At 53.6% G+C, this 57671-nt stretch carries 52 protein-coding genes, 3 tRNA genes and 2 pseudogenes (1 of these 57 running past the window's edge); 30 read left to right on the forward strand and 27 right to left on the reverse strand.

Features of this window, described 5'->3' with window-relative positions; genetic code table 11:
• The first annotated feature begins 186 nt into the window (after positions 1-186).
• The 4 genes and pseudogenes from tnpA to WG929_RS17795 all read left to right on the forward strand — a co-directional run.
• Positions 187-552, forward strand: coding sequence for an IS66-like element accessory protein TnpA (tnpA, locus tag WG929_RS17780; protein ID WP_416207163.1), 366 nt, complete (start codon positions 187-189; stop codon positions 550-552).
• Positions 549-785, forward strand: coding sequence for an IS66 family insertion sequence element accessory protein TnpB (gene tnpB / locus WG929_RS17785; RefSeq protein WP_416207164.1), 237 nt, complete (start codon positions 549-551; stop codon positions 783-785). Before tnpA ends, tnpB begins: the two co-directional genes overlap by 4 nt.
• Before the next feature lie 74 nt (positions 786-859).
• A pseudogene (gene tnpC / locus WG929_RS17790) lies at positions 860-2397 on the forward strand (IS66 family transposase).
• A gap of 371 nt (positions 2398-2768) precedes the next feature.
• Positions 2769-2988: pseudogene (locus tag WG929_RS17795) on the forward strand (IS66 family transposase); the annotation flags it as partial.
• 116 nt (positions 2989-3104) lie between these two features.
• Here the strand turns inward: WG929_RS17795 and WG929_RS17800 are convergent.
• Both WG929_RS17800 and WG929_RS17805 read right to left on the reverse strand, forming a co-directional pair.
• Complete coding sequence (locus WG929_RS17800) at positions 3105-4886, reverse strand: sodium:solute symporter family protein (protein WP_416207165.1); 1782 nt, start codon at positions 4884-4886, stop codon at positions 3105-3107.
• A gap of 27 nt (positions 4887-4913) precedes the next feature.
• A complete protein-coding gene (locus tag WG929_RS17805) occupies positions 4914-5177 on the reverse strand; it encodes a DUF4212 domain-containing protein (RefSeq protein ID WP_369857005.1) in 264 nt (87 codons plus the stop codon).
• A gap of 308 nt (positions 5178-5485) precedes the next feature.
• Between WG929_RS17805 and WG929_RS17810 the strand changes: the two genes are divergently transcribed.
• Positions 5486-6847 (forward strand): deoxyguanosinetriphosphate triphosphohydrolase, encoded by a 1362-nt coding sequence (locus WG929_RS17810; protein ID WP_416207166.1) that lies wholly within the window; start codon positions 5486-5488, stop codon positions 6845-6847.
• A gap of 59 nt (positions 6848-6906) precedes the next feature.
• On the opposite strand, the gene WG929_RS17815 is transcribed toward WG929_RS17810, so the two are convergent.
• Complete coding sequence (locus WG929_RS17815) at positions 6907-8847, reverse strand: 5'-nucleotidase C-terminal domain-containing protein (protein WP_416207167.1); 1941 nt, start codon at positions 8845-8847, stop codon at positions 6907-6909.
• Between the two features lie 225 nt (positions 8848-9072).
• On the opposite strand from WG929_RS17815, the gene WG929_RS17820 reads away from it, so the two are divergent.
• From WG929_RS17820 to WG929_RS17830, 3 genes are read left to right on the forward strand one after another with little or no spacing between them, the layout of a single operon-like run.
• The gene (locus WG929_RS17820; protein WP_416207168.1) at positions 9073-9996 is read left to right on the forward strand and encodes a DMT family transporter; all 924 of its coding nucleotides are present in this window, start codon (positions 9073-9075) and stop codon (positions 9994-9996) included.
• A gap of 49 nt (positions 9997-10045) precedes the next feature.
• Positions 10046-10648, forward strand: coding sequence for an LPP20 family lipoprotein (locus WG929_RS17825; protein ID WP_369857009.1), 603 nt, complete (start codon positions 10046-10048; stop codon positions 10646-10648).
• Between the two features lie 32 nt (positions 10649-10680).
• Positions 10681-11889: a flagella assembly protein FlgT gene (locus WG929_RS17830; protein ID WP_416207169.1), complete on the forward strand. Its 1209-nt coding sequence runs from the start codon at positions 10681-10683 to the stop codon at positions 11887-11889.
• A gap of 106 nt (positions 11890-11995) precedes the next feature.
• On the opposite strand, the gene WG929_RS17835 is transcribed toward WG929_RS17830, so the two are convergent.
• From WG929_RS17835 to WG929_RS17880, 10 genes are all read right to left on the reverse strand, one after another.
• Positions 11996-13522 (reverse strand): SpoVR family protein, encoded by a 1527-nt coding sequence (locus tag WG929_RS17835; protein ID WP_416207170.1) that lies wholly within the window; start codon positions 13520-13522, stop codon positions 11996-11998.
• The gene (locus WG929_RS17840; protein ID WP_416207171.1) at positions 13519-14805 is read right to left on the reverse strand and encodes a YeaH/YhbH family protein; all 1287 of its coding nucleotides are present in this window, start codon (positions 14803-14805) and stop codon (positions 13519-13521) included. Before WG929_RS17840 ends, WG929_RS17835 begins: the two co-directional genes overlap by 4 nt.
• Positions 14806-14954: 149 nt before the next feature.
• The gene (locus WG929_RS17845; RefSeq protein WP_416207172.1) at positions 14955-16877 is read right to left on the reverse strand and encodes a PrkA family serine protein kinase; all 1923 of its coding nucleotides are present in this window, start codon (positions 16875-16877) and stop codon (positions 14955-14957) included.
• Positions 16878-17428: 551 nt separating this feature from the next.
• Complete coding sequence (glpE, locus tag WG929_RS17850) at positions 17429-17752, reverse strand: thiosulfate sulfurtransferase GlpE (RefSeq protein ID WP_416207173.1); 324 nt, start codon at positions 17750-17752, stop codon at positions 17429-17431.
• A gap of 21 nt (positions 17753-17773) precedes the next feature.
• Positions 17774-18577 carry a symmetrical bis(5'-nucleosyl)-tetraphosphatase gene (locus WG929_RS17855; RefSeq protein ID WP_416207174.1) on the reverse strand — a complete coding sequence of 268 codons (804 nt, stop codon included), beginning with the start codon at positions 18575-18577 and terminating at the stop codon, positions 17774-17776.
• Between the two features lie 153 nt (positions 18578-18730).
• On the reverse strand, positions 18731-19108 hold the full coding sequence (gene apaG, locus WG929_RS17860; RefSeq protein ID WP_369857016.1) for a Co2+/Mg2+ efflux facilitator ApaG/CorD: 378 nt from the start codon (positions 19106-19108) through the stop codon (positions 18731-18733).
• Positions 19095-19937, reverse strand: coding sequence for a 16S rRNA (adenine(1518)-N(6)/adenine(1519)-N(6))-dimethyltransferase RsmA (gene rsmA, locus WG929_RS17865; RefSeq protein ID WP_369857017.1), 843 nt, complete (start codon positions 19935-19937; stop codon positions 19095-19097). Before rsmA ends, apaG begins: the two co-directional genes overlap by 14 nt.
• Positions 19934-20938, reverse strand: coding sequence for a 4-hydroxythreonine-4-phosphate dehydrogenase PdxA (gene pdxA / locus WG929_RS17870; RefSeq protein ID WP_416207175.1), 1005 nt, complete (start codon positions 20936-20938; stop codon positions 19934-19936). Before pdxA ends, rsmA begins: the two co-directional genes overlap by 4 nt.
• Positions 20935-22215, reverse strand: coding sequence for a peptidylprolyl isomerase (locus WG929_RS17875; protein ID WP_416207176.1), 1281 nt, complete (start codon positions 22213-22215; stop codon positions 20935-20937). Before WG929_RS17875 ends, pdxA begins: the two co-directional genes overlap by 4 nt.
• Positions 22205-24655 carry an LPS-assembly protein LptD gene (locus WG929_RS17880; protein ID WP_416207177.1) on the reverse strand — a complete coding sequence of 817 codons (2451 nt, stop codon included), beginning with the start codon at positions 24653-24655 and terminating at the stop codon, positions 22205-22207. Before WG929_RS17880 ends, WG929_RS17875 begins: the two co-directional genes overlap by 11 nt.
• Before the next feature lie 150 nt (positions 24656-24805).
• Here WG929_RS17880 and WG929_RS17885 point away from each other — a divergent pair, with 150 nt between their 5' ends.
• The 13 genes from WG929_RS17885 to WG929_RS17945 all read left to right on the forward strand — a co-directional run bounded on the left by WG929_RS17885 (position 24806) and on the right by WG929_RS17945 (position 36725).
• Entirely contained in the window at positions 24806-25825 is a 1020-nt protein-coding gene (locus WG929_RS17885) for an aminoglycoside phosphotransferase family protein (protein ID WP_416207178.1), read from the forward strand.
• Positions 25822-26514 carry an N-acetylmuramate alpha-1-phosphate uridylyltransferase MurU gene (murU, locus tag WG929_RS17890; protein ID WP_416207179.1) on the forward strand — a complete coding sequence of 231 codons (693 nt, stop codon included), beginning with the start codon at positions 25822-25824 and terminating at the stop codon, positions 26512-26514. Before WG929_RS17885 ends, murU begins: the two co-directional genes overlap by 4 nt.
• Positions 26514-27308, forward strand: a complete 795-nt coding sequence (gene djlA, locus WG929_RS17895; protein ID WP_416207180.1) for a co-chaperone DjlA — start codon at positions 26514-26516, stop codon at positions 27306-27308. Before murU ends, djlA begins: the two co-directional genes overlap by 1 nt.
• A gap of 444 nt (positions 27309-27752) precedes the next feature.
• Positions 27753-29216, forward strand: coding sequence for a 5-carboxymethyl-2-hydroxymuconate semialdehyde dehydrogenase (hpaE, locus tag WG929_RS17900; RefSeq protein WP_416207181.1), 1464 nt, complete (start codon positions 27753-27755; stop codon positions 29214-29216).
• Between the two features lie 3 nt (positions 29217-29219).
• The gene (locus tag WG929_RS17905) at positions 29220-29600 is read left to right on the forward strand and encodes a 5-carboxymethyl-2-hydroxymuconate Delta-isomerase (RefSeq protein WP_416207182.1); all 381 of its coding nucleotides are present in this window, start codon (positions 29220-29222) and stop codon (positions 29598-29600) included.
• Positions 29601-29787: 187 nt separating this feature from the next.
• A complete protein-coding gene (locus WG929_RS17910) occupies positions 29788-30831 on the forward strand; it encodes a TRAP transporter substrate-binding protein (RefSeq protein ID WP_416207183.1) in 1044 nt (347 codons plus the stop codon).
• Positions 30832-30842: 11 nt separating this feature from the next.
• Entirely contained in the window at positions 30843-31364 is a 522-nt protein-coding gene (locus WG929_RS17915; RefSeq protein WP_416207184.1) for a TRAP transporter small permease, read from the forward strand.
• A gap of 55 nt (positions 31365-31419) precedes the next feature.
• Positions 31420-32748 carry a TRAP transporter large permease gene (locus tag WG929_RS17920; RefSeq protein ID WP_416207185.1) on the forward strand — a complete coding sequence of 443 codons (1329 nt, stop codon included), beginning with the start codon at positions 31420-31422 and terminating at the stop codon, positions 32746-32748.
• 16 nt (positions 32749-32764) lie between these two features.
• Positions 32765-33238 (forward strand): universal stress protein, encoded by a 474-nt coding sequence (locus tag WG929_RS17925; protein WP_416207186.1) that lies wholly within the window; start codon positions 32765-32767, stop codon positions 33236-33238.
• A 9-nt stretch (positions 33239-33247) separates the two neighbouring features.
• Complete coding sequence (locus WG929_RS17930; protein ID WP_416207187.1) at positions 33248-34249, forward strand: AraC family transcriptional regulator; 1002 nt, start codon at positions 33248-33250, stop codon at positions 34247-34249.
• 267 nt (positions 34250-34516) lie between these two features.
• Entirely contained in the window at positions 34517-34999 is a 483-nt protein-coding gene (locus tag WG929_RS17935; RefSeq protein WP_416207188.1) for a CinA family protein, read from the forward strand.
• Positions 35000-35140: 141 nt separating this feature from the next.
• Positions 35141-36184, forward strand: coding sequence for a recombinase RecA (gene recA / locus WG929_RS17940; protein ID WP_416207189.1), 1044 nt, complete (start codon positions 35141-35143; stop codon positions 36182-36184).
• The gene (locus WG929_RS17945) at positions 36159-36725 is read left to right on the forward strand and encodes a regulatory protein RecX (RefSeq protein WP_416207190.1); all 567 of its coding nucleotides are present in this window, start codon (positions 36159-36161) and stop codon (positions 36723-36725) included. The genes recA and WG929_RS17945 overlap by 26 nt, the downstream gene beginning before the upstream one ends.
• Positions 36726-36748: 23 nt before the next feature.
• Here WG929_RS17945 and WG929_RS17950 read toward each other — a convergent pair whose 3' ends face one another.
• Positions 36749-36952 (reverse strand): YgaP family membrane protein, encoded by a 204-nt coding sequence (locus tag WG929_RS17950; RefSeq protein WP_369855345.1) that lies wholly within the window; start codon positions 36950-36952, stop codon positions 36749-36751.
• Positions 36953-37195: 243 nt separating this feature from the next.
• On the opposite strand from WG929_RS17950, the gene alaS reads away from it, so the two are divergent.
• The 6 genes from alaS (at position 37196) to WG929_RS17980 (ending at position 42124) form a co-directional block, all read left to right on the forward strand.
• Positions 37196-39823 carry an alanine--tRNA ligase gene (gene alaS, locus WG929_RS17955; RefSeq protein WP_416207191.1) on the forward strand — a complete coding sequence of 876 codons (2628 nt, stop codon included), beginning with the start codon at positions 37196-37198 and terminating at the stop codon, positions 39821-39823.
• Between the two features lie 246 nt (positions 39824-40069).
• Positions 40070-41311, forward strand: a complete 1242-nt coding sequence (locus WG929_RS17960; RefSeq protein WP_416207192.1) for an aspartate kinase — start codon at positions 40070-40072, stop codon at positions 41309-41311.
• Between the two features lie 187 nt (positions 41312-41498).
• Positions 41499-41693 carry a carbon storage regulator CsrA gene (gene csrA, locus WG929_RS17965; protein WP_303434927.1) on the forward strand — a complete coding sequence of 65 codons (195 nt, stop codon included), beginning with the start codon at positions 41499-41501 and terminating at the stop codon, positions 41691-41693.
• Between the two features lie 68 nt (positions 41694-41761).
• Positions 41762-41852 (forward strand) — tRNA-Ser (locus WG929_RS17970).
• A gap of 77 nt (positions 41853-41929) precedes the next feature.
• Positions 41930-42006 (forward strand) — tRNA-Arg (locus WG929_RS17975).
• Positions 42007-42047: 41 nt separating this feature from the next.
• Positions 42048-42124 (forward strand) — tRNA-Arg (locus WG929_RS17980).
• Between the two features lie 63 nt (positions 42125-42187).
• Here WG929_RS17980 and WG929_RS17985 read toward each other — a convergent pair.
• Positions 42188-42706: a 2-thiouracil desulfurase family protein gene (locus WG929_RS17985; protein ID WP_416207193.1), complete on the reverse strand. Its 519-nt coding sequence runs from the start codon at positions 42704-42706 to the stop codon at positions 42188-42190.
• A complete protein-coding gene (locus tag WG929_RS17990; RefSeq protein WP_416207194.1) occupies positions 42703-43500 on the reverse strand; it encodes a methyltransferase domain-containing protein in 798 nt (265 codons plus the stop codon). The genes WG929_RS17985 and WG929_RS17990 overlap by 4 nt, the downstream gene beginning before the upstream one ends.
• Positions 43501-43707: 207 nt before the next feature.
• Here WG929_RS17990 and WG929_RS17995 point away from each other — a divergent pair, with 207 nt between their 5' ends.
• Positions 43708-44397, forward strand: a complete 690-nt coding sequence (locus tag WG929_RS17995; RefSeq protein WP_416207195.1) for a GGDEF domain-containing protein — start codon at positions 43708-43710, stop codon at positions 44395-44397.
• Here WG929_RS17995 and WG929_RS18000 read toward each other — a convergent pair.
• From WG929_RS18000 to WG929_RS18050, 11 genes are all read right to left on the reverse strand, one after another.
• On the reverse strand, positions 44394-44873 hold the full coding sequence (locus WG929_RS18000; RefSeq protein ID WP_416207196.1) for a YaiI/YqxD family protein: 480 nt from the start codon (positions 44871-44873) through the stop codon (positions 44394-44396). The genes WG929_RS17995 and WG929_RS18000 overlap by 4 nt on opposite strands.
• A 65-nt stretch (positions 44874-44938) precedes the next feature.
• Positions 44939-45475, reverse strand: a complete 537-nt coding sequence (locus WG929_RS18005; protein ID WP_416207197.1) for a hypothetical protein — start codon at positions 45473-45475, stop codon at positions 44939-44941.
• A 512-nt stretch (positions 45476-45987) separates the two neighbouring features.
• Positions 45988-46320: a DUF6488 family protein gene (locus WG929_RS18010; RefSeq protein ID WP_416207198.1), complete on the reverse strand. Its 333-nt coding sequence runs from the start codon at positions 46318-46320 to the stop codon at positions 45988-45990.
• Positions 46321-46348: 28 nt separating this feature from the next.
• Entirely contained in the window at positions 46349-46870 is a 522-nt protein-coding gene (locus tag WG929_RS18015) for a hypothetical protein (RefSeq protein WP_416207199.1), read from the reverse strand.
• Positions 46871-46882: 12 nt separating this feature from the next.
• On the reverse strand, positions 46883-47557 hold the full coding sequence (locus tag WG929_RS18020) for a HupE/UreJ family protein (RefSeq protein ID WP_416207200.1): 675 nt from the start codon (positions 47555-47557) through the stop codon (positions 46883-46885).
• Between the two features lie 8 nt (positions 47558-47565).
• Entirely contained in the window at positions 47566-50673 is a 3108-nt protein-coding gene (locus WG929_RS18025) for an efflux RND transporter permease subunit (RefSeq protein ID WP_416207201.1), read from the reverse strand.
• A 14-nt stretch (positions 50674-50687) separates the two neighbouring features.
• Positions 50688-51926 carry an efflux RND transporter periplasmic adaptor subunit gene (locus tag WG929_RS18030; protein WP_416207202.1) on the reverse strand — a complete coding sequence of 413 codons (1239 nt, stop codon included), beginning with the start codon at positions 51924-51926 and terminating at the stop codon, positions 50688-50690.
• A gap of 9 nt (positions 51927-51935) precedes the next feature.
• On the reverse strand, positions 51936-53210 hold the full coding sequence (locus tag WG929_RS18035; RefSeq protein ID WP_416207203.1) for a TolC family protein: 1275 nt from the start codon (positions 53208-53210) through the stop codon (positions 51936-51938).
• 10 nt (positions 53211-53220) lie between these two features.
• Entirely contained in the window at positions 53221-54174 is a 954-nt protein-coding gene (locus WG929_RS18040; protein ID WP_416207204.1) for a M56 family metallopeptidase, read from the reverse strand.
• A complete protein-coding gene (locus WG929_RS18045) occupies positions 54171-54554 on the reverse strand; it encodes a BlaI/MecI/CopY family transcriptional regulator (protein WP_416207205.1) in 384 nt (127 codons plus the stop codon). The genes WG929_RS18040 and WG929_RS18045 overlap by 4 nt, the downstream gene beginning before the upstream one ends.
• Before the next feature lie 1060 nt (positions 54555-55614).
• Positions 55615-55941 (reverse strand): MbcA/ParS/Xre antitoxin family protein, encoded by a 327-nt coding sequence (locus WG929_RS18050; RefSeq protein ID WP_416207206.1) that lies wholly within the window; start codon positions 55939-55941, stop codon positions 55615-55617.
• 319 nt (positions 55942-56260) lie between these two features.
• Between WG929_RS18050 and WG929_RS18055 the strand changes: the two genes are divergently transcribed.
• Positions 56261-57484 (forward strand): DnaT-like ssDNA-binding domain-containing protein, encoded by a 1224-nt coding sequence (locus WG929_RS18055; RefSeq protein WP_416207207.1) that lies wholly within the window; start codon positions 56261-56263, stop codon positions 57482-57484.
• Positions 57408-57671, forward strand: partial view of a replication protein P gene (locus tag WG929_RS18060; protein ID WP_416207208.1) — the start only. Its footprint extends 387 nt past the window's final position; the window shows 264 of its 651 coding nt (coding positions 1-264); the start codon lies at positions 57408-57410; its stop codon lies beyond the right edge, outside the window. The genes WG929_RS18055 and WG929_RS18060 overlap by 77 nt, the downstream gene beginning before the upstream one ends.

The raw sequence follows: 57671 nt of genomic DNA on the forward strand, positions 1-57671 counted from the left end.
CGTCAAGCTCTTAAACAGAACACCCCGTCCTGCGCTGCAGGGCGGGGTTTTTTACGTTATGTCTTACTGAAAGTCACTTCTTGATGTCAGGATACTTGTCCAAGGTAAGCGACCGGTAATCTCATCTTGAGCCCGGCGCAGCTGACGTCAGGATAGTGTCCACCTATTTTCTAGTGGACACTTAATATGAGCACTCTAAGCGTAACCAAGCCTTACCAAAAACGCCGTCGCTATTCCCCAGACTTCAAGGCCAGCATCGTCGCCACCTGCTATGAACCGGGTGCGTCCGTAGCACGCATTGCCCTGGATAATGGTCTCAACGCCAATCTGGTGCGACGCTGGATCAGTGAGTCGCGACGAACCGATAACCCGCTTACTTCAGTGCCGGCGTTCGTTCTGGTTAACCTGCCAGCCCCGCCAACTACTGCACACGGTAACCCGCGCAACAGTATCCGTATCGAGATACCCCATGTCGGTGGCGCTGTTGTCGTGGAGTGGCCTGCCGACCAGGCGCATCAGTGCGCGGCCTTGTTACGCGATCTGTTGCGGTGATCCGCATCGATGAGATCTGGCTCGCCACCGAACCGCTGGATATGCGCGCCGGTCCGGATACGGCCTTGGCACGTGTTATCCAGGTCTTCGGTGCTGCCAGACCACACTGTGCGTATCTGTTTGCCAACAAGCGCGGTGACCGAGTGAACCTGACAGACGAGCAGTTGGTTGCCCTGGCCCAGGGCCTACCATGGCAACGTATTGGTGAGGCTGGGATCATCTCAGTGTTGTAATCATATTCTGCTGCTGGTGACCATAACCCGAAGGGTGAATTCCGAGCCGGACACAGGGTTGGCATACTATTGCCATGACCCGGCAGCCTGATCTCAACCAGCTCTCCGCCAACCAACTCCGCGTCTTGACCGCAGAGCTGATGGCCACGCTGGCGGCTAAAGATCGAGCGCTGGTGAACAGAATACACTGAACGACAAGCTGACGCTCGAACTGGCTATCCTCAAGCGCCACAAGTTTGCCCGGCGCAGTGAGCAATCGAATGCGCTGCAAGGCTTGCTGCTGGATGAGCTGGTCGACAGCGATCTGGCCGCCATTGACGTCGAGCTTGAGCAGGCGATGGCCGCTAACGGCCAGACCTCCAAGCCGAAGCAACAACCCAAGCGCACCCCGCTGCCGCCTGAATTGCCCCGCACCTTGATCCACCACGAGCCTGACAACACGCAGTGTCGTTGTGGCTGCCAGCTCAAGCGCATCGGTGAAGACGTCAGTGAAAAGCTGGACTACATTCCCGGCGAGTTCAGCGTAGAGCGCCATATCCGCGGCAAGTGGGCCTGCGACAACGGTGAAACCTTGATCCAGGCACCGGTTCCAGCACAGATCATCGACAAGGGCATCCCTACTTCGGGGCTGTTGGCTCAGGTGCTGGTCGCCAAGTATGCCGATCATCTGCCGCTGTACCGCCAAGAACGTATCTTCGGTCGCGCCGGTCTCGAAATCCCGCGCTCCACTTTGGCCGAATGGGTGGGCGCCTGCGGCGTACAGCTGCAACCGCTAGTGGATGCGCTGCGCCGCGAGTTACTGGCACATCCGGTACGGCATGTCGATGAGACTCCGGTCAGCACGTTGGCGCCGGGCAAGAAGAAAACCCACAAAGCCTATGTGTGGGCCTATTGCAGCACCGGGTTCAATGACCTGAAAGCAACGGTGTACGAATTTGCTCCGAGCCGTGCCGGCGAACACGCCCGCGCCTTCCTGGGTGACTGGCAAGGCAAGCTGGTCTGTGATGATTATTCTGGCTACAAAGCCGGGTTCGGCAAGGGCATCGTAGAAATCGGCTGCATGGCCCATGCCCGCCGCAAGTTCTATGACCTGCACCAGGCCAACCAGAGCACCTTGGCTGCCCAGGCCCTTGAGTACATCAAACATCTCTACGAAGTAGAGCGGTAAACCAAGGACTTACCGCCGGACAAACGGCAGGCCATCCGGGCAGCCAAAGCCTGCCCACTAGCCGATGCCTTGCATCAGTGGATGCTTGCCCACCGAACAAAAGTGCCGGATGGCTCCGGCACCGCCAGGGCATTGGATTACAGCCTGAAACGCTGGGGTGCGCTGACGCGCTACCTCGATGATGGCAGCGTCCCGATCGATAACAACCGGGTGGAAAACCAGATCCGCCCCTGGGCTTTAGGTCGCTCCAACTGGCTGTTCGCTGGATCGTTGCGCAGTGGTCAACGCGCTGCCGCGATCATGAGTCTGATCCAATCAGCCAAGCTGAATGGCCATGATCCTTATGCCTACCTGAAAGATGTGCTGACTCGACTGCCAACGCAGAAGAACAACGCCATCGAAGAGCTGCTGCCGTACAACTGGAAACCGGCCATCAAGGTGTGATTACCGGTCGCTTACGTTTAGCGAACTAAATAAGCGACGAATAACGCCGGACTGGAAGCTCGGTTTCACGAGTTCCACTGGGGCGAAGCCTGGCGCGGTGAGCAGTTGCCCTCGCCATGGAATTGTTCGATCGTGTCGAGCATAAAGAACGGGCCCTGGTGTACTGCGATGCAGGGGCAACTGCTGGGTAAAACTGATTGATAGTGATCAGCGGCGGTCGAGGCCGATCTGGCAGAGGTCATGACCGAGGAGCAGACAGCGTCCCGGCCCAAGCAAACGCTCAAGCGCAAACCTCTACAACAGGAACTGCCCCGTAACCTGACTCACCAGCTGGAAAGCACTCATTACTCATGGCTGCCAGTTCAAGCACGTTGCCCATCGATAATAAATGGGTGGAAAACCAGATCCAGCCCTGGACCGTTCTAATAGGCTGTTTACGGGATCTCTGCACAGTGATCAACGTGCCACAACGGTCATGACACTGATCCAGTCAGCCAAGCTGACGGGTACGATCCGTATGCCTGCCTGAAAGATGCATTGGCCTGGTTGCCGACGCAGAAAAACCGAGCTATTGCCTATAACTGGAGGCCAGTTATACCTGGCAAGGTGCGCTCGCCGGACGCTTACCGTGTATCCACAAAACCAAACAACAAGCATAAAAAAACCCGGCCGAAACCGGGTTATAACGAAAGTTCGCTTATTACATCTTAGTGATCTTGAGCAGCGCCAGCGCCTTTGGGAACACGGATACTTTCGACCATTTCCTCAATATGTTTAGGTACGGGAGCTGTCATGCTGGTTACCGCAAAGGCAACAACAAAGTTGATCAGCGCACCCATAGCACCAAAGGCTTCTGGTGCAATACCAAGGAACCAGTTGTCCGGTGTGTTTGGCAACATTTCGGTGCCAGCAACAAAGAACCAGCCTTTGTAGGTGAAAATGTATACTAGAGTAGACAGCAGACCAGCAAGCATACCGGCGACTGCACCAGTGTTGTTGATCTTGGTGCTGAAGATACCCATCATCAATGCCGGGAAGATCGAGGACGCTGCCAGACCAAAGGCCAGAGCTACTACCTGAGCCGCGAATCCGGGCGGATTCAGACCGAGGTAACCCGCTACCAAAATGGCACCTGCCATGGCGATACGAGCAGCCATGAGTTCCTGCTTCTCACTGATGTCTGGCATAAAGGTGCTTTTTAGCAAGTCGTGAGAGATAGCCGAAGAGATAGCCAGCAACAAGCCGGCTGCTGTCGACAGCGCAGCTGCCAAGCCACCAGCGGCTACCAGTGCAATGACCCAGTTAGGCAGGTTGGCAATTTCGGGGTTAGCCAAGACCATGATGTCCCGGTCAACCTTGACCATTTCGTTGCCTTTCCAGCCGTATGATTCAGCTTTGGCGGCGAACTCAGGGTTTGTATCATCATAATACTGGATACGACCATCACCGTTTTTATCTTCAAACTGCAGCAGACCTGTAGTTTCCCAATTCTTGAACCAATCCGGACGTTTTTCGTATTCCAGGTTGGCTTGCGGATCGCCTACTGAGAATTCAGGGTTCTGAATGGTATTGGTCAGATTCAGACGGGCCATAGAGCCAACCGCTGGTGCGGTGGTATAGAGGATGGCAATGAACAGTAATGCCCAGCCAGCAGATTTACGCGCATCGGATACTTTCGGCACGGTGAAAAAACGGATGATCACGTGAGGCAAACCAGCGGTACCAAACATCAGTGACAGGGTGTACATCATCATGTTAAAGGTGCCGCCTTTTTGGGCGGTGTATTCTGCAAAACCGAGATCAACCAAGGTTTGATCCAGTTTGACCAGTAGCGGCGTGCCATCAGCCGTATCGCTGAGGAAACCCAGTTGTGGCAGTGGGTTGCCGGTCAGGTTCAGCGAGATAAACACCGCAGGAACGGTGTAGGCAAAAATCAGTACACAGTATTGCGCGATCTGAGTGTAGGTGACGCCTTTCATACCGCCCAATACGGCGTAGAAGAATACAATCGCCATACCGGAGTACAGGCCGGTTGCGTAGTCAACGTCGAGGAAGCGCGAGAAGGCCACACCGATCCCTTTCATCTGACCAATAACGTACGTCAGCGACGCCACAATCAGACAGATAACAGCAACAATACGGGCGGTTTTGGAATAGTAACGGTCGCCAATAAAGTCAGGAACCGTGAATTTGCCAAATTTACGCAGGTAAGGTGCCAGGCACAGTGCCAGCAGGACATAGCCACCGGTCCAGCCCATCAGGAAGATGGAGGCATCGTAGCCTTTAAAGGCGATCAGACCGGCCATGCCGATAAAAGAAGCCGCAGACATCCAGTCGGCACCGGTTGCCATGCCATTCGCGACTGGATGAACACCACCGCCTGCAGAGTAGAATTCGCCGGTCGTGCCCGCTCGGGCCCATACCGCAATACCCATATACAGGGCAAAGGTCAGACCTACAACGATGTAGGTTAAGGTCGTGAGATCCATTATTGATTCCTCAGCTATTTGTTTTTATTAGTCTTCAACGCCGAATTCACGATCGAGATCGCGCATTTTCTTGGCGTAATAAAATACGATTGCGAGGAACACATAAATGGAACCTTGCTGAGCGAACCAGAATCCCAACCCAACGCCACCCACCGGGATAACATCGAGTATCGGACGAAGCAAAATACCGAATCCATATGAGCATAAAGCCCAAATTACCAGCAGCACTTTCATCAGATTGATGTTTCTGCGCCAGTAGGCCTTTTTGTCATCATCAGACTTGAAAGCCATAACCCCTCCTAATTGTTATTTTATAGGTAAGCTAAAACTAGCAGCTAAGCCTGATAGCGCAACAGATAGACCTTGGTAGTAGCATCAAAACAGGCCACGACTCAGAATAAAATATTTGTTAAATCAGCAGGTTATAGAAAGTCAGCCGGTTGCTATACCATGGTCGCAAGCATCAGGCGTCGCCTGTTTGACCGCGTGGGCGGGGAGACAGCCTGAGGGTTGATGTTGTGGGCTGAACGGCGGGTTGGAAAGGGTGCGTACCGATCAACGCGCCAGGCATATAAGCAGTAATGAACGGAGCAGAGTCTATGGAAAAGCAACCGGATGGCGGGTGCATGAACTGGCGGCAATTACTGTTGCCGCTGCGCTACGGCGAAACCCAGGCACGTCTGGCGCTGGATATCGGCCGTACTCCCTTTCACAAGGACTACGACCGTATCATTTTTTCGTCGGCGTTTCGGCGGTTGAATCGTAAAACCCAGGTGCATCCGCTGACCGAAAATGATCACTTGCACAGTCGCCTGACTCATTCACTGGAAGTGGGGTGTGTCGGCCGCTCGCTCGGCAGCATGGTCGGTAACGCCATGGCGCATAAACTGCCGGAGTTTATCGATGCTGGCGATCTCGGTGCATTGGTTCAGGCCGCTTGTCTGGCTCACGATATCGGTAATCCGCCCTATGGACACAGTGGTGAAGACGCGATTCGACACTGGTTTATGGATCCACAGAATCACCATTTTCTTGCAGGCTTGTCTGCACTGGAGCAGGCCGACCTGATGACCTTTGAGGGTAACGCCCAAGGGTTACGGCTGGTGACCCAAGTGGAATACAACCGCTTCAAGGGCGGTATGCGGTTAACCTATGCGACGTTGGGGACGTTTCTCAAATATCCCTGGAGTGTTGCCGAAGTGACGCAGGGCAGAGCGAAAAAATTTGGCTGTTATCAGTCGGAGCTGCCGATTCTGCGAGAAGTCGCCAGCGCCTTGGGGCTGCTCAAGCGGGGAGAGGATCGCTGGTGTCGCCACCCGCTGGTATATCTGGTCGAGGCCGCTGATGATATTTGTTACGGTCTGATTGACCTTGAAGATGGCGTTGAAGTGGGCTTGTTGCAGTATCACGAGGTCGAAACCCTGCTCAGTCCGTTATTGGTCGATCAGTGGGAACAGGTTCAGGAAGATCTGGCCAACGAAGAGGGTGACCGCCGCAAGTTACAGATTCTGCGCGGTTATGCGATGGAGGTGATGGTACAAGCGGTCAGTGCCAGCTTTACTCGCCATGAAGCGCAACTGCTGCAAGGCTGTCTGGACGGCGGCATTATTGACTATTGCCCGGAAGCCGTGCGCCATGTGGTGGCTGATGCCAAGGAACTGGCGCGCCAGCGCATCTTCAGGGATGGGCGCAAGCTGACAATCGAGATTGGCTCCTACACGACGCTGGGTATTCTGCTGGAAGCTTTTCTCAGTGCGGCGCGAGAGTGTGCAACCAGTCAGGCTCCGACGTTTCGTAATGCCCGCTTGCTGGAATTGATGGGGGGCTCGGCTCCACAGCCCGGCTGGACATTGTACGAGAGTTATATGCGCACCATCGATTATATCTCGGGCATGACTGATACCTATGCGGCCAGCCTGGCGCGGCAGTTTTCTGGCTACTACCCGCCGACACAGGGGTAAGAGACAACAAACAGGGGCCAATGGCCCCTGTTTGTTTGGTCAGATCCGCCAGTTCTGGCTCAGAACCCGATGCAGCTGCCACTGCTGTGATTACAGCTGTCCGTGCCAATGTAGGATTGGGTGGAGTATTCACTAATGGGCAGCTTGTTGACGGTTTGGCCAGCGTCACTGAGCTGCTTGACGTAGTCCATGAAGCCTTGCGCATACTCGGTAAAAGTATCGACATAGGCATCCCCGGTGATCTCGGCAAAGGTGGTGTAACCGTCTTGGCCAGCGGCAATATAGTTGTTGGTCACCACGATATAGGTGGCGGCGAGATCGATGGCACCCCAGTCACCGGCGACGCGGGAGTTGACTTCCAGATTGCTGAAACGGCTGCCCTTGGCCTGCGAGGCATCTACGTCAAAACGCAGGCCGGATGCGTAAGGGTATGAGCCGGTAGAGCCGCCGTCACTGAGGGCGTAGTCGAACGCATCTTCCAGAACGTTCTTGATCTGTTGGCCAGTCATTTCCAGGGTTGCCATGGTGTTGGCAAATGGCAACAGTGAGTAAGCGTCGGCAATGGTGTAGTCGCCTGAGGCGACGTCGACCCGGACGCCACCGCCATTTTGAATCGCGATGTCAGCCGTTGGCGTGATGGTCATAAAGGCTTTGGCGACGATATTGGAGATATCGCTGCCATGCACGGTGGTGTCAGAGACATCACAAATACTGGAGCGGCCCTGGCCGGGAATACGCTCAAGACAGAGATCTTCCGAGATGGTGCCAATGACGGTTTGACGCAGTACATCGGCAACCTGGTCGTAGCCTGCCAGAATAGCAGCACTGTTGCTGTCGGCGATGGTAGACACGACGTCGTCGTCAGCAGTCAGTTGCTGCGTTACCGTGAAGGCATCCACGGCGTCCAGCGTGCGGTCTTCACTGCCATTATAGGCATACGTGAAAGTGGTGCCAATCGGCAGGTAGGGGTGACCGGAACATTGGGTGACAACCCCGTCGGCATCAAAACTGACATCCAGTTTGCCCAACAAATGGGCGTATTCCCAGGCATGTACAACACAGGTGGTGTCACCATCCTTGTTGGTGACGACGGTGGGGTATGCCGCGACCGGGTTGAAGCCCAGCTTGGTAAAGGTACTGTCACCCAGCAGGGTGTGTGAATCGCCCCCGACAATCACGTCAACGCCAGTCAGGTTGGATGCCAGAGTCAGATCGTTGGCATATTGATAGTGGGTCATCAGGATGATCTTGTTGATCCCCGCCGCTGTTAACTCGTCGATGTATTGCTGGGCGGTTTCGGTCTCGTCCAGCAACAGGGTACCGGCATCAGGGAAGGAGGAATTCTGGGTTTTGCTGGCGATATCGATACCAATAATGCCGATTTTTTCACCGTCTTTTTCAACGATGGTATAGGGCTGAATATAACCACTGGCGATGGCCGATGTGGCGGATGGTTGCACATTGGCAGCCAGGGTCGCGGTTTCGCAAGCGCTGGCGTTGAGGGAATCGAGGAAGTTGGCCAGGCCGGAGTCGCCGCCATCAAATTCGTGGTTGCCGAGGGCAAAGGCATCAAAGCAGATCTGGTTCATAACGGCAGCATCGGCAGTACCGTTGAACAGTGAAAAGTACAGCGTACCGGTAACCGCATCACCGGAGTGCAGTTTCAGCACATTGGTGTGCTGGTTGCTGAGAGTAGTAAACAGAGTGGTCAGCATCGGGAAGCCGCCGTATTCAACCGCGACTTCGCTGATGGCTTCGTCGGCTTCCGTTTTGGCGTTTAACGCCAGCGCCGAGGTGTCGATATCCAGTGTTTCTGCCGAGAGATGCGAGTGGTGGTCATTCATATGCAGAATGGTCAGATCCAGCGCTTTGGCGGTTGGCGCGTTCGTTCCGTCGCTGCCATTGGATCCATTCTGGCCGTCTTGACCGTCCTTGCCATCACTGCCACACGCCGCCAGTACGATTGCCAGTGCAAGCGTGGATAATCTGAATAGGTTCATGTCATCGTCCTCTGAAGATTTGGGATTAGCCGAGAATGAGAAACGCTATGGTTGGTTGATGAATTTCCGGTTACTTGCAGATGACGCATGAATGACAATCGCTGACCTTTCTTTGACATTGTCCAGGCTTATCCTGCGAGGCGAATCGCCTGCAGCAGTTGCAACAAGGCGCGGAAACCACCATTTTGTCGCCATCAGCCGGATCAGGTCGTCAGGAAAACTGCCATGTTAGTAATTGTTGCGTATTTACTGGTCATCCTTATTTGGTCGACCACACCACTGGCGTTACAAGCGAGCCAGGAAGGTATCGGGTTTTTTATGGCCGCCATGCTGAGAATGACCGTGAGCGCCATGCTGTCGCTACCGCTGGTATGGATTATGGGGCAGCGTCTGGAGCGCTCGCGGCAGGCGATCAACAGTTATGTTGGCGGCACCATCGGTATTTATGGCGCCATGATGGCGGTGTATTGGGGTGCTCATTACATCCCGTCCGGGTTGATCTCGGTGCTGTACGGACTGAGTCCGATGCTGTCGGGGGCGATTGCCTGGGTTTGGCTGAAAGAACGTGAGCTGACGCCTGCGAGAGTGTTTGCTTTGCTGGTGGCGCTGGCTGGGCTTGGACTGGTCGTGGCTGCCCGCCTGGATCTGGACGAGCAGTCCTGGCGGGGCATTGTCGGCACTCTGGTCTCGGTATTTTGTTTTGCCTTGAGTGCCGTCTGGGTCAAACGCTCCAACGCCGGGTTGCATCCGATGGTACAAACCAGCGGCAGCCTGTTGTTGTCGTCGGTGTTGTACGTCTTGTCGATTCCGTTTTTCGGTTTGGTCTGGCCAGATCCATGGCCAACCAGAGGGTTGCTCAGTCTTGGTTACCTGACGGTGTTTGGCTCACTGCTCGGGTTTGTACTGTATTTCCTGGTGTTGCGTCATTACAGCGCCGCGCGGGTCACCATGATTACGTTGATTGCACCGGTTTTGGCGGTGCTCTGGGGCCACCTGTTGAACGATGAAACGCTGCAGCTGGCGACGTTGCAGGGCGCTGGTTTGTTGCTGCTGGCGCTGGCCTTGTATCAGTGGCCACAGAGGCTGGATCGTCTGCTGCATCATGGGCTGCTGGCTCCGCAACGTTGGCGAGCGCGGAAAAAAGCTTAACTCAATGTATTTTCGGCCGATAACTGCTGTAAACCGGTCGGAGATCATCATGAAACGAGTGCTATATCTGCAGATACTTGTCTGTACGGCGTTAATAATGACAGGGTGTAGCGATATGCTGATGCGCCACAGCAGCACACCGAAAGACGCCGAAGCGTATTTTTCACCGGTAGAACAACAAATTGATCCGATCGCCCCCATGCTGCTGCGAGTAGTGGGGTATGGCGCAATGGCAAACGGCAAAGGCATGACGGACGCCCAGCGGCGTTTGTTGGCGATTCGTGCTGCCCGTATGGATGCTTATCGAGCCATGGCTGAACGGGTGTACGGAACGGCCATTCAAGGGAGTACCACGGTGCGCGATATGGTGGTCGAAAACGACCGTCTGAAAACCTATATCGAAACCTGGTTGCATGGCGCCCGGGTGGTCAGTTCGGATGTGATGCCGGATGGGACGGTGGAAACCCTGCTGGAAATGACCATTGATCAGGGTTTCCGTAACTGTCTGCAAACCATGGATAACCAGCGGGTTAACGTTGACTGTCGAGTTTCCCTTGGCGGCGCGAGCTTGAGCCAGTTTGTTGAACGCCAGCGCAGCCGGGTCAAGGGTGAAGCGCCTGTGCCTGACTCCGGTTTTTATTTTATTGAATGATGATGGTTTCTGACCGGAGCCGGGAGGCTGCAATGTGTGCGATATGGTATGCCGGAATCAGTAGTGTGCTGCTGCTGTTGCTCAGTGGATCAGTACAGGCGCAGACGGTGGAAGTGACCGGTCGCGCCGTCATTGAAATATCGGTTAATCAGGCCCGTGAAGATGCTCTGACCGATGCGTTACGGCAGGCGGGCTTGACGGCTGGAGCCAGTATCCGCTCAACCCAACGTCTGTCTGCCGGGCAGCTGGATCAGGATGATATGGATATCCGCAGCCGTGCCCGTGTGCACAACGTCGAAGTCCTGAGAGAAGGCCCGCATGATGGCATCTATGAACTGGAAATTCGGGCAGCGGTGCGTCCGGAAGCCATGTGTTCGACCAGTCAGCAGTCCTATCGCAAGGCGATTGCAGTGGCTGGGTTTGGTCTGGCACAACCGTCCCAGGCAACTCTGGGACGGCTGCACAATATCGAACAGGATTTACCGCGAGTACTGATCAGTGAATTGAATCACAGCCGCTTTGTTCAAGCGCTTGATGCCAGCCGAATCAGCCTGTACGAAGATCCACGCCGGGCACCATCAATGGAGACGAGTCAGCAGCGGTTGACAACGTCGGTGGCGCTGGCAACCCGGTTGGGAGCGCAATATGTAGTGTCTGGTGTGGTGCGGCAGCTGGGGCAAGGCAATCCGGGCAAGCAAGCTGAACCCGAACCACAGGCCGGTTGGAAGTCGCTATTGGGGCTGGATAGGGCAACCCCGGAGCGTGAGTTTGTCGCCGATCTGTTTGTGCATGACGGCCTGAGCGGTGCCTTGTTGTTTCAGCGTACTTATCAGGGGTCTGGCGCCTGGACACCGGAGCGGAATGCCAGCGTCGGGTTTGCTTCGCCGGTATTCTGGGGCACTCCCTATGGCAAGGAAGTGGGACATATTCTGGAAGCCATGGTCGATGACATTGGAGAAGTCATACGGTGTCAGCCATTCATGGCTCGTATCGTGGCAGCCCGAGGCAAGCGTATACACATTGAAGCCAGTGGTGGTACCGGTATTCGTCCCGGTGACAAGTTTCAGGTGTACCGCACAGGCACCTTTTATAATCTTGACCTTGAACCCCGTACCGAGCTGACTGATATGGCAACCGAAGTCGTGATCAAGCAGGTACAGCCCCAGTTTGTGGTGGCAGAAATGACCAGTGACGCGGCCTCGCTGGCGATCCAGCGCGATGATCTGGTGATTGCCTGGTGATTGTTGGTAATTGACGAGAAAATTAATCGAAGAGTTGAGAGGTTGCGGGCGGCCCGACTCCAGGGAGTCGGGCCTCTATCCTCGCTCGGGGGACTGGCTGACAGTGTTAGTCTGCTACCTTCATGGAAGGGCAGCTGGTCTTGCTCATCAGTTTGCCATCCTTGTAGGTTTCCAGATGAATATCAAACCCCCACAGATAATTAAGATGCTTGAGCACTTCGTGCACATCGGTGGAGAGCGGCGTGCCATCCTGCATGGTATGGCGTAACGTCATGGAACGATCCCCTTGCAGGTCGACCGACCAGACCTGGATATTCGGCTCCCTGACCGACAGGTCGTACTGGCGCGCCAGCATTTCCCGCACCTTGCGATAGCCACTGTCGTTGTGAATGGCTTCGATCTCGTAATGGGAGCGCTCGTCATCGTCATAAAGACTGAAAAGATGGAATTCCCGCATCAGGTGAGGTGACAAGAATTGCTGTACAAAACTCTCGTCCTTGAAGTTGTGCATGGCAAAGTGCAAGGTCTCCAGCCAGTCTTTACCGGCGATATCCGGAAACCATTCATAATCTTCAGCGGTCGGGTTTTCGCAAATCCGTTTGATGTCCCTGAACATGTTGAAACCGAGTGCGTAGGGGTTGATGCCTGAGTAATAGGGCGAGTCAAAGCTCGGTTGGTGCACCACATTTGAATGCGATGACAGCACCTCCATCATAAAACCATCGGTGACCTTGCCTTCATCATACAGATGGTTCAGCAGGGTGTAATGCCAGAAGGTAGCCCAGCCTTCGTTCATCACCTGAGTCTGGCGTTGTGGATAAAAATATTGCGAAATCTTGCGCACGATACGCACCAGCTCCCGCTGCCAGGGGGCCAGAATCGGAGCGTTTTTTTCGAGAAAATAGAGCAGGTTTTCCTGCGGTTCTTCCGGGAATTTACCTTGTTTGTTTTTGACTTCATCGGTGTTATAGGTCGGTAGCGTACGCCAGAGATCGTTGATCTGCCGTTGCATCTGGTCTTCCCGTTCTTCCTGACGCAACTTTTCTTCAGCGGCGGATATTGGCCGTGGTCGGCGATAGCGATCAACACCATAGTTCTGCAGTGAATGGCAGGCATCCAGCACACGTTCAACTTCTTCGCTACCGTAACGCTCTTCGCACTTGCGGACGTAGTGCTTGGCAAACAGCAGGTAATCAATGATAGAACTGGCGTCTGTCCAGGTCTGGAACAGGTAGTTACCCTTGAAAAAGGAGTTGTGGCCATAACAGGCATGGGCAATCACCAGTGCCTGCATCGGCATGGTGTTTTCTTCCATCAGGTAAGCAATGCAGGGATCTGAGTTAATGACAATCTCGTAAGCCAGACCCATTTGCCCGCGCTGGTAGCTTTTTTGGGTAGCCAGAAACTGCTTGCCGTAAGACCAATGGTTGTAGCCAATCGGCATGCCCACCGATGAATAGGCATCCATCATTTGTTCAGCGCTGATGATTTCTATCTGGTTTGGATAGGTTTCGAGGCCATAACCCTTGGCGATACGGGCAATTTCCCGATCGTAGTCTTCCAGCAGCGCAAAGGTCCAGTCGGAATCCGTGGACAGGTACTCGCGCTTGTCTGACGTTTGATTGAGACTCATACGGCCTCCTTGTAACGCTCTTTGGCAAACAGTTCCCGGAAGACCGGAAAGATATCACCGGGATTACGGATCTGGGCGGTGGCAAACTGAGGGGCATTGGCTTTGGCAACGCTTTGATAGGCGTACCAGAGTGCCTGATGCTCATGCGGGGTGATTTCTATATAGGCAAAGTGCTGGATGATGGGCAACAGTTGATCGGCGAGTATTCTGGCGCAAATAGGGGAGTCGTCATCCCAGTTGTCGCCGTCAGATGCCTGGGCACCGTAGATGTTCCAGCCACCACTGAGGTAGCGCTCCTGAACAATGTCATTCATCAGCTTCAGCGCGCTTGATACGATGGTGCCGCCGGTTTCCCTGGAATAGAAAAACTCTTCTTCGGTGACTTCCTTGGCGCTGGTGTGGTGACGAATAAACACAATCTCGATGTGCTCATAGTTCTTTTCCAGAAAGAGGTAGAGCAACAGGTAAAAGCGTTTGGCCAGATCCTTGACGTCCTGGGTCATGGAACCGGAGACATCCATCAGACAAAACATCACTGCCTTGCTGGTAGGGGTTGGGACTTTGACCTGATTGCGGTAGCGCAGGTCAAGCTGGTCGATAAAAGGCAGCAGCTTGAGTTTTTTCTCCAGTGATTCGATTTCTTCCCGCATGGCGGTTATCTGGTCGGCATGGGTTTTGGTATTGCCAGCCGCCAGCAGGGCTTCGATTTCGCTGGTCAGTTCCCGAATACGCCGACGTTTGCCTGCTCCCATCCCGATGCGGCGAGCATGGGCATTACGCAGGGAGCGGACAACCGAGAGGTTGTTGGGCGTGCCTTCCGAGACAAAACCGGCCCTCCGGGTCTTGAACTCTTTCGACTGCGACAGGGTTTTCTTGACCATGTTGGGTAGTTCAAGGTCATCAAACAGATATTTGAGAAACTCGTCCTTGGTAATAAAAAAGCTGAAGTCGTCTTCCCCTTCGCCCTGATTGCTGGCTTTGCCGGAACCGGAGCCGCCACCACCACCTTTGGGTTTTTCCAGCTGGTCGCCGGTATTGAATTCCTTGTTGCCCGGAAAGACCCGATGCTGTTTGCCACCCTGGCCATGGCCGATAACGGGTTCATGGGTATTGCGGGTCGGGATGCTGATTTGCTCTCCCCGCTCCATATCGGTGATGGAGCGGCGATTGACGGCGTCGGATACGGCTTCCTTGATGTGCTGGCGATAGCGGCGTAAAAAACGCTGCCGGTTCACCATACTCTTGTTTTTGCCGTTAAGACGTCGATCAATGATATATGACATATATAGTCTCCACACGTCAGAAGCTCCCCGGTGGAGCTTCTCTGGCCCATAAGCCACCCGGCTTTGAGCAAGGCTGGCTATTTATTCGGGCAGACCATCGGCCGGAAACCGTGCAGCGACTAACTGAACGCTACACGGGTTTAAACCGGTTACTGGGACTTGCGTACGCGCAGGTACCACTCGGATAGCAAGCGCACCTGTTTCTCGGTATAGCCTCGTTCAGTCATGCGAGCAACAAAATCGTTGTGTTTCTTCTGATCCTGGTTGGAAGACTTGGCAGAGAAGGAAATAACTGGCAGCAGGTCTTCGGTATTGGAGAACATTTTTTTCTCGATAACGGAGCGCATTTTCTCGTACGACTGCCAGGAAGGGTTGTTGCCGTTGTGGTTGGCTCTGGCGCGTAAAACGAAGTTGACGATCTCGTTGCGGAAATCTTTCGGGTTGCTGATACCGGCGGACTTCTCGATTTTTTCCAGTTCTTCGTTGATCGCGACACGATCCAGTATTTCGCCGGTTTCCGGGTCGCGGTATTCCTGATCCTGAATCCAGAAGTCGGCATAGGTAACGTAGCGGTCAAAAATATTCTGACCGTATTCGGAATAGGATTCGAGATAAGCGGTCTGGATTTCCTTGCCGATAAACTCAACGTAATCCTGAGCCAGGTATTCTTTCAGGTAATTGAGATAGCGGTTGTGGGTTTCTTCTGGATATTGCTCCTGCTCGATCGCCTGTTCGAGAATATACATCAGGTGCACCGGATTGGCGGCGACTTCGGTGGCGTCAAAGTTGAAGACCTTGGAGAGAATCTTGAAGGCGAAACGGGTGGATATTCCGTTCATGCCTTCATCAACCCCGGCGGCGTCGCGATATTCCTGCAGTGACTTGGCTTTGGGGTCGGTATCCTTGAGATTTTCCCCGTTGTAGATCCGCATCTTGGAGTAGACGCTGGAATTTTCCGGTTCTTTCAGGCGGGATAATACGGTGAACTTGGCCAGCATCTTCAGAGTATCCGGTGCGCAGGGTGCACTGGCCAGCGAGCTGTGTTCCAGCAGCTTTTCGTAGATCTTCACTTCTTCGTTAACGCGCAGGCAGTAAGGCACCTTGACGATATAGACACGGTCGAGGAAGGCTTCGTTGTTTTTGTTATTCTTGAAGGTTTGCCATTCTGATTCGTTGGAGTGAGCCAGAATAACGCCTTCAAACGGAATGGCACCCATGCCTTCGGTGCCATTGTAGTTACCTTCCTGGGTGGCAGTCAGTAATGGGTGCAGCACCTTGATCGGTGCCTTGAACATCTCGACAAATTCCATCAGACCCTGGTTGGAGCGGCACAAGGCACCGGAATAGGCGTAGGCATCCGGATCATCCTGGGAATAGTCTTCCAGTTTGCGAATATCCACCTTGCCCACCAGTGAGGAAATATCCTGGTTGTTTTCGTCGCCCGGCTCGGTTTTGGCCACCCCGATCTGGTCGAGAGTCGAAGGGTAAAGCTTGACCACTTCGAATTTGCTGATATCGCCGCCCATTTCATGCAGGCGCTTGACCGCCCAGGGCGACATTACCCGCCCGAGGTAACGGCGCGGGATGCCAAAATCCTCTTCCAGAATGTCGGCATCTTCGGCCGGGTCAAACAGCCCCAGCGGCGATTCAAAGACCGGTGAACCCTTGATGGCATAAAACGGCACATTCTGGATCAACAGTTTCAGGCGTTCAGCCAGTGACGATTTGCCGCCGCCGACTGGCCCTAGCAGATACAGCACCTGCTTGCGTTCTTCCAGCCCCTGAGCAGCATGACGGAAGTAGGAAACGATACTTTCTACCGCTTCTTCCATGCCGTAAAACTCATTAAATGCCGGGTAACGCTTGATCATCTTGTTGGAGAATATGCGACTGAGGCGCAGGTCTTTGGACGTGTCTATCAGTTGCGGCTCACCGATGGCTAATAACAAACGTTCGGCGGCTGTGGCATACACACTCGGGTCTTTTTTGCAGAGCTCGAGGTAGTCTTGCAGGCTCATGACTTCTTGCTGAGTGGCCTGATAACGATCTTGATAGCGGCTGAATACACTCATTGGGCACCTCTTCGGCTGGTAGATATCGTTGTTCAATTGACGTCCAGAACTGCGGCGTTCCTCTTTTTGATTCGGTTGTTCAGCTACAAAAGCATACTTTCCAATGCCTTTAAAGCTTGCTGTCTCATGCTTTGGTTTGGCAGCACCGGATTGGTTCAGTCTAGTCGTTGTTTGACACTGATGACTTTTTGACTATTTAAAGTGTTATGCATTGAGTGTGCCGTAACAGCGTATGCCAATGCCAGAATGGCCGCTCGATAATGGCTGGAGCTAACAGTGGTTAGACCTGTGGCAAGGAATTGGCTGCTGCACGGGAGCAAACAGGAGTGACGAAAAGGTGCTTGTCATTGTCCTGACGACGGTAGGATTAACAAAGGTTCATACGGCGAAGGCGCAGGCGTGGCCAGGATCATGCGGAGGAGGTATCAGAGGTGCGGGTAGTGGCCGGATGGTGGCGCTGTTGAACGGTGAGATTGGCCTGCAAGTCTGATCGCCGCAGGCCCTGCGGGAGAGGGCTTGCCGGATGTCAGCAAGCCCTGATATCGGTATGGTTAGCTGTGTTGACACAATTCTGGGCAGGTCACTTTCCACATCTCGTACCCCCCTTTCAGGCTGTACACCGACTCGTAACCCTGCTCGGCAAAGAACTGGGCTGCACCCTGGCTGGAGTTGCCATGGTAGCAACAGACGATCAGGGGTTTTTGCTTGCTGGTCGCTGCGATAAAATTATTCAGGTTCTGGTTGTCGACACGTTGTGCAGCATTCATATGGCCAGACTGGTAGCTCATGGCATCACGGATATCGGCGATCTGAACATCACCGTTGGCGATCATGGCTTTGGCATCGGCTGCATTTATCTGGGTAAAACCGCTCATCTGTTACTCCTTTAATAGGCGTCAGGCCGAAGCTGGTACGGCATAGCGCTGTTTGTTGTTCAGGCTCATGGCTGTTAGCTGTCCGCCCCAGACACAGCCCGTGTCGAGGGCTTCGATATGGTTGTGGTGGATATTGCCGTTCAGCGCTGCCCAGTGACCAAAAATCAGGCGTGTTTGAGTGTTGCTTGCCTCAAACCAGGGCATAAATCCTTTCGGTGCACTGTCGAGACCTTCCTTGGCGCTAAAATCAAGGCGGCAATGAGTATCGATAAAGCGCATGCGTGTCAAATAGTTGACAATCGTGCGCCAGCGCTCAGGCCCTGTTAATTGTTCATCCCAGATGTCCGGTGCATTGCCGTATAGCTCGCGCAGCAGGTCTTGACTCTGGTCTCCCTGCAAGATCTGCTCAACTTCTGCTGCCAGTGCTCTGGCCTGTGTTGCCGACCAGATGGGTGGAATACCGGCATGGCTCATACACCATTGCTGGTCATCACTCAGGTGCACTAATGGGCAATAGCGTAACCAGTGCATCAGTTCATCGCAATCCGGTGCGTTCAGGACGCTGTCGAGGGTGTCGCTTTTGCTCTTGCGACTACTGCCGTAGTAACGCGCCAGCAGGTGCAGGTCGTGGTTACCGAGTACGGCGACCACGCTGTCTCCCAGCGAGCTGGCCCAGCGTAATACCTCCAGACTTTGCGGGCCCCGGTTAACCAAGTCTCCCGCGAGCCAGAGCTGATCATGCTGTGGATCAAAATGTATCAGTTCCAACAGCCGTTGTAGCGGTTCATAACAGCCCTGAATATCACCAATGGCGTAAGTGGTCACGGTCTGGCTCCCTGTCAGACGGATTGAAAATCTGTCCGCGTTACGATGACTGCGTTAAAAATGACCTTTAAATACGCATTTCTGACTGCTAAACCGCTTTTTTAATCATTTTTGTCTTGCGCTGACGGCATCGAAAGCGTTGCTCAGCGCCCCCTAATTCAAGGCGTAGGTGGTTGCCAGGGTGAATACCGGGATGGTGGCGTGAAACAGGGTGCCATCATCCGCTTCCATCACATAGTAACCACGCATACTGCCAACCGGGGTGCTCAGTACGGCCCCAGAGGTATAATCGAACTGCTGTTGCGGGGCAATATTGGGCTGTTCTCCGACTACGCCTTCACCTTTGACTTCCTGTATATCGCCATTGCCATTGGTAATAAACCAGTGGCGGGTTTTTAACGTGGCACCCTGATCCCCCTGGTTGCTGATGCAAACCTGGTAGGAAAATACAAAACGTTCATCTTCCGGGTCAGATTGTTCTTCCAGATACTCTGGCAGCACGGTCACCCGGATGCATTCACTCAGTCCCATTTTCTTTCTCCGCTTGCTCAGACAGCTGTAATACGGCATCGGCAATACGGACATAGTCTTCCAGTGTCAGTACTTCCGGGCGCAGCTGTGTATCAATGCCCAATGCTTCCAGTTGTTCGGCGCTGATGAGCTTTTTTAAAGTGTTTCGTATGGTTTTACGACGCATACTGAAGGCTTCACGTACGACGGTTTGTAGCATTTTTGTATCTTTAGCGACGATCGGCAGTGTTTCGTAAGGCGTCATTCTGACAATGGCAGACTCTACTTTGGGCGGCGGATTAAACGATCCTGGCCCGACAATAAACAGCAGCTCTACCTTGCAATAATACTGTGTCATGATGCTCAAGCGGCCATAGTCGGAGTTACCCGGTACCGCTGCCAGGCGTTCGACCACTTCTTTTTGCAACATGAAATGCATGTCTTGCACCAGCGCATGGTGGCTCAGCAAGTGGAAGATCAGTGGCGTGGAAATATTGTAGGGCAAATTGCCAATAATACGCAGACGTTTGCCGGGTTCAGCCAGCTGGCTGAAATCGAATTTGAGGGCATCACCTTCGTGAATTTGCAGGCCGGGATAGTTAAAGAACTTGGTGCGCAAGATGGGAATCAGGTCGCGATCCAGCTCAACCACGTTTAACTTGCCGGTGGCTTCCAGCAGCGGCTCGGTAATGGCGCCCATGCCTGGGCCAATTTCTACCAGACAGTCATCATCCTTGGGGTAAATGGCGTTGATGATGTTGCTGATCACATAGGGGTCATGGAGAAAGTTCTGCCCAAAGCGCTTGCGGGCCTTGTGGCCGTGCAGATTGGGTTTGGGGTGGCGACTCATGCGGTTTTGACTCCGGCGGTGTGGCGGCTGTCGGCCATGTGTGCTGCAACGGCAATGGCCGTGTGCAGGCTACCACTGTCGGCCTTGCCGGTAGCGGCGAGGTCGAGGGCGGTACCATGGTCGACAGAAGTACGAATAAAGGGCAGCCCCAGTGTGATGTTGGCGGCGCGTCCGAAACCATGAAATTTCAGCACTGGCAGGCCTTGATCGTGATACATGGCGAGGGTAGCGTCAGCACCAGCAAGATGTTTGGGTGTATACAGGGTATCGGCGGGCAGTGGCCCGATCAGATGGATGCCTTCCTGGCGCAGCTGTGCCAGCGTGGGTTCGATAATATCCTGTTCCTCGTGGCCCAGATGGCCATTTTCGCCGGCGTGAGGATTGAGGCCAGCCACCAGAATACGTGGCTGCGGGCAGCCAAAAAACATTTTCAGGTCATGATCCAGAATACGGATAACCCGGCTCAGGCGCTCGGGGGTGATAGCATCGGCGACGTCCCGTAGCGGCAAGTGGGTGGTGACCAGAGCAACCCTCAGATCGGTGGTGGCCAACATCATCACGACTTCTTCCACACCGGCAAAATCACGGAAGTATTCGGTATGGCCACTGAATGGCATACCGGCATCATTGATCACACCTTTGTGCACCGGGGCGGTGACAATCGCATCCCAGTGACCCTCGTTGCATCCCTGAGCTGCGATGGTCAGGGTAGCCAGTACATAACGGGCATTGGCCGGGTTGAGTTCACCGGCAACGGCGGGTTGTTGCAAGGCAACCGGCTGAACATACAGCGTACCCGTTGGGGTCGGAACTGTGGCGCTGGCCGGGTTAAAATCCACCAGGGTCAGCGGCAAGCGGAGTTGTCTGGCCCGTTCAGCCAGCAGCTGTGGGTCTGCGATCACCACCAGTTGGTGTTCACTTCCCTGCTGAGCCAGCTGAATACAAAGGTCGGGGCCAATACCGCCGGGTTCTCCGGCTGTTATTGCCAGACGCAGGGTCATGCAGGCTCCTTGATGTCAACATAGGCTTCGGTGCGGATTTTGCGCAGCCACAACGGCAGCTCTTCTTCAAAGCGACGCGAGTACAGCAATTGGCGGATCTGGTTGCGTTGCATTTCCTTACCGATATCACTTTGGCGCTGGGCTTGCACCTGCAATATGTGCCAACCGAACTGGGTTTCAAATGGTGCACTGATATTACCGATTTGTGCCTGCTGCAGGGTGGCATCAAACTCTGGCACCATGGCACCGGGACTGACCCAGCCAAGGTCGCCACCGGCGGAGCCACTGCCAGGGTCGTCGCTGAATTCTTTCGCCAGTACGGCGAAGTCTGCTCCTTGTAACAGCCGTTGATACAGTTGATTGATCAGTGTTTCACTTTCGTCTTTGCTGCGTAATTCATTCGGACTGACAAGAATATGGCGCACCTGGTACTGGGTGATTAATTGGCTGTTGCCGCCACGCTTTTCCAGCACGGCAACCAGGTGGTAGCCACTGGAACTGCGGATAGGGTCAGAGACTTCACCGGCTGCCAGTGTCGGTACAACCGTAGCAAAAATCCCCGGTAGCTGGCCTTCTTTGCGCCAGCCCAGGTCGCCGCCCTTGAGCGCGTTACGACCATCTGATTCGCCAATGGCGACGTCAGTGAAGTTGGCACCAGCGCGAATACGGGCAACCAGGGCGCGGGCCTTCAATTCGGCTTTTTGCAAGTCGCTGGCGCTGGCATCGGCAGGAACAGACACCAGAATATGGCCAAGGCGGTATTCGGCGGCGGAGGCCATTTTGCCGATTTCGGAGGCGAGAAAATAATCGACATCCTGATCGGTGATCTGAATGGTTTCTCCGACCCGGATACGCTGCAGCCGGCTGGTGATCATCTCGGTTTCAATCTGTTCCCTGGCAGTAGCAAAGGGAATGCCTTCGGCTTCCATCGCAGCGCGGAACTGCTCCAGATTCATCTTGTTCTGGGCAGCAATACGTTGCAGGGAGTCGTTCAGCTGGGCATCACTGATACGAATACCAATGCGCTTGGCCAGCTGCAGCTGAATACTTTCCTCTATCAGACGATCCAGTACCTGTTTTTTCAGTACCGAATCATCAGGCAGGTTGGCTCCACGGTTCTGGCTGCGGACATTCTGCACCCGCTGCTGCAACTGTGAGGCCATGATCGCGTCGTCATCAACGATTGCAACGACTTGGTCAATCAGTACCGGCTCGGCTTGGCTCAGCGTGCTGCTGAGGGTGAGGAAAAACAGGAAAATCAGCTTGTTAATAGTCATGGTATTGCCGTCTGGAGTAACCTTTGATGCTGTTGCGAACGGTGGCGTCGGTGCCGCCACCCAGCGTGCTGAGACCTTTGAGCTGAATACTGAACATCAGGCTCTGGCTCTTTTCGGTGCTGTAGCTGGCGCTGTCATCGGCTGTCGGAGAAGACTCCTTGTACAGCACTTGCAAGCGCCAGCAACAATTCTGGTATTCAAATCCGGCCAGCGATTCCAGTACGGAGCTGGTGGGGCGACGCTCGCCTTCCGGGTAGTTCTTCATATCCTTGAGTACGCGTCCGGTCAGGGCCCAGCGATCACTGAGCGCCCAGAAGGCGTTGATATCGGCCTGATACAGGTCGGTCTCGATCGTACCACTATCGGAATTCTCGCTTTGAACCTTGTTAACAGAAAGGTTCAGCATGCGGTTGCTGAGCGGCACATAGTCGACCCCCAGACGGCGCTGGCGCGCATAGTCGCCATACACATCCCACTCCAGTGTCTGGTTCAAACGCCAGTGTCTGCCCGGACGCCATTCCACTTCGGCCAGTGTACTGGAGGTGGCGTGGCTGTCATTGACTTCGTCGCTGTCGAGTTGAACCTGGCGCCGATCGCCGAAATAAACCCGGCCAAGGCTAAAACGCAGCCATTCACCCCCGCGCTGATCGATAATCCGGCTGGTGATACCGAGGCTGACCTGTTCGAGGTCGGCGAGACGATCAGCGCCGATAAAACGATCACCCTGAAACAGGCTGTCGTAGCTGACACTGGTAACCTTGGTATCAAAGGCGGGAATTGTATCCTGGCCCGACTGGTAAGGGCTTTTGACCCAGAACAGGCGCGGTTCCAGCGTTTGGGTCTGGATAGTATCAAACCAGTGTAACGGTCGTTCAAAAAACAGCCCTGAATCGAGACTGTAACGGGGGACACCGTAATTGACCACGGTGTTGTAATCGAAGCTGTCTGGACTGCTCAGACGATAATAGCGATAGCGGTAACTGGCTTCTGGCTGGATATAACTGTACGGCTGTTCGAAACGCCAGGCGATGGCGTTGTCGCTGACCAGCCGACGGCCATCGAGAGAAGCAAAGCCGGTCAGTGTCTGCTCACTGCCGTTGATGGTAGCGCTGTCTTCCCGTTCGAAACGACTGCCTTGCAAACGGCTGCTCACCCGCCAGCGATCGTATCGTTGCTGGTAGTCGAGGGTAGCCTGAGGCAAGCGTTTGTAAGGTCGGTCGGTCAGGTCAATGGTATCGTCGATGGTCTGAAAACCCTCGGCCAGCAATTCAAACCGCCAGGTATCGTTCTGGTAACGCAGCTGGCCCAAACGTGGCAGGTGAGTGGTGCGGTCGATCGCGGTGGATGAGTTTAGATCGGCGAGATAGTCGTTGTCGCTGACGTGGTTATAGACCCAGCGATGTTGCCAGTGCGGCCCCAGAGTGCCGGACTGCTGGTAGTTGATCAGCCAGCGTTCACGCTCGTCGGTGGCGTCCTGATTAAGGTAGGCATAGTTCAGCTCACCGTCGCCAAGCCAGCGGGTTTTGTGGCGCAACTGGCTTTCCCACAACCAGCCGCGCTGGTTGAAGTAGTGCGGCGCGATAGTCGCGTCCAGATTGCTGGCCAGGTTCAGGTAGAACGGCAGTTTCAGTTCTTCCAGACCGGCGTTACCGCCCAGCGAGAAGCTGGGATCGAGGAAACCCGTGGTCCGACGATCATCAATCGGGAAACGATAATAGGGGATGTAGAAAACAGGGATATCCATCACTTCCAGACGGGTGTTCCAGGCACTGCCAATGCCCTGCTGTTGATCGAGATAAATATGGCTGGCGGCGATACGCCAATCGTCCTGGCCCGGTTCACACCAGGTGACGGTGGCTTCATTCAGTTCGATGGTGCCTTCCGAACGGGTCGTCATACTGGTTGCAGTACCGCGCATATGGCGTGCGGGTAGCGCATAGTTGGCACTTTCCAGTACCAGTTCACTACGACTGCTTGTGGCACTTTGGGTAGCATTTGGCTGTTCCTGAAAGCGAGCATGGTCACTGTGAACGGTCACTTCGTCATTAAAAAAACTGACGTCGCTATCAAACTCTGCCTGACGCAGACTGGCATCCCAGCGCGCAGAATCGCTTTTTAATACATAGTCTTCTCGTCGCATGCTGACGGAACCGGTGAACTCGGCGTTGCCATTACGATCTACGAACGCCTGTTCGGATTCGGCTTCGAGGCGGCCATCAGAGAGCGGTTGCAACTGGTTAGGCAGGTAGCGACCGGAGCAGAAGGACGGCAACCCGGCAAGCTCAGCATCACTCAGTAGCGCCCGTGGATACCAATTCAGCAACGGTGTTTCAGCCTGAACCAGGGGGCTGGTGCTCGCCGTGCAGCAGGTGATCAGTAGCAGCCTGCAGGCGTAACGAGCAGGCAGGCGCGATGGCGTCAGCGGCATGCGAGTGGGCATCGGCTGTGTATGGATTGCATCTGACTGTCTGTGATCCGCCATGGCTGAGCGTGGGTGCCTGTACTGTGAAGTGTGCTATCTTAGCGCGCAGATGATACGGGGGGCGCTCAACGCGCGCAATTTTAGATCGATAACAAATGTGAGGCCAGCATGGATCCGCGCCTTGATCACCTGGTTGACTGGGCGTCCAGTACCATTCGCCGTGAGGCGAACCTGGATGTTAATACTAGCCTGGAAATGGTGTCTGGTGATGCCAGTTTCCGCCGTTACTTCCGCCTGAGAGGCCTGGGCAAGAGCTGGATTCTTGTCGACGCCCCGCCAGACAAGGAAGATAACCCGCGTTTTATTCGTATTGCCGAGCAATGGCGTCACCAGCAGGTGGCGGTTCCCCAAGTACTGGCCGCAGATATCGACCAGGGTTTTATGTTACTCGAAGACTTTGGTGACCATCTGCTATGGGCGGCTTTGCACGATCCGGCTGCAACCGACAAGCAAATACTGGCGCTGTATCGGCAGGCGATTGAGCAACTGGTGCAGCTACAGGGCGTCAGCTGCCGCCATCTGCCCGTTTATGATGAAGCGTGTCTGCAACGGGAAATGGAGCTGTTTCGTGACTGGTTGTGCGGCCAACAGCTGCAACTGGCACTGACAGCCGCCGAACACCGCATGCTGGATCGGGTGTTTGATCTGCTCACACGGCAGGCATTAGCCCAACCGGTGGTGACGGTGCATCGGGACTATCACTCCCGTAATCTGATGCTGAAACCAGATGGCGGGCTGGGCATTATTGATTTTCAGGATGCTTTGGCTGGCCCCTCTACTTACGATCTGGTGTCGCTGGTTCGGGATTGCTACGTGCGCTGGCCGCAGGCGCTGGTGGATGAACTGGTGGCCTATTATTGGGAGTTGGCCCGACCGTATGGTTATTATCTCGGTGATTGGGAACAATGCGTGCGGGACGTTGACTGGATGGGCCTGCAGCGACACCTCAAGGCCGCCGGTATTTTTGCCCGCCTCAACTTGCGCGACCACAAGCCGACCTATCTGGCCGATATTCCCAATACCTGCCAGTACCTGGTGGATATTGCCAGACGTTACGATGAACTGAGTGACTTCAGTCTCTGGCTCAACCAGCGGTTGATGCCCGCACTGGTGCAGTTATCCCGATGAAAGCAATGATTCTGGCTGCTGGTCGTGGTCAGCGCATGGCGCCATTGACCGATCATTGCCCCAAACCGTTGTTACCACTGGCGGGCAAACCGCTGATTGTTCATCATATTGAAAAACTGGTCGCGGCAGGCATCACCGAGCTGGTGATCAACCACGCTTGGTTGGGTAATATGCTTGAAACTCAGCTACAGGATGGCCAGCAATGGGGTGCAACTATTCGCTATTCTGCCGAAGCTGTTGCCCTGGAAACCGCTGGCGGCGTGCGACAGGCGCTGCCGTTGCTGGGAGATCAGCCGTTTTTATTGATTAACGGCGATGTCTGGACTGACTGGGACTATCTGGAAGCGGTCAGAATCTCATCCTCCGGGGTGCTCGACGACGGCACCCTGGCTTGGTTGTGGCTGACGGATAACCCGCTTCATAACCCAGCGGGCGATTTTTCCCTTGACGGTACCGAGGTTGCGGCAGAGGCTGGCGACCAGGGGCTGACGTTTACCGGTATCAGTCTGATTCACCCCGATTTGTTGGCCGGTATACCCCTGGGGAAACAGGCATTGGCACCGATATTACGTCAAGCAATGGCACGCAAGCAGATAAAAGGCTGCTTGCTTAATGGTTGCTGGACAGATGTGGGTACTCCACAGCGTCTGGTAGAACTGGAACAGCAACTCACTAGAGAGACGTTCTGATGCTATGGATGGGAAAAGCCATGGGCAGCATGCTCGGTTTTATGACCGGCGGCCCGTTTGGCATGATGATAGGCGCATTTGTAGGTCATATGTTTGACCAGAACCTGGAAAATGCCTGGGGTGGTCAGTTAATGACACTGGCTCGCCCCGGCGGTGCTGGTGACGTTCGCCAGCTGTATGTGTCATCCCTGTGTCGTTGCATGGGGCGGATTGCCAAGGCTGATGGCCGCGTCAGTGAGGAAGAAATTGCCGCTGCCAATTTTATTATGGATCGGATGCAGCTCAAGGACGCTGCCAGGCAGCAAGCGATTGCCTGGTTTCAGGAAGGCAAAGACACAGGGTTTGCATTCGATAGCGAGCTGGAACAGCTGCGGCCGCGACTGAGTTTGCCGATGGCACAGATGTTTCTGGAAGTGGTGATGACCATCGGTTACGCCGATGGCGAATTGTCACCTGCAGAATGGGCCATGATCGAGCATCTCAGCAATGTGCTGGGCATTAGCCAGACACAGATCGATCGGGTCAAGGAACGGATCGAAGCAGCTATGTTTCAGGCGCGTAACGGCGGTGTCAGCCAAAGCCAGCAATTGGAGCAGGCTTATAAAACACTGGGCGTGCGGTCTGATGTTGATGACGAAACGCTGAAAAAAACCTATCGACGGTTAATGAGCCAGAATCACCCCGACAAGCTCTCCGCCAGTGGTATGCCAGAAGAAATGCTGCGCTTGGCGAAAGAAAAAACCCAGCAAATCCAGACCTCCTACGCCATGATCCGCAAGGCGCGATCACTCTGACGAATAGTGTATGTGGCGCAGAGTGTCTTCTGAAGATGTTTTTACACCTTCGTGGAGTCATTGGGGTATTGCACAAAGAGAGTTATAAGCACGGCGGTATCTCTTAGGGTTCGTGTTGTCGAAGCATGCGCCAAAACGCCTATCGCCGTGACAAAATGCTACCAGCACTCCATTCCGTTTTTCCCCCTCAATCATTGCCAAATTGCCGCCAGTTCTGATGGTGATGACATCATCTTCTGTGCCTGCTTGTGACTACTACGAAACGTTGTTCGCGACACTTTCCATCAAAGTCCTGTACCTGTTTGTGCCTCTTGTGCGTCACATTGGTTGACTTTGCTTAATATGTTAAATAGATTTGTTAATATATTAATTGATTTGCCGGGTTCTTGGCCCGGATGTTCTGTGAACACGATAAGGAGCGCCTGTGCGGGCGATAGAAAAACAATGATCAAGAACCTGATTAACGGCAAGTGGGTTGAGAGCAAGGAAACGTTTGAAACGGTGAATCCGGCCACGGGTGAAGTGCTGGCAGAAGTGGCTCATGCCACGCCGGAGCAAGTGGCGGCGGCGTGCCAGGCAGCAAAAAATGCATTCCCTGCATGGGCCAATATGGCGGTGGCCAAGCGTTCAAAAATCATCGAGAAGCTGGGTGATCTGATTGCCGATAACGTTAATGAGCTGTCGGCGCTGGAAACCGCAGACACCGGTTTGCCGTTGTATCAGACGCGTAATGCCTTGATTCCACGAGCTTCCAGCAACTTCTATTTCTTTGCAGAAAAAGCCAAACAAATGAATGGTCATACCTACCCAATGGATGACCAGATGCTGAATTACACCTTGTATCAGCCCACCGGCGTGTGTGCGCTGATTTCGCCATGGAACGTGCCGTTTATGACCGGTACCTGGAAGACTGCTCCAGCGCTGGCACTGGGTAACACCGCCGTGATGAAGCAATCCGAACTGTCTCCGCTGACGACGGATTTCCTTGCAAAGCTGGCACTGGAAGCGGGTATACCAGCGGGTGTGTTTAACGTTGTGCATGGTTTTGGCAGCACCACGGGCAACGCGTTGATTACGGATCCTAACGTCAATGCCATTTCGTTCACCGGTGGTACCTCGACCGGCAAGCACATTATTGCCAATGCGGGCTTGAAGAAGTTTTCGATGGAACTGGGCGGTAAATCGCCGGTGATGATCTTTGACGATTGTGACTATGAGCGGGCGTTAGATGCGGCGGTGTTTGGCATCTTCTCGATCAATGGTGAACGCTGTACCGCCGGTTCACGCATCTTTGTACAAGAAGGTATTTACGACCGCTTCTGCGAAGAGTTCGCTGCCCGTGCCAACAAGATTACGGTTGGCGATCCGATGAATATGGACACCAAAGTAGGTTCGCTGATCAGTCAGGGTCATTGGGACAAGGTTACCGGCTATATCAAAATCGGTATCGAAGAAGGTGCCACGCTGATTGCTGGTGGCCCTGAAAAGCCGCTGAGCGAGTTGCCGGATCATTTGAAAGGCGGCCACTTTGTGCGCCCGACCGTGTTCCGCGATGTTACAAACAACATGCGTATTGCCCGTGAAGAAATTTTCGGCCCGGTCGCGGTGCTGATTCCGTTCAAGGACGAAGCCGATGTGGTGAGTATGGCGAACGACAATGACTACGGTCTGGCGTCTTACCTGTGGACTCAGGATGTCGGCAAGGTGCATCGCATCGCCCGTTCGGTAGAAGCCGGAATGATGTTTGTGAACAGCCAGAACGTCCGCGACCTGCGTACGCCATTTGGTGGTGTGAAAGGTTCCGGTACCGGCCGCGAAGGGGGTGATTACAGCTTTGAGGTGTTCTGCGAACCGAAGAATGTCTGTATCAGCATGGGTTCTCACCATATCCCGAAGTGGGGCGTGTAAGTCATGCCACATTTCGTCGTCGACTATTCCGACAACCTGCACACGTTGCTGGATTTTCAGCCGCTGTTCAAGGCGTTGCATGAATACGTGGTATCGACCGGCGCGTTCCCGATAGGTGGTGTGCGCAGCCGTGCCATTCGTTGTTACGACTATCGGGTGGCCGATGGTCGTGAGGATTTTGGCTACCTGAACCTGAGTCTGAAGATCGGCCATGGCCGTGATATGGAACTCAAGCAGGCGGTTGCCAAACGGGTGTTCGAAATATTATGCGATTGGATGAAACCGGTGACTGACGCGCACTATGTACAGATTTCGTTCGAAATGACGGAACTGGATCCAGTGCTCAAGTTTAATAAAAACAACATCCATCCACTGTTTGTATGAGCGCTTTGCCGGGCAGATGAGTGGGTGGTTTTCCCGTGTTATTTACTGCGTCGAGCCGCAGCAAATATCCAACCTGCCGTCTAAAACGGGCGGTGGATGACAATAAAAATACCCCTGCAACGAGATAGTAAGGCGTGCGCTTGACGTTTTACGTGCTTGGGGAGTGAACATCTCAAGAGGCTGAAAAATGATAACAATGAAACATCGTCTGAAATCTGCCATGTCGGTACTGATTCTTGCTGCCGGTGCAGCAATGACCGCACCGGCATATTCCGAAACCATTTTACGGGTGGGCACCTGGTTGCCGCCAACCAACGCCCAAAACGCGGTGGTGTGGCCAACCTGGGCCAAGTGGGTGGAAGAAGCCACGGAAGGTCGCGTCAAGGTCAAGATCGAGAACAGCTCGGGTCATCCAAAAACGCTGTTTCAACTGGTTGAAGACGGTGTTTACGATGCCAGTTTCAGCTATCACGGTTATGTGCCTGGTCGGTTCAAACTGCCCCAAATTGTCGAGCAACCAGGTCTGGGTGTGGGTGCCGAAGCAGCGTCGGTGGCCTTGTGGCGGGTATATGAAAAATATCTGAAGGATGCAAATGAGTTCGACGGTCTGGAAGTGATTGGCATGTTCACCCACGGCCCTGGCCATATTCATACCAAGAAGCCGATCGATTCTTTTTCTGATCTGGAAGGCATGAAGATCCGTGTCGGTGGTGGTGTCCAGAGCGTGCTGGCGGAGCGTATGCACGTCACGGCGGTAGGTGCTCCGGCCCCCAAAGTTTATGAGATGCTGCAGCAGGGTGTGATCGACGGGGCGTTCTTGCCGATGATGGAGCAGAAGGTGCTGCGTCTGAACGAAGTCACCAACTATGTCACTGTGTTGCCAGAAGGCATGTACATGGGCAGCTTCTCGATTTTTGTTAACCCTGAATTTATGGAGGACCTGGAGCCTCGTGACCGCAAAGCGATTCTGGCAGTGTCGGGTGAAAAACTGTCGGCCATGGCCGGTCGTGCCTGGGATGCCGGTGATGCTGAAGGGTATCAGGCTGCCAAGGCGGCAGGGGTGAAAATTGTCCATGTTTCTGCCAAGGATCTGATGTCACGCCAGTTTGAAAAGCTGATACAGGGTATGGATCAGGAGTGGATTGAGTCGGTGCAGGATCGTGATGTGAATGCTGCGGAAGCGTTGCGTGAACTGCGCAAAATCGCCCGCAGCTATCAGCCTGCACAGTGAGGTAAAACAGTATGTCTTTCGCTGATTTTATGGCGGAGCACTACGAAGAAAAGGGACCAGCCGCCTGGCTGGCCCTGGCTCTGGAAGCCTTTGCGGCTGTGGTGCTGTTCGCCCTGATGTGCCTGACCTGTGCTGATGTGATTGGCCGCTATTTTTTTAATAACGCGGTTGATGGTGCGGTTGAGTTGACGGAGCTGGGTATTGCGCTGCTGGTGTTCGCCGAGATGCCTATTATCACCTGGCGTGGTGGTCATGTGGTGGTGGATATTCTGGATCGTTATTTGGGTAGCAAGCTGATTTGTGCCTTGGGTATGTTGTCGGCGCTGGCGATGTCCGGTGCGCTGTATTTCCTCGCGGGGCGGATGATGGATCTGGCTGAGCGCTCGATTCGACGTGAAGTTGTGACCGAGTATCTGGGGATGCCTGTGGGTTACATCGTCCAGTATATCGCGGTGATGAGTTATATCACCGCTGCGCTGATGCTGACCTACGGTATGTATCGGATCTTGACTGAATCCAGAGAGCCTTCCTGATTGTTCAGGATGATCACTCTGACCGCCCATTTCTCCGCTTTTTCTGGACTGTTTTATGACTGAAGCTCTTATCGGCTTTGCCATCCTGCTGGCATTGATTATTCTTATTCGAGTGCCTATTGCGTTTGCCATGGGCCTGACAGGTTTTTTCGGTTTTGCCGTATTACAAGGCCTGGGTTTTGATAATTTTATGGATTTTCGCTGGACCGGGCCTTTGTCGATGGCGTCGAACCGGGTGATTGATACCGCTCAGGAATATGGCCTGTCAGTCATTCCGCTGTTTATTTTAATGGGCAATCTGGTGACCAAATCCGGGTTGTCGCAAGAGTTGTATCAGGCTTCCAATGCCTTTCTCGGGCACCGTCGTGGTGGTCTATCCATGGCAACGGTGGTGGCCTGTGGCGGCTTTTCCGCGATTTGTGGTTCATCACTGGCGACCTCTGCCACCATGGCCAAAGTGGCGATGCCGCCGATGCGTAAATTCGGCTATGCCGATTCACTGGCAACGGCATCGATTGCTGCCGGTGGCACGCTGGGGATTCTGATTCCACCCAGTGTCATTCTGGTGATTTACGGCCTGCTGACCGAGTCGAGTATTCGCGAGTTGTTTGCGGCCGGATTCTTGCCGGGCTTGTTGGGTATTCTGTTGTATCTGGGCGCGGTGCGTTTTGTGGTTTGGCGTGATCCGTCGTCAGGCCCGCGCGGTGAGAAAATGAGCTGGTCTGAACGCTGGGAGGCCTTGCGGGGTGTCTGGGGTGTACTGATTTTGTTTACGGTAGTGATGGGCGGGATCTATCTGGGAGTGTTCACCCCAACCGAAGCCGCTGGCGTGGGTGCAGGCGGTGCTTTTGTGATTGCGCTGGCACGTCGCTCGCTCAGTTTCGGTGATTTGTTTAATGCTCTGACAGACACCGGTCGTACCAGTGCGATGCTGTTTACGGTACTGATTGGGGCGCTGATCTTCTCTGATTTTATCAACCGTGCCGGTTTGCCGGATGAATTACTGACACTGGTGACCTCGCTGGATATTGGCCCTATGGGGGTGATTCTGGTGATTCTGGCGATTTATATTGTGCTTGGGATGGTATTCGAGAGCTTGTCGATGATGTTGCTGACGGTGCCGATTTTTTATCCGCTGGTACAGAGCTTGGGCTTTGATCTGGTGTGGTTTGGCATCGTAGTGGTGGTGGTCACGGAAATCAGTCTGATTACGCCGCCGGTGGGAATGAATGTGTTTGTACTCAGTGCGGTACTGCGCGATGTGAACCCGGCGACCATTTTCAAAGGGGTAACACCCTTCTGGTGTGCCGATATTGTGCGTCTGGCGCTAATTGTCTTTATTCCGGCGATCTCGCTGATTCTGCCTGAACTCTTGTACCGCTAAGCGGAGGGGAATTGTTATGTTGCCTGAAGTCACCCGAATTCTGTACGCCTCTGATATTCAGCAAGGCGCTCGTCCGGCATTTCGTACCGCCGTCAGTCTGTGTGGGCGTTACCATTCCCACATTACCTTCCTTCATGTGGTGGAACCGGTACGTGGTAATGCTGAGCGCTTGGTGAAGTCGATGATGCATGAAGATGCCTCACTGCAGGCGCTGCACGATGACAGTCTGGGGAAAATCCGCCAGCAGGTGCGGGATCGGGTCGAACGTTTTTGCCGCGAGGAGTTGGCAGCGGAGACCATGCTGGAACAAGGCCAGCTGGATGTGCGTATCGAGGAAGGAACACCCTGGAAAACGATTCTGGCTGTGGCTGATGAAATGGACGCAAGCGTCATCGTTATGGGAGTTCGTCACCAGAAAAGTTTGCTGGGGAATACGTCCAGTAAGGTAATGCACAACAGCAAACGTCCGGTACTGGTTGTGCCGCTGTAGGGCGAACTGATGACGGCATTCACAGCGGACGCTACCGTCCATTCGGCTGAGGTGGGGTATACCCCCAGCGATGAATCGCGGCTACGGGCAGCGTGTCGGGTCTTGAGCGGGCAGCAACGTCGGCTACTGCCAGACAGTGGGACGGAAGTGCGTCGACCGGTGCGGGTTGAGCGCCTGGGGGAGCATGTTCAGATTGCCCTTGAACAGGTCAGTATTGCCTGTCACTGGCACGTCCCCACGGGCGTTGTGCAGCTGTTGGTCAGCCATGCGGGTAGTCATCAGTTGTCTTGCTCTGGCAAGTCGTACCAATTACAAGCCGGTGACATTCTGGTGGTGTCAGAGGGGTCTCGTATGCAGCTGGTACCAGACGGCGACGGCTTTGTCAGTATTTTGATGCTACCCGTGGCTGAGTTAAAACAGGCGGCAATGGGGATGGGGTGGTTATGGCGTGGCTGCCACAAGGATATCCCCGTTTGTCGGTCACCAGAGCTTGAGCGCCTGGTTCGGGACATGGTGAAGCCGCAGTACAGCCCCGGATATTTCCACGAGCATATTCATTATTATCAGCTGCGGGTGTGTTATGCCCTGGTGCTGCAACTGTGGCAGGAACCGGGTCATTGTTTTATCGCTAACACGCCTATCGGAGATCGTGTGGTACATCAATTGCGCCAGCGCGTACTGGAAACGATTCTTGATGAACCGGAGGTTTCTGAGCTGGCTGCATACTGCCAGGTCAGTGTCCGTACCCTGTATAACCGTCTAAAGGCGACATTGGGTTGTACCCTCGGTGAATTTATTCGCCAGCTCAAGATTGAATGCGTATTCCAGGATTTGAATGCCAATCCCCGTATCGTGCGTAATGTCACGGAGGTAGCGATGAAATACGGCTTCTCCAATCCCGGCCGCTTTGCCCATTATTACCGTCAGCACATTGGCGAACTGCCTTCGGAAACCCTGCGGCGGAATTCTGCGGCAGCGGCTAATAGCCAAACATCAGCTCTCCGAAGCTGAGTCTTCCGCCATACTTCATACAAGGATCCGACATACAAGGATCCTATGCTATTTTTTTTACCGTACAGCATGCTCTCTTTGATAGGCCATTGATTGATAGGGCAGAGTTGTGAAAATAACAAGACTCCAACAGACTCTGGCATTGTCGCCACAAACGTCCTGTCGCTGGCATCCAGTAACGTCAAAAACGTTTCCCTTGTCAGATTCATCACCTCTAACCAGGCATCTTGCAAAGCGTTACACTGGAGGGGGCATCTGGAGAAAACTATGAATCTGTACAGCCTGACGGAAGACCTTGCCAATCAACTTGTGCTGCGCCACTGGCGGCTGGCGACTGCGGAGTCCTGTACCGGGGGTGGAGTCGCGGCTGCTTGTACCGACTTGCCAGGTTCATCTGCCTGGTTTGACTGCGGGTTTGTGACGTATTCGAACGAAGCCAAAATGCAGCTGCTGGGGGTGTCGAAAGAAACGCTGGTGGTGGATGGTGCAGTCAGTGAAGCGACGGTGCGGGAAATGGTCGCCGGTGCGGTGAGTCATAGCCGTGCCGATGTTGCGGTGTCTATCAGCGGCATCGCCGGGCCGGGGGGGGCGGTCCCGGGCAAGCCTGTGGGCACTGTCTGGTTTGCCTGGGGTAACCATCGGCGTATTAGTGCCGAGTGTTGCCATTTTGACGGTGACCGTGCAGCCGTACGCCAGCAAGCGGTTATACATGCCATCAGGGGCTTGACCCGTTGGCTGGAGCAAGCCTAAAAAACTGTGAATACATCCAGTAAAAAATAATTTGCTGGCTTGGCGCTGTTCGGAAATTGTGTTTAACTACTGGTCAAATTTACAGTAAAACTTTCCGGATCAGCCAGTGGATTTCATACGCTGGCGATGAGAGGACATTCAATGGACGCGAACAAACAAAAAGCCCTTGACGCTGCTCTGGGTCAGATCGAACGCCAGTTTGGCAAAGGCGCCATCATGAAGATGGGCGAGCAGCCTCGTGAAGCAATTCCGGCTGTTTCTACCGGCTCGCTCGGACTCGATATTGCACTTGGTATTGGTGGTCTGCCCATGGGCCGTATTGTTGAAATCTATGGCCCGGAAAGCTCAGGTAAAACCACCCTCTGTTTGTCGACCATGGCGCAGGCACAAAAGCAGGGCAAGACGGTTGCGATCATTGATGCCGAGCATGCCCTGGATCCCTTGTACGCTGAAAAGCTGGGTATTGATCTGGACAGTTTACTGGTTTCCCAGCCTGATACCGGCGAACAGGCGCTGGAAATTTGTGACAGCCTGGTACGTTCCGGTGCTGTCGATGTCATCGTGATTGACTCAGTGGCAGCATTGACACCGAAGGCTGAAATTGAAGGTGAGATGGGTGACAGCCACGTGGGTCTGCAGGCGCGTTTGATGTCTCAGGCGTTACGTAAAATCACCGGCAATGTCAAAAATGCCAACTGTCTGGTGATATTTATTAACCAGATTCGCATGAAGATCGGCGTGATGTTTGGTAGCCCGGAAACCACGACCGGTGGTAATGCGCTGAAATTCTATTCATCCGTGCGTCTCGATATTCGCCGTATCGGCTCGGTCAAGCAGGGTGACGAGGCCATTGGTAACGAGACCCGAGTCAAAGTCGTCAAGAACAAGGTTGCGCCACCGTTCAGACAGGCCGAATTCCAGATCATGTACGGCTCTGGCATCTACCACATGGGCGAGATTATTGATCTGGGTGTGAAGTGTGAGCTGGTGCAGAAAGCCGGTGCCTGGTACAGCTATCAGAACAACAAGATTGGTCAGGGTAAAGCCAATGCGGCGGCCTATCTGGAAGAGCATCCAGAAATCGCCGAAGAAATTGAAGCCGGCATTCGTGCCCAGCTGATCGTTGTTCCCAACCTGAATCAAAGTGCTGGCAACGACAATGTCGAAGAAGTCGAAGCTGACTGATTTATTACCTGCCATCAGCCTGGCTGAACTGCGACCGCAGCTGCGCCAGGCTGGTATCGATTTATTGTCCCGCCGCGAGCACAGCCGCGACGAATTACACAGCAAGCTGACCCGTCGTTTTTATGACCGTATTGACAGCGATGAGCGGCTGCGCTTCGAATTATTACTGAATGATATTCTTGATGACTTTACCCAGCGTGGCTGGCAAAGCGACGAACGCTTTACCGGATCTTTTTTGCGCACCCGATTTCAACGAGGGCAGGGGCCATTACGCATTCAGCAGGAGCTACGCCAGAGACGCGTAGCAGACGTCATCGTGCGCACGGCATTTGAAGGCTGTGAGCTGGACTGGTTTGAATTGGCCCGAGCCGGAGCGGCTAAAAAACTTGGAGTGAGTGGCGAACTTGCCAGAGTTCGCCTTGCGGATCAGAAAGAAAAGGCGCGAGTTTACCGTTTTCTGAGCTATCGCGGATTTAATACCGATCAGATTCAATACGCACTGGATGCCTGTTGTGAAGACAGCGACGATCAGGGCGAATAATACTCAGCGTCAATAAACCGGTGTCAGGAAAACGCGCAACCTGCTTTAAGACCGACCTTTTTCAGAATCATCGCCAAAGGGCAGAAACCGGTAAATGCCGCCTGCAGCATATTGACGCCGACAAATGCGGTAAACCACAGCCAGTACACACTGTGCAGCTGCGACAGCGCCAGACTCAATAAAATAAAGCATCCGGCAAACGCAAACACCATACGATCAACATTCATGGCAACAACCTCAAGTCGGTGGGTGCAGTACGAACTTGCCTGTCCATAATAAGCGCTTCCGCTCATTGGCAAGTCATTTAAATATTCCTTTATAGTTATATTGTTTAAGTGTCAGGTCAAGTGTTTTCTACCGGGTTTTATACCCTGGTGATGGTTTGGAGTGTGTGCGGGACTCGGACAAAGCGGAGCAACCCGCTATACTGCCGCTTTTGATGCAACCAACCTTCGGAATTACGCCCTCGTATGAAAAGCGCAGATATTCGCCAGGCATTCCTCGATTTCTTTGCCTCCAAGGGGCACGAGGTGGTGCCATCCAGTCCTTTAATTCCTGCCAATGACCCGACCTTGTTGTTTACCAACGCCGGTATGGTGCAGTTCAAGGACGTATTTCTCGGAAAAGACCAGCGCAGTTACACCAGAGCCACCTCATCGCAACGCTGTGTCCGTGCGGGTGGCAAGCACAATGATCTGGAAAACGTGGGGTATACCGCCCGTCACCACACCTTCTTTGAAATGTTGGGTAACTTCAGTTTTGGTGACTATTTCAAGGAAGACGCCATCAAGTTTGCCTGGGAGCTGCTGACGTCAAAAGAATGGTTGAACCTGCCAGTCGAGAAACTGATGGTCACCGTTTATGCCGATGACGATGAAGCCTTTGATATCTGGCACCGACAAGTCGGTATTCCGGCTGAAAAAATTGTCCGCATCGGAGACAATAAAGGCAGCCGTTTTGCGTCGGATAACTTTTGGCAGATGGGTGACACTGGGCCATGTGGCCCTTGCACCGAAATTTTCTACGATCATGGTGAGCACATCTGGGGTGGGCCTCCAGGGTCACCTGAAGAAGACGGCGACCGCTTTATCGAGATCTGGAACAACGTCTTTATGCAGTTCGACCGCCAGCCTGATGGTGAGATGGTGCCACTGCCGAAGCCATCGGTTGATACCGGTATGGGCCTTGAGCGTATCTCCGCCATCATGCAGGGTGTTCACAGTAATTACGAAATTGATCTGTTCCAGGCATTGTTGGCCGCTGCCGCGAATGCCACCGGTTGCCAGGATACCGAGAACAAGTCACTGCGTGTGATTGCCGACCATATCCGTTCTACCAGCTTCCTGATTATCGACGGAGTTTTGCCCTCTAACGAAGGCCGCGGTTACGTCCTGCGCCGCATTATTCGCCGCGCTGTGCGTCATGGTCATATGCTGGGTGCACCGGTTGGCTTTTTCCATACGTTGGTTCCTGCGCTGGTTGAGCAAATGGGTGAGGCCTATCCAGAGTTGTCGGAGCTGTCGGAGCATGTACAAAAAGTACTGCGTCTGGAAGAAGAGCAATTTGCCAAGACTCTGGACAAGGGAATGGCGATTCTTAATGCAACGATTGAAACACTCGAGAGCGATACCATTCCGGGTGAAACGGCATTCAAGTTATACGACACCTACGGCTTCCCGCTGGATTTGACCGCTGACGTTGCCCGTGAACGCGACCTCAAGGTCGACGAAGCCGGGTTTGACGTAGAAATGAACAAACAGCGCGAAAAAGCCCGTGCTGCTGGCAACTTTGGTGCTCACTATGGCGCGGGTCTGGCCATTGACGGTGAAACTGCCTTCCGTGGTTACGACGCACTGGAAAATACCGGTACGGTGAAAGCTCTGTTCAAGAACGGTGAAGCCGTGGTCGAACTGCTTGCCGGTGATGAAGCCACGCTGGTACTGGACGAAACCGCATTTTATGCCGAAAGCGGTGGTCAGGCTGGAGATACCGGCTTTCTGACCGCAAAGGGTGTGGTTTTTCAGGTAAAAGACACCACCAAAGAAGGTAAAAATCACCTGCATCAAGGTGTACTGGTGGAAGGTCGTGTGGGCGCGGGCGATATGCTGACGGCAACGGTCGATGCCGAAAAACGCCAGGCAACAGCTTTGCATCACTCCGCTACACATTTGCTGCATGCTGCGTTACGTACAGTACTGGGGTCACACGTTGCGCAGAAAGGCTCGTTGGTTACCTATGACAAATTGCGCTTCGACTTTTCCCACCTCGAAGCGATCAAGCCAGAAGAGCTGCTGCAAATTGAAACTCTGGTTAACCGTCAGATCCGTGCCAATACACCGGTAACGACACGTTTGATGGATATCGACGCTGCTCGTGAAACCGGTGCCATGGCGCTGTTTGGCGAAAAGTACGATGACGAGGTGCGTGTATTGTCGATGGGCATCAATGATTTTTCTGTCGAGTTGTGTGGTGGTATTCATGCCGCTCGTACTGGTGATATTGGATTGTTGAAAATCAGCTCCGAGAGCGGTATCGCCGCAGGTATCCGTCGTATAGAAGCGGTTGTTGGCCAAGCAGCACTGGACTTTGTTGGCCAGCAGGAACAGGCGCTGAAGGGAATTGCTGCGGTATTAAAAGGCTCTACCGACAACGTTGGTGAGAAAGTTGACCAATTACTGAGTCGCAACAAGGCGCTGGAAAAAGAGCTGGAGGCGTTAAAATCCAAGCTGGCCAGCAATGCCGGTTCAGATCTTGCTGGTCAGGCTAAAGACATAAAGGGCATCAAGGTTCTGGCCGCTCGTCTGGATGGTGCAGATGTCAATGCTCTGCGTACTATTATGGATCAGCTGAAAAACAAGCTGGGCAGTGCGTTGATCATGCTGGCCGCTGAAAACGACGGCAAGGTCACCCTGCTTGCCGGTGTGACCAAAGACCTGATCAAGTCTGCCAAAGCCGGGGATGCGGTCAAGGCCTGTGCGGAATATGTCGACGGTCGCGGGGGTGGCAAGCCTGAAATGGCGCAGGCGGGTGGGCAGAAGCCAGAAGGGATTGCCGATGCGCTCGCGGCGTTTGAGCGCTGGGCTGAATCGGTAGCCTGATTTTCTGGGAATCGATTACTGCAAAGAATGATAAAACGGGCTTTAATGCCCGTTTTATCATTCCGGGCTGTGTCGGGATGGCCATCGTCACTCGTTTTATATCCACTGTTTGTGTATGGGTACTTGAGTAGATCAGTCAGTCCTGAAATCAGTAACGTTTTCCATACACTCTGTATCTTTCTTGTTTATGACAATTGTTGTTTAATTGGCGCCCTTTTTAGTTTAGTCAACCCCGGTTGTTACATCATGGCGCTATACGTACAGAAATATGGAGGCACGTCGGTCGGTACTGTCGAGCGGATCGAAATGGTCGCCGACAAGGTCAAGTCCTTCCACGATGCCGGTCATCAGGTTGTGGTGGCGGTGTCTGCCATGAGTGGCGAAACCAACCGCCTGATTGGCCTGGCCAACTCTATTTCTGATAATCCATCACCTCGGGAGATGGATGTACTGGTCTCAACCGGGGAGCAGGTAACCATAGCCCTGCTCGCCATGGCGCTTGAAGAGCGCGGTGTCAGTGCACGTTCCTACACTGGCTGGCAGGTGGGTATTAAAACCGACAGCTCATTCATGAAAGCCCGGATTGAAGATATTGATACCACATCCATGCGCAACCAGCTTGATGCGGGTGGGATCGTGATTGTGGCCGGTTTTCAGGGGATTGACGACGACAACAACATTACCACGCTGGGTCGTGGCGGTTCCGACACCACCGGGGTTGCTCTGGCTGCAGCGCTGGGAGCGGATGAATGCCAGATCTACACCGATGTTGATGGCGTTTATACAACCGACCCTCGTGTCGTACCGGCGGCGCGTCGAATGGAGCAGGTGACCTTCGAGGAAATGCTCGAAATGGCCAGTCTTGGTTCAAAGGTATTGCAAATTCGATCGGTTGAATTTGCAGGTAAATACAAGGTTCCGCTGCGCGTGCTTTCCTCCTTTAAGGAAGGTAACGGCACACTGATTACAATGGAGGAGAATGGCTCCGTGGAAAATCCCGTTATTTCAGGCATTGCATTTAATCGTGACGAAGCAAAAGTAACTGTAAAGGGGGTACCTGATATTCCCGGTGTTGCTTCCCGCATACTGGTGCCGATCAGCGATGCCAATATTGAAGTCGATATGATTGTTCAAAACGTATCGGATGATGGTACAACGGATTTTACATTCACGGTTCATCGCAATGATTACAGCAAGGCGATGGCGATTCTTAAAGAAACGGCCAAAGAATTGAAAGCCCGCCAGGTGATTGGTACCGATGATATCTGCAAGGTATCCATGGTGGGCGTTGGAATGCGCTCTCATGCGGGTGTTGCCAGCAAAATGTTCAAAACACTGGCCGATGAGAATATTAACATTCTTGTCATTACAACATCGGAGATCAAAATCTCGGTTGTGATTGCAGAAAAGTATTTGGAGTTGGCTGTTCGTTCGCTGCACACCGCGTTCGGACTGGATGCCGAAGAAGAAACCCAGGTGAGCGCCTGAGCTTGTTCTGCTCCTGTCTGTTTAGGGAACCTTCCTTCATGGAAGGTGCCCTAATAACCAAACGTTCTCAACATCCCAGGTTTTTTCTGATCATAATGGAATATATGGTCAATACTGTTAGATGAAGAGAATGGGCTCAGCGCCACAGCACCCTAGACCAATAAACAGGATTTTCAGGAGTAACCCTATGCTTATTTTGACCCGTCGCGTAGGCGAGACGTTAATGGTAGGTGACGAAGTGACCGTCACTGTCCTTGGAGTAAAAGGAAACCAGGTACGTATTGGTGTGAATGCACCCAAAGAAGTCGCAGTTCATCGCGAAGAGATTTATCAGCGCATTCAGCGTGAAAAAGATGGTGATGAATCGGCCGGTAACTACTAAGGCCTCAATTTAATAGCATTTTTTTCTTTAAGTTTCTAAATAACGTGGTATCATGCGCGCCGTGATCTGGAGAGATGGCCGAGTGGCTGAAGGCGCACCCCTGCTAAGGGTGTATAGGTTTATACCCTATCGAGGGTTCGAATCCCTCTCTCTCCGCCACGTTTTCTGCTTCTGCAGAGCGTTTATATACAGTTGACTATTAAAGTTTCCTTAATATAATACGCGCCCCACGATGTGCGCTCGTAGCTCAGCTGGATAGAGTACCTGGCTACGAACCAGGCGGTCGGAGGTTCGAATCCTCCCGAGCGCACCATTCTACTGAATGAATCCAATCGTGTTTTGCTTTTCTGATGTGCGCTCGTAGCTCAGCTGGATAGAGTACCTGGCTACGAACCAGGTGGTCGGAGGTTCGAATCCTCCCGAGCGCACCATTTCAGCAATGTCTTTTCGAAGCATTCGCTTCAAAATATTTCCCAATATCTGAATTTTTTATTTTAAATGCCTGGGCCAATCCAGTCTTGCTGTTGTTGCACCCATGCCAGCAATTGCTCAAAACTGTCTGGAGAAAAGCAGACTATGCCGTGTTGCTTCAACAGGGTAGCTGTGATGCCGCTATAGGCGGTCAGTTGTTTACTGAAACTACCGTCATAGGTGCTGTCTGGCCCACAGGATGGCGACCGTGCTGCCAGCAGTGCCGCTTTGGCGTTGTGGGTCTGGGCGTATGCCAGCGTGTGCCTGGCACCGGCGAGGAAAAATTCGGTAACATCGTCACCGGTTTGTGTCACTACCCGACGCTGGCCTGCCAATACCTCGGCACCATTGCCGCCGGCGATTTCAGCCGCAGATCTGGGTACTGGCAAACCGCCAGCGACTTCCGGGCATACCGGAATCAGCCAGCCTTGCTGATGCCATTGCTCAATCACCGTCTGCTGGTGCGTCAGCGTTGCAGCGTTATCGGCACCGTCATAGCGGACGCGTTGACCCAGCAGGCAGGCCGATACCAGAATTTTCATGGGATTGCTCGTTTTGCCACCACGTGAATATAGCGGCCCAGCAAGCGGTAGGGGTCTTGCAGGCCAAATTCCAGGTCTGCTTGGTTAACCGAAGGTTGGCCAATACGTTCACGAATTTTCTGATGCATATGATCATGAATGCAGCGAATACCGCGCCAGCGTAATATTTCAAAGCCGTTTGCTCTCAGCTCATCCATAACTTTTATGGGGTCGAGAGGGTGTTGAGGAGCATTACCTTCCCGGCGCAGACGATCGTTCGAACCTTCTGGCGCATGGGTTCGGCCATTCATCAGTTGGCGCCATTGATGGCCGTGGAGGTTGTAGAACATCAGTGACAACCAGCCGTCTTTCTTAACAAAATGGCAAATCGTTTCCAGGGCGTCGTAAGGCTGCTCCAGCCACTCAAGCACTGCATGGTTCACTACCACATCAAACTGGCCGGGAAATACAGCGGCAGCGGTTTGCAGGGGGCAGCAGGCGCTTTTGAGTGGCAGGTTTGCTGTGGCAAAGCTGTGCTGCGCTAAGGCCAGCATGGCTGCTGAAATATCGCAAAGATGAACATTGGCACCTTGCCGGGCCAGTTCCAGCGCAAATTGCCCTTGTCCGCCGCCAAGATCCAGAACCTCGCATTGCTGCAGGGGAATATTCAGATCGGCAAAGTCCTGTCGCAGGGCCGCCAGGCGCAGCTGGCCTTTGGGGGTATCGTAAATCGTTTTGCGAAACCGGGCGGCGATATCGTCGAAATTACGGTCGGGAATCTGGTTGCCGCTATCAATCGGGTGTTGTGTGTTCATTGCTGTATCGTATGCCATGGTTTGGGCGAGTCTAGCGCTATGTCGTAATGGATGACATCGCTGCAGTGGCAATTGATATGGGTTGGTGGCGGTTACAAATCGGTGTTGGCGGGGTTCAGTGTGATTGTTAATTAGGAGCCAGGGGTTTTTCGACGTGAGCCGCTTCGCCTTCTACACTGAATGGGTCAAATTCAGGATTGCGATTGTATGAATGATTCAGCGACGGAACAAGCGGGTGCTGCTGCCCTTGTGGCGGCAGCAGAAAACACCTGGCAATGCCAGTCATCAGGTATTTGCCGCTTTCAAACCGAGCTGGTTACTCTGCGTCAGCAAGTCGTGACAGACCCGCTGACGGGTTTGTACAACCTCCGTTATTTGTTGGGAGCGTTGGGTACAGAAATTGAGCGTACGGAACGTACCGGTTTGTCGACGGCATTGATGATGCTGGATCTGGATTTCTTCAAACGGGTTAATGATCGCTGGGGTCATGAGGCGGGTAACCGAGTGCTGCAAAGTACCGCTCGTGTGATTTTGGAGACAACGCGCCGACTGGATATTTCGTGCCGGTATGGCGGCGAGGAGTTTGCCATTGTCTTGCCTGGCTCTTCACTGATGGCTGCCCGTCCTGTGGCAGAGCGATTACGGGTAAATATTGCGGCGCAGGCACTGAATATCGATGGCCAGTGCCTGACAGTGAGTGCCAGCATTGGAGTCACGGCGATGGCGGCAGGCGCATTACAGACTCCCGGAAAGTTGATTGAAAAAGCCGACGCCCAGCTGTACCGGGCCAAACAATCCGGCCGCAACCGGGTCTGCTATGAAACGGATACGGCGGTAACCAGTCATGTCACTCAAGACGAAAAAAACTTAATGAGATCGTTATTTGGTGGTGGTTAACGTTTTGCCTTTACCTGTTTTGCCAGCCAGCGATCAAGGCTGTTGGCAAATGACTGCTTGTCGCGCTGATCAAAAGCGGTTGGTCCGCCGCTTTGTATACCACTTGAACGCAGGGTTTCCATAAAGTCCCGCATATTCAGACGCTGGCGAATGGTTTCTCGGTTATATGGCTCGCCGCGTGGATTGATAGCATCAATGCCGAGATCAAGAATTTCGGCGGCAAGGGGGATATCCTGGGTGATCAGCAGGTCACCGGGGCGGGCGCTTTGGACAATCGAGTTATCCGCAACATCAAACCCCGCCGCCACGATACGACTGTGAATCCATTCGGACTTGGGCAGTGGCAAGGCATGGTTGGCGACAAACCAGATATGGACTTGCGTCCGTACGGCGGCTTTGCACAGAATCTCGCGAATGGCTTTGGGTGCTGCGTCAGCGTCAACCCAGATACAGGCCGGTTGTTCATCGGTGTTCAATAGATAAGTATCCAGTCTCTACAGTAAAATCTGGCAAGCGTTTCTTGTGCTCGCGTGCCTGTCCATTAAATATCGTCCACTGTTTGCGCCAGTGACAGGTTCAGCCACAACAGTTGAGACTTGTTTTCCTGGGTTGCCAACGCCCGTGTCAGAAAATTGTTACCCGGATTCATCAGACTGAAGCCAAACCGGCTTTGAAAAGCAATCGGGTAATCGCGATTGCCCGCCGTTCCCTGAGCACTGGCGATCGGAAATTGGCTGATGGATCCAGCCAAGGCCTTATAAACGCAAGTACTCGCACCCGGTGAGCGTGCCAGATCAATCAGCCAGCCATTCCAGTCCTGATTACTGTGAACGCCAAAGGCAACACAATGATCAACCCCCTGTTGGGCATCAGGACATACTCCCCAGGCAATATCCAGTTCATCCAGCCGCGATTCCCACAAGCGATTGCTGGCGGATAACACGACAAACAAGGGGAGTGCACTGTTCATGGCAGGCCGCAGGGCTGCTTCAAATTCAGGTAGTGGCATCAAGCTGGCAGAGAAATCGTCGAGACAACCCGCCTTGTTGGCCACCAATACGATGCCAGGTGCAGACATACAGTGACGTCCCTGATTCAAGTGGCTAAACCCTACTACAGTGAGGGTAAGCGGTAAATGTATAACCACCTCTGCTTGCTTTGTAGCTTTTCTCCGCGAGTAATCGGCTGGGAGGTCTGAGGTGACAATCAGGCGGGTGACATGAATGGGGCAAGTCGATGGGAAGCTGTCCGTCATCAGGAAGGTGTAAATGAGTGAAACAAGGTGAGAGCAAGCGCTGGAATCCATGAGGCTGTCTGACGCGGTTGGTAATCTTTGCTGTTCTGAAGAGTGATTATTTGTATTCGGTAGCAGCCGGGAGAGCTGGCTCCATAATGGGATTTTATCTCCTGACAGGCCGCGTCGAATAATTGAGAACGTTCCGTAGATAACTTGAGCAGATTGTGCCATTTTTTCCAAATGGTCGTTTTTCGTTAGGTTGTTTCGTTGCTTAATCCTTCGAATTTTGCAGGCGAAGCGCTGTTCCCTCGATAGCGGATCCGTAGGAACGGCATTCGGGCTGCCTTATCTGATCAGAACGGGTACACCTTCGATACGTCAGAAATACCGCCGTTTTCCAGGACGTTTACATACACTTTTTCGTCTGAGCCAACTTTAACAATTTCCACGACGTAGAAACCTGTGCCACTGGCTTTGATCGATACCTGATCCCGGCCAATGCTCTGCCAGCTGGTGTCCAGTTGACCGGCAGTAAAACCGTAGTCGCGCAGCGTCATTTTCTGGACTACACGTGCGGCAACCCCCATGGCTCCTTCAGCGTCAATCATGCCGTGATCACCATGGGCATGTGTAATTCCGCTGAAAGCGGAAAGAGTCAGCACGGCGGAGAGTAGTAATGCTTTCATGTTGTAACTCCTGTTATGTATTGGCGAATTACATCGCATGGGGGTTTTTGTACTGGCCTTCAAAAAATAGCTGAATGGTAACGTCTTGCTGACCATCGTTGCGGAAATACCAGCCATGAGTGCCTGCAAATGGTGCCGTAAAGCTGCCTTTCATTTCATTTGTAGTGGCAACAGCATAACTGTTGAAATAGCCGCTTGGATCATTAAATGGCTCACCGTGCACATCGACGTGGATATTGGCTCCATCGGTAATCCATTCAAAATCTACCTGCTCACCTTCAGCCATTTCCAGTTTGAATTCTCTGCCACTGCCCGCAGGCAGGATCAGAGTTGTCAGGCCATCGATACTGGTTGCATCGATGACAGATGATGGCGCTTCAGTCTGTTTTTCCGGTGACAGAGCTGTCAAACCCAGCCGGGTACCAATACCAGTCGGATCGATATTGTATTCCGCAGGCATGATGATGGTGACCAGAGTGAGTAAGCCAATCATAAAAGCGGCCAGTGTTGCCTGCCACAACTGCTTTGCCGGGATCTGTGCGTTTGTCATCCTCCATTCTCCTCAAGAAGTAAAATAGCCAGTCAGCTGATAGCCGGTGAGCATGATGCCCACCGCCATCAGCAGCGTATTGGTCAGTACAGCGAAACGATTGAATGTCAGTGAATGCCGCCAGGCCGAAATCAGGATAAGAATCATCGCCAGGGCTGTAAACTGGCCGATTTCGACGCCGATGTTAAAGGCAATCAGATTGGTCAGCAGGCCATCTTGCGAAAGATGAAATTCCTGCAGCTTGGTCGCCAGACCAAAGCCATGGAACAAGCCGAAAACCAGTACGGCGTAGCGCGTGTCGGGCTGAAATCCCAGTATTCTCTGAAAGCCTCCGAGATTATCGAAGCCTTTGTACACCACAGACAGACCGATGATGGCGTCGATCAGGTAGGCATTCACCTGGATATTGGCCAGCACGCCAGACATCAGCGTAATGCTGTGGCCGAGGGTAAATAGACTGACGTACAGCAGCACTTCACGGCTGCGAAACAGAAAGAAAATAACACCCAGTAGAAACAGCAGGTGATCGTACCCTGTGATCATGTGTTTGGCGCCGATGTACAGGAAGGGCACAAACTGTACACCGCTATTCTGCTGCAAAAATGTCCGGGTGTTATCGTCCACGCCGTGGGCCAGCGCCAACGACGTGGCCCCCATCAATATGCACAGAAGGATCGGATGTTTCATGGCTGAGGTCATGCATTTCCTCGTGTTTCAGTTCGGTGTAGCAGACGGTACAGCGCAGGAATCACAAACAGTGTCAGTAGGGTAGAAGAAATTACTCCACCAATGACTACGGTGGCCAGTGGTCGCTGGACTTCTGAGCCGATACCGGTATTCAGTGCCATGGGAATAAAACCCAGAGAGGCTACCAACGCCGTGGTGATAACCGGGCGCAGGCGGGTCAGAGCCCCGTCGATAATGGCTTGCTCAAGCTTTGCACCAGAGCGTTGCAATTCCCGTATGAACGATACCATCACCAACGCGTTCAGGATCGCGATACCGGACAGTGCAATAAAGCCAACGGCCGCTGAAATCGAAAACGGAATATCGCGCAGGGTCAGCGCCAGTACACCACCAGTCAGAGCCAGTGGCGCCCCAGTGAAAATAATTAATGCATCACGAAATGATTTCAGTGCCAGTATCAGCAGACCAATGATCATCAATAACGTTAGCGGAACAACAATCAGAAGACGCTGCGATGCTGATTGCAGTTTCTGATAAGTACCTCCGTATTCCACCCAATAACCGGTCGGGACCTCCAGTTCTTCTGATACGGCTTGGCGAATATCATTTACGAAGCTGCCCAGATCACGACCGCGTACGTTGGCGGTAACAACCAAACGACGTTTGCCGTTTTCACGGTTCACCTGATTCACGCCGATGTTTTCGCTGAGGGTCACCAGCTCCTGCAGGGGAACAACCTGCCCCTGTCCGACGTTCACCGGCAGATAGCTCAGACCGTCGATATCGGTGCGTACTTTTTCAGGCAGACGCACTGTGATGTCGGCCCTGCGGTCACCTTCAAACAAGGTGCCTGCTACTTCTCCCCCCAGCGCCGTGGCCAGCTGGTTCTGCAGTTGCTGACGGCTGATGCCGTAACGCCGCAACGCTTCGTTATCCGGGATAAATTCCAGCAGGGGCAAGCCGGTGACCTGCTCCGTCTGAATGTCCACCGCACCGTCAATGCTTGCAACAATCTGCTCCAGCGATTTGCCTAGCCCTGCCAGTACTTCCAGGTCATCACCAAAAATTTTGATGGCCACTTCAGCACGAACACCGGCCAGCAGTTCGTTAAAGCGCATCTGAATCGGCTGCAAAAATTCATAACGGTTGCCAGGAATTTCACTGACTAACGCTTCCAGTTCGGCGACGACCTGCTGTTTGGACTTATCTGGATCTGGCCACTGATCACGGGGTTTAAGAATAATAAAGTTGTCAGCAACACTGGGTGGAACAGCGTCGGTTGCGACGTCAGCGGTGCCGATTTTGGCGAACACACGTTCAACTTCGGGCAGGAGTTTAATACGTTCCTCCAGCGTTTCCTGCAGGGCGATGGCCTGACTGAGAGATGTGCCGGGAATGCGCAGAGCGTGCATGGCAATGTCACCTTCATCCAGATTCGGCGCAAATTCGCTGCCTAACCGGGTCGCCTGCCAGAGACTGAGCAACACCAGCACGGTCGCTACCGCAACAACTGGCAACCGGGCTTGTAAAGCCATGGCGAGTAACGGCTGGTAGATGCGGGTAAGGCCCGAAACCAGAGGGTTGTGTTTTTCCTCAATAGGCCCCCGAAACAGCAGGGCCACAGCGGCGGGGATAAAGGTCACCGACAATAGAATGGCACTCAGCAGCGCAATCACTACGGTGATGGCCATCGGGTGGAACATTTTGCCTTCAACGCCTTCGAGCGCAAAAATCGGTGCGTACACTGCGGTGATAATAAGCACGCCGAACAGCGCCGGACGGATTACTTCTCGGGTGGCTTCAAACACCAGCTGCAGGCGCTCTTTTAACGCTAACGGATCTGCCTGCTGGCTCAGGCGGCGCAGACAGTTTTCGACGATGATGATCGCACCGTCGACCAGCAGACCAAAGTCGAGTGCACCAAGACTCATCAAGTTGGCGCTGACCCGGGTCTGTATCATGCCGGTGAAGGTCATCAGCATGGCCAGCGGAATTACCAGAGCGGTGAGGATGGCCGCACGGATATTCCCCAGCGTCAGGAATAAAATAACGATCACCAGCAGAGCACCTTCCGTGAGGTTGGTGGTAACCGTGCCCAGGGTTTTTTCCACCAGACCGGTACGATCATAGGCGGCGGTGGCGACAATGCCCTCTGGTAAGGACGCATTAATTTCTGCCAGTTTTTTGCCCACGGCACTGGCCACGGTACGGCTGTTTTCGCCGACCAGCATAAAGACAGTGCTCATCACCACTTCACGACCATTCTGGGTCGCGGCACCGGTACGCAGGCCGTGACCGATGGCGACCTCGGCTACGTCACTGACGCGTACAGTGTGTCCGTTCCCTGAGGTGATGGTGATCGCGGCAATATCTTCCGCCTGCGCAGGCTGACCGGGAATACGCATCAGCCATTGCGCTCCGTTTCGCTCGACAAATCCGGCGCCGCGGTTGTTGTTGTTAGCCCGGATAGCGCTCACTATATCGGCACTGCTGATACCGGCGGCCAGCATGCGCTGCGGTTGCATCTGCACCACCACTTCACGCTTGTTGCCTCCGATGGGGTTAACTTCTACCACGCCCTGCACCTGCATCAGTTGCGGACGAATAATCCAGTCGTGCACGCTGCGCAGATCCATCGGCGTGACGGCCGAACCGTCGACGTTTACTGCACCGGGTTCGGCATCCACGGTGAACATGAAGATTTCACCCAGACCGGTGGCGATAGGTCCCAGTTCTGGCTGTAACCCGTCAGGCAGGCGGCGGCTGGCGGATGCCAACCGCTCACCCACCAGTTGGCGGGCAAAATAAATATCGGTGTCGTCGCTGAAAATGGCGATCACCTGCGACAGGCCATAGCGCGACACCGAGCGGGTGTATTCCAGTCCTGGTAATCCGGCCAGAGCGGTTTCCAGCGGATAGGTAATACGCTGTTCCACTTCCAGCGGGGTAAATCCGGAAGCTTCGGTATTGATCATTACCTGAACGTTGGTGATGTCCGGCACCGCATCAATCGGCAGCCGGTTAAAATTCCATAGGCCCAGTATGGCGACGATGGCGACCACCACCATCACCAGTCCCCGGCGGGCAATGGCCAGTTTAATCAGTAAATCCAACATGGCGGTATCCCGTATCAGTGATCGTGTGACGCGCCGGACTTCTCGATGTCGGCTTTGATGATGTAACTGTTTTCCATGACGTATTCGGTTCCTGCTTCCAGACCACCGAGCACCTCAATCCATTCACCGGCGGCCTGTCCCAGCTCCAGCATCCGCACTTCGTATTCGTCGCCGACTTTGGCGTACACCACAGTAAAATCACGGAAGGCCTGTAGGCCGGAGCGTTTGACCGCCAGTGGTACTGTACGGGTTGCGGTTTCAATGGCGGCGTTGATTTTCATGCCCGGGGCCAGTAAACCAGCGCTGTTATCGACCGTAGCACGCCAGAGACGCGACTGATCCGCTTGCACTGAGTTGTAGGCGCTTGTCAGTGTCGTCTGGGTTTGCAGTTCGGTGCCAGGAATCGTGATGGTGACAGGAGCCTCAGCTCTAACACCGCCCCAGTTTTTCGGATACACCGCCAGCTCCGCCTGCAGCGTACGGTTATCCTGCAAGGTCAGCAGTGTTCGTCCCGCGCTCTGTTCTCCGGCAGCGGTATAGACCCGGCTCACGGTGCCGGTGGCCGGTGTACGTATCGGGTAGGTTTTCAGACTCTGATTGCTCTCGATGGTGAGCAATTCAGCACCGGCCTGAACCATCTGACCTTCGTGGACGTGGACAGCCTGGATTTCACCGTCAAAGCGGGCGCTGATCTGACGTTCGTTGCCCGGAAACGGAGTCAGGATTCCCCATGCCGGCGTACGTATATGCAGTGTGGCTGGTCCGGCTATTGCGGTGGTTATCCCCATGGCTGCGGCAACCGGTGCGGCGATTCGGGTACGGCCCTCGAAATTATCGTAACGCCATTTGTATTCCTTGCCGGCGTGCTGAGCCTGAATATCCACGATAAATGAATGGGGCTCGTAAATTTCCATATCGCCGCGTAAATAGTCGCCTTCGGGGCGGAAGCTGATGGTATCAACCACATCTCCCAGGCGAATCAGGCGGATGGTTAATTGCAGGTCCTCTGGCGCGACCAGCCGATCGGATTGACTGCCCCAGACGCGGAATTCCGGTGGCACGCCGGTTTCAAAAATCGCCAATTCAAGTGCAAAATCACCTTCGCGTAACATCCGCCCACGGTGCAGCCCTTTTTCCGGTTCTGCTTCTGCTGTTTCCGCCGTCTGAGCATGAACGACCGATATTGGCAGGGCACTGCTTGCCAATATCGGCAGAACCAGTAATAGGTGTGAAAATAATTTACGGGGTGTCATAACTGAGCCTCAGAAATAAATGGCCTGGCCGGTCAGGCGCTGTAATTCAATCCACTGGCGGTGCAGTGTTTCCGATTCGTCGAGCAGACGTGTGCGCGTGTTCAGCCATTGCTGGCGGATGTTATCCCATTGCACATAGTCCAGCTGTCCTTGTTCATATGCCTTCAGAGCTTGCTGACGGCCGTTATTCAGTGTCGGAAGAATGGTTTCAGTCAGGGTATTGATGACGTGCTGGCTGTGTTCCAGCTCCATCAGCAGAGTACGGATCTGCAGGGTCAGTTGTTGCAAACGCGCTTGTGCCGATACCACTTGCTGCTGATCGCGGATGTGAGAAGAACGCTTCAGAGCCGTCTGGCGCTGATTGCTACCCAAAGGCATGCTGAGTTGGGCAATCAGTGCATAGTCACCGGTGCTTTCGAAATGACGTACCCCTGCCCCTACTGACCAGGGTGTTGCTGCTTCTTCACTGGCCAGTTTTCCTTCTGCACTGAACAAGGCGGACTCAGCTTCTGCCTGAGCCAGCGAAGGAGTAGTCAGCAGGTTACTGATGGCGGCTTCTGCCTTTGGTAGTGGCGGGAATTGCTGAATATTGCCATCCGCATGGAGCTGGGTATCAGCCGTTCCCCATTGCGCAGACAGGCGCAGTGAGGCGGCCTGCAAACGGTGACCAAATTCTTCCAGTGCTAATTCTTGCTCTGTTAAACGGGTGTGGGCCAATATCAGATCCGTATTCGGTGCCTGCCCGGCATCAACCCGGCGCTGGATAATTTTCAGAATTTCTTTTTCGTCAACCAGCGCCTCCAGTGCCAATTGCAGGCGCTCCTGATCAGCGAGTAACGAAACAAAAAGAACGGATGTCTCTGCTTGTATATCAGTCAGCTGCACTCGTTGCTGTATCGTCAGCAGGCGTTGCTGAGCTGCCGTGTGTCCTGTTCTGGCGTTGATCTGATCTCCTTCCAGCAGCCAGCGTGCGCTCAGTGTCGTCTGCATGGCTGACGTACCTTTATATTGCTCGGTACCGAAGGCGTCTTCGACACTCAGCTCAAGCTGAGGTGGTTGTCTGCTGCCAGCCGCCTCCGTACGGGCCTGATTATCCTGCTGGCGATAAGACCAGATCACGATTTCCGGATGCCCCTGCAACGCCCGGTCGATGGCATCGGTCAGGCCGATTCTGCTTTCGGCAGAGGTCGTGGCGTGCCAGGAAGTTAATATGGTCAGACACACAAAAAACCGATGTATGATCGGTTTTTTGTGTGAAAAAATATTGTGGTTAACAAGCTTCATTTCAGCTCCGTTAATGAGCGAGAAAAATATCGAAAAAGTGGTGCAGTGCATCGACAGCTGAAAGAACAGCAGCACCAGTAAACAGCATTGCCAGTGGCAACAGACTCAGCTTCAGAGCGGACGGGCGAGAAGGGGTCAGCAGTTCACTGACCCGCTCCCGTAACTGTTCTGCTGCGACAAAAGCCGCCTGATTAGCACGATCTGTCTGGTGGCACAGGCGCGCAATGTTCACCAGTGTTTCAGCGATATCGGCAGCATCTGTGTCGCGGGTAACCCGGCTATCGGCGAGCTGTTCTGTCGCCAGCGTAAAGCGATCCAGAACTGGCGTGCGAAGAATAGCAGGAAGCGGACAAGTGAGCAGCATCAGTAGCCAGCGACTCAGGTTATCGAACTGGCGGACGTGTGCATGTTCATGCGCGAGAATAATTGCCTGCTGATGCGGCGTTGTCTGGTCAAGTAAACCTTGCGACAGATAAATATCGGCTTGGAAATAACCGACGGTCATGGCCACAACGTTGCGGGTAGGCAGAATGCGGATGGTGGAATCCGGCGTTGCAAGCGCTTGTTCTCGGAGGAGTTGCAGGCGCTGGTGTATACGCCATTGATTGTAGGCAAAACGGCCCATTCGGAAGGTTAGCCATAAGCCGACAGCGCTTAGAAACCAGCTGTGCCAGGCGGTAACAGCAAACTCTTCGGTATGGTGCCAGTGAATTAGTCCCGGTGCGCCCTGAACCGTATTGTTATCGACTGATGATGACAATCCTCCAAGGATCACAAGCAGTAACGTCAGCATCCAGGGTAAAACAGCCCAGCTTAAGATCAGCCATTTTTGCTCCAGCGGAGCACGGGTGCCCGCCTGTTGAATCAGTGGTGCTGTCAGCAACTGCAGCACTACACACGCCAACCCAAGCAGTGCCGCCATGCTCAACAGATTAAGAGCGAACGCCCAGCTTCCGGTGATCATGGCTGTTCTCTGCCTTTGCGGCGGTGATCCAGGATCATCGCTTCAAGACGATTTAACTCGTCCTCTCCAAGATCCGCTGACAGTGATACAAAAGCAGCTATCAAGGATTCGCTGTCTTGACGGATCAGGTCACTGGTAATATCGCGGATCAGCTGTGCAATCAGATCTTCCCGGTCAATTCGGGTTCGGTAGATAAATGCATGTCCCTGCTTGCTGCGGCTGAGCAACTGCTTCTTATATAAACGATCCAGCGTGCTCTGAATGGTATTCAGTGAACGGCTGCGTTCGGCATAAAACGCAGCATGAACCTGCTTGGCATCCGCTTCACCAGCTGACCATAAATAGTTAAGCACCTGCTTTTCTAATTCGCCGAGAATCATATTCTTTCCAATGGTTTGGCTGCGGCATACACTGTCACATAGAAAACCGACCATCAATCGGTTTTTTGCCCATCTGCGTCAATAACTGAGGTTTTCATGCTGAGTATTCTCCGTCACCGCGTTTATCGTCACTTGTTTGTTGCTCAGGTTATCTCGCTGCCTGACATGCAAGGTGGCAGTGGCCACGATAATCGGAATTAAGACGCTTGTCTTGATTGAAATCGACGTTCGCTACGGCCATGAAACAAGCTCTGTTGTGTCTCGTGAGGATTCAAAGCGAGTATTAGCGTCATTCGATCTGGGATTTTCTGGTGTTGTTGTGTTAAAAAATCGAAACGATTTTATCGGGGACATCTATTTAATCCGGTGCCCCCGCAGGGGGCGGGTTGCCGCCGTCCAGAGCGGTGTTGGCGAATGTGAAAAGGCCGCGTCATTTCGCTGTATTCGCCGCCTTGCCCTGATCACCGGCAACACTCGCGCAGAGTCGTGCAGAGTCGTGCAGAGTCGTGCAGGATTAAATAGATGTCCCCTATAGCTCTGGATGTGGTATCCGCTTTCTAATCTCAAAGTGAATTCAATACACTCTTCTCCCTGGCGGCCGAACCAGCAACTGGTGCAACTCAGGCGGACATGCCATTGAACTTGCTGCTCTGCTGGCTTGTTATCGGCAAACGCCTTGGGCGAGAAGGCCGCAATGTTCACTCCGTCTGACAGTCGTGCTGACGGGTGGTCGATGTATACTCTGTGCCACAGTTTCGCCTAGCTGTTCCCAGTTTCTGTGGAGCGCCAGGAGGTCGGGTCTCTTATTGGATGCTCCGCAAAGTAAGCATCATGCAGGTTCATCGCCTTCTCGCTTGATAATCGGGCTGAAAAGGCGGTTCTCTGGTCGCTGATAACAGTGAGAGGTTCCAGGTCTACGGATCCACTCTGGAGCAGCCAGAAGTAAACCGCTGTTTCCGCAAAGGCGTTTTCACATTGGCGGAAGTATAGAAGATCTCGTGCTCCATGGCGGAGCCAAAGCGTGATCCGTACTGCAGTGGTGGGTATCTGAATGGGGTCATCAATAGATAGGAAAGCCCCTTGCAATCGGGTGGAACCGGAGGCTTGGAACTGTCGAGAAGCTCTTCCAGCCTGCTTTGGTCAGCAGCAGGCCGGGTAATGCTGCGGGTAGCGGCAAAATTTCCTGGGTTTCAACCACTCGCCAGCATAGGCTTGTATCCGGCCGCAGTTGCGAGTGCATCCTGCATAAGATCCGTCCTCGCATGGCGTCCAGATACCAGAGTACCCGGCTCAGACCCTCGATACTCTGAATCATATCGACCGGAATGTGTGGTTGGCCAGACTGTTCACTGAAATGCCGGTTTGCTTGGTCTGTTTGATGCCTCATGCCCGCTACCTGGCTGGATACTCAGGAAGCCGCAGTCGCCGGTGTGCTGCGAGATGAGATATGTGTTGGAAATAGCTCATACGCACGCCCGGGTATAACTGTGTTTCTGTACTATTCTTGTGCCACCCCCGTATCCGCAGGCACAGCAGACACGACAGGCCGCGTCAAATAATTGAGAACGCCCCCAAGACATCATGGTCGATTAATTGAATAACGAACCAGCGTTTCTTCCGCATGGTTACACCCAGAAGGGTGATATGCTGGTACCTCGTCCGATCATTCTTCCGCTTTCGACCCAGGTCAATTCAACAAGTACATCATGAGTAGTCATCCACTATTTACCGATTTTTCCATCCCTTTGTCCGTAACACTGGCCGCCACGATCGGGCTGGAGGACGCTGTCTTGCTGACCATTATCAATCAGGCCGCGGTATTGCAGCACGACAGTAGCCGTCATGGCATTCGATTGGCGCGAGAAACGGTGCGGCAGCAATTACCCTTTTGGGATGATGTGACGATTCGCCGCACTCTGGCCAGTCTGGTCGACAAGGGACTGGTGCGCTTGCACGGCCCGATGTATCCGGAAAGTATTGAACTGGTACTGAGCTTTGATCAGAGCCAGTCCACGGTCAACGCTTCCGCCCAGCAAGGCGAAACCAGCCAGGCCATGGGCACCGGGTCTATAGGGCGCGGGTCTATAGGGCGCGGGTCTATAGGCACTGGGTCGCCGTCAACCAGCGCGATACCAACAGGTCACCAGGGGATCAGCAACGATTGGCAACCCGGTGCTGACACTCTGACGCGACTGCAACAGCACGGCATTCCCACCAGTTTTATCTGGATCCAGCGGGATGCCTTTTTATTGCAGGGGCAAGAGCAGGGAGCTAATCGTAATGATTGGAATACCCGTTTTTTCCGCTTTGTAAAAAAACAGTGGGTGTACGCCCAGAACGACGCAGAACGTCAACGGCTGCAGCAGGAAAATCAGCTGAATCGCAGTGGTTTCAATGTCGCCAGTGACGAAGCTGCACCCATTGGCCACCAATGGCGGCCAAGTGAGGATGCGCTACAGATTTTGCAACGTTCAGGTATCGACCAACAGTTTATTGACGACGCGGTAGCCGAATTTATTCTTTACTGGCGTGAGCGGGGCGATGCGTTAAAAACCTGGAACAGCAAGTTTATTCAGCATATTCGCCAGCAATGGGCGCGCTATTCTGCGGCCATGGAACACTCTACGGTGCCCTTGCCGATCGCCAGCGACTGGCAGCCCTCGCGCGATTGTTACGATATTCTCGCTATGGCTCATATTGATCCGCAATTTGCCCGCGAACGGGTAGCTGAGTTTGTACTCTACTGGCGAGACTCCCATCAGGTGCATAACAGCTGGAACAGTCGCTTTTTGCAATACATCAAACAACAGTGGGCTCGTCAGTTGTCGCAACCGACCACCCAAGGAGGCAAGAATGGACAAACAACTGCTGAACCGGACTACACAACAGTTGAAGCAAGTTTGCGCCGACTCAACGACACCAGCTGGTGATGATGGTTCGCGAGAAGCCAACACCGCACAAAAATCAGCACTGAATCAAATGTTCGAGCTGTTTCGCTTTAATTACCACAACCAGTTTCTCAAGGCATTTCCCAACGCCGATACGCTGATTACTGCCAAGCGATTGTGGGCCAGGTTGTTAATGGACTATCCGGCCAGCATGATATTGTCGGCGGCT

Origin of the sequence: Oceanobacter antarcticus (assembly GCF_044962685.1) — a bacterium.
In the GTDB taxonomy this organism is placed as follows: Bacteria; Pseudomonadota; Gammaproteobacteria; order Pseudomonadales; family Oceanobacteraceae; genus Oceanobacter; species Oceanobacter antarcticus.

Bases quoted from the DNA above. Each gene is read 5' to 3' on its own strand.
- WG929_RS17995 (WP_416207195.1), top strand. From the start codon at position 43,708: ATGAATGATTCAGCGACGGAACAAGCGGGTGCTGCTGCCCTTGTGGCG.
- WG929_RS17925 (WP_416207186.1), top strand. From the start codon at position 32,765: ATGTTGCCTGAAGTCACCCGAATTCTGTACGCCTCTGATATTCAGCAA.
- WG929_RS18020 (WP_416207200.1), bottom strand. From the start codon at position 47,557: ATGAAACATCCGATCCTTCTGTGCATATTGATGGGGGCCACGTCGTTG.
- WG929_RS17990 (WP_416207194.1), bottom strand. From the start codon at position 43,500: ATGAACACACAACACCCGATTGATAGCGGCAACCAGATTCCCGACCGT.
- WG929_RS18050 (WP_416207206.1), bottom strand. From the start codon at position 55,941: ATGAGGCATCAAACAGACCAAGCAAACCGGCATTTCAGTGAACAGTCT.
- WG929_RS18010 (WP_416207198.1), bottom strand. From the start codon at position 46,320: ATGAAAGCATTACTACTCTCCGCCGTGCTGACTCTTTCCGCTTTCAGC.
- hpaE (WP_416207181.1), top strand. From the start codon at position 27,753: ATGATCAAGAACCTGATTAACGGCAAGTGGGTTGAGAGCAAGGAAACG.
- WG929_RS18005 (WP_416207197.1), bottom strand. From the start codon at position 45,475: ATGTCTGCACCTGGCATCGTATTGGTGGCCAACAAGGCGGGTTGTCTC.
- WG929_RS17885 (WP_416207178.1), top strand. From the start codon at position 24,806: ATGGATCCGCGCCTTGATCACCTGGTTGACTGGGCGTCCAGTACCATT.
- pdxA (WP_416207175.1), bottom strand. From the start codon at position 20,938: ATGACCCTGCGTCTGGCAATAACAGCCGGAGAACCCGGCGGTATTGGC.
- recA (WP_416207189.1), top strand. From the start codon at position 35,141: ATGGACGCGAACAAACAAAAAGCCCTTGACGCTGCTCTGGGTCAGATC.
- WG929_RS17910 (WP_416207183.1), top strand. From the start codon at position 29,788: ATGATAACAATGAAACATCGTCTGAAATCTGCCATGTCGGTACTGATT.
- WG929_RS18025 (WP_416207201.1), bottom strand. From the start codon at position 50,673: ATGTTGGATTTACTGATTAAACTGGCCATTGCCCGCCGGGGACTGGTG.
- WG929_RS17840 (WP_416207171.1), bottom strand. From the start codon at position 14,805: ATGTCATATATCATTGATCGACGTCTTAACGGCAAAAACAAGAGTATG.
- WG929_RS18015 (WP_416207199.1), bottom strand. From the start codon at position 46,870: ATGACAAACGCACAGATCCCGGCAAAGCAGTTGTGGCAGGCAACACTG.
- WG929_RS17830 (WP_416207169.1), top strand. From the start codon at position 10,681: ATGTGTGCGATATGGTATGCCGGAATCAGTAGTGTGCTGCTGCTGTTG.
- WG929_RS17835 (WP_416207170.1), bottom strand. From the start codon at position 13,522: ATGAGTCTCAATCAAACGTCAGACAAGCGCGAGTACCTGTCCACGGAT.
- WG929_RS17915 (WP_416207184.1), top strand. From the start codon at position 30,843: ATGTCTTTCGCTGATTTTATGGCGGAGCACTACGAAGAAAAGGGACCA.
- WG929_RS18055 (WP_416207207.1), top strand. From the start codon at position 56,261: ATGAGTAGTCATCCACTATTTACCGATTTTTCCATCCCTTTGTCCGTA.
- WG929_RS18035 (WP_416207203.1), bottom strand. From the start codon at position 53,210: ATGAAGCTTGTTAACCACAATATTTTTTCACACAAAAAACCGATCATA.
- WG929_RS17945 (WP_416207190.1), top strand. From the start codon at position 36,159: ATGTCGAAGAAGTCGAAGCTGACTGATTTATTACCTGCCATCAGCCTG.
- glpE (WP_416207173.1), bottom strand. From the start codon at position 17,752: ATGAGCGGTTTTACCCAGATAAATGCAGCCGATGCCAAAGCCATGATC.
- rsmA (WP_369857017.1), bottom strand. From the start codon at position 19,937: ATGAGTCGCCACCCCAAACCCAATCTGCACGGCCACAAGGCCCGCAAG.
- WG929_RS17960 (WP_416207192.1), top strand. From the start codon at position 40,070: ATGGCGCTATACGTACAGAAATATGGAGGCACGTCGGTCGGTACTGTC.
- WG929_RS17815 (WP_416207167.1), bottom strand. From the start codon at position 8,847: ATGAACCTATTCAGATTATCCACGCTTGCACTGGCAATCGTACTGGCG.
- apaG (WP_369857016.1), bottom strand. From the start codon at position 19,108: ATGGGACTGAGTGAATGCATCCGGGTGACCGTGCTGCCAGAGTATCTG.
- WG929_RS17845 (WP_416207172.1), bottom strand. From the start codon at position 16,877: ATGAGTGTATTCAGCCGCTATCAAGATCGTTATCAGGCCACTCAGCAA.
- WG929_RS17950 (WP_369855345.1), bottom strand. From the start codon at position 36,952: ATGAATGTTGATCGTATGGTGTTTGCGTTTGCCGGATGCTTTATTTTA.
- WG929_RS18030 (WP_416207202.1), bottom strand. From the start codon at position 51,926: ATGACACCCCGTAAATTATTTTCACACCTATTACTGGTTCTGCCGATA.
- WG929_RS17985 (WP_416207193.1), bottom strand. From the start codon at position 42,706: ATGAAAATTCTGGTATCGGCCTGCCTGCTGGGTCAACGCGTCCGCTAT.
- WG929_RS17805 (WP_369857005.1), bottom strand. From the start codon at position 5,177: ATGGCTTTCAAGTCTGATGATGACAAAAAGGCCTACTGGCGCAGAAAC.
- WG929_RS17920 (WP_416207185.1), top strand. From the start codon at position 31,420: ATGACTGAAGCTCTTATCGGCTTTGCCATCCTGCTGGCATTGATTATT.
- WG929_RS17800 (WP_416207165.1), bottom strand. From the start codon at position 4,886: ATGGATCTCACGACCTTAACCTACATCGTTGTAGGTCTGACCTTTGCC.
- WG929_RS17875 (WP_416207176.1), bottom strand. From the start codon at position 22,215: ATGACTATTAACAAGCTGATTTTCCTGTTTTTCCTCACCCTCAGCAGC.
- WG929_RS18045 (WP_416207205.1), bottom strand. From the start codon at position 54,554: ATGATTCTCGGCGAATTAGAAAAGCAGGTGCTTAACTATTTATGGTCA.
- WG929_RS17825 (WP_369857009.1), top strand. From the start codon at position 10,046: ATGAAACGAGTGCTATATCTGCAGATACTTGTCTGTACGGCGTTAATA.
- murU (WP_416207179.1), top strand. From the start codon at position 25,822: ATGAAAGCAATGATTCTGGCTGCTGGTCGTGGTCAGCGCATGGCGCCA.
- tnpA (WP_416207163.1), top strand. From the start codon at position 187: ATGAGCACTCTAAGCGTAACCAAGCCTTACCAAAAACGCCGTCGCTAT.
- alaS (WP_416207191.1), top strand. From the start codon at position 37,196: ATGAAAAGCGCAGATATTCGCCAGGCATTCCTCGATTTCTTTGCCTCC.
- WG929_RS18040 (WP_416207204.1), bottom strand. From the start codon at position 54,174: ATGATCACCGGAAGCTGGGCGTTCGCTCTTAATCTGTTGAGCATGGCG.
- WG929_RS17810 (WP_416207166.1), top strand. From the start codon at position 5,486: ATGGAAAAGCAACCGGATGGCGGGTGCATGAACTGGCGGCAATTACTG.
- WG929_RS17935 (WP_416207188.1), top strand. From the start codon at position 34,517: ATGAATCTGTACAGCCTGACGGAAGACCTTGCCAATCAACTTGTGCTG.
- WG929_RS17880 (WP_416207177.1), bottom strand. From the start codon at position 24,655: ATGCCCACTCGCATGCCGCTGACGCCATCGCGCCTGCCTGCTCGTTAC.
- csrA (WP_303434927.1), top strand. From the start codon at position 41,499: ATGCTTATTTTGACCCGTCGCGTAGGCGAGACGTTAATGGTAGGTGAC.
- djlA (WP_416207180.1), top strand. From the start codon at position 26,514: ATGCTATGGATGGGAAAAGCCATGGGCAGCATGCTCGGTTTTATGACC.
- WG929_RS17820 (WP_416207168.1), top strand. From the start codon at position 9,073: ATGTTAGTAATTGTTGCGTATTTACTGGTCATCCTTATTTGGTCGACC.
- WG929_RS17905 (WP_416207182.1), top strand. From the start codon at position 29,220: ATGCCACATTTCGTCGTCGACTATTCCGACAACCTGCACACGTTGCTG.
- WG929_RS17930 (WP_416207187.1), top strand. From the start codon at position 33,248: ATGACGGCATTCACAGCGGACGCTACCGTCCATTCGGCTGAGGTGGGG.